Genomic DNA, 55673 nt, shown 5'->3' on the forward strand with positions numbered 1-55673 from the left:
GTACTGCAGGGGGGACCCTGTGGGAGAGTAGGACGCCGCCGAACTCCTTTTACGGAGAAGCCCCGTGCCCTTGTGGCACGGGGCTTCTCTGCGTTCACGAGATGCTTGCGTTACCCCCGTGTGTCTGCTGATGGCGGCTGACGGTAGGGTCAGGGGGCATCATTGGCACGTTCTTCACACAGGAGGCCCCCGGGTGGAGGTCCAGGAGACTCGGGTTCAGACGGACCGGGTACTCACCATCCCCAACATCCTCAGCATGGCGCGCCTTGTCGGGGTTCCGCTCTTCCTGTGGTTGATTCTTCGCCCCGAGTTCGGTGGGCCGAAAAGCGATGGCTGGGCCCTGTTGGTCCTGATGCTGAGCGGTATCAGCGACTACCTCGACGGTAAGCTCGCCCGCCGGTGGAACCAGATCAGCAGCCTCGGCCGGCTTCTGGACCCTGCTGCGGACCGCCTCTACATCCTTTCCACCCTCGTCGGGCTGACCTGGCGGGAGATTCTGCCGCTGTGGCTCACCGCCGCCCTTCTGGCGCGCGAACTCATGCTCCTCGTGATGGTGGGAATTCTCCGACGGCACGGCTATCCGCCGCCCCAGGTGAACTTCCTGGGGAAGGCTGCCACGTTCAACCTGATGTACGCGTTCCCCTTGTTGCTGCTCAGTGACGGAAGTGGTTGGCTTGCATCGCTGGCTGCCATTTTCGGATGGGCGTTCGCTGGTTGGGGTACAACGCTCTATTGGTGGGCAGGGATCCTCTACGTGGTTCAGGTCCGCCGACTCGTCAAGGCGGATGCAGTAGCCGATTGAGCTCGTTGACGCGGTGTCGCGCAGTGTGGCCGACCCGCCGCTGATGACCCGGATGGCGCCCCGACGGGCGAAGTCGGCTTGACCGTCGTCTCTTCAAGGAGGACGTTTCCGACATGAAGGCCGTCGTGATGGCTGGTGGCGAAGGCACTCGTCTTCGCCCCATGACCTCAAGCATGCCCAAGCCGCTTCTGCCCGTCGCCAATCGGCCGATCATGGAGCATGTGCTTCGGCTGCTGAAGCGGCACGGGCTCAATGAGACCGTCGTGACGGTCCAATTTCTCGCCTCGCTGGTCAAGAACTACTTCGGGGACGGCGAAGAGCTCGGGATGGAGCTCAGTTACGCCAACGAGGAGAAGCCGCTCGGCACCGCGGGGAGCGTGAAGAATGCCGAGGAAGCACTGAAGGACGACACCTTCCTCGTTATTTCGGGCGACGCGCTCACCGACTTCGATCTCACCGACCTCATCGCCTTCCACAAGGAAAAAGGCGGTCTGGTGACGGTGTGCCTGACCCGCGTGCCGAATCCTCTGGAATTCGGCATCACCATCGTGGACGAGGCGGGCCAGGTCGAGCGCTTCCTGGAGAAGCCCACCTGGGGTCAGGTTTTCTCGGACACGGTCAACACGGGCATCTATGTGATGGAACCCGAGGTGTTCGACTACGTCGAAGCCGATGTCTCGGTGGACTGGTCCGGTGATGTCTTCCCGCAGCTCATGAAGGAAGGCAAACCGATCTACGGCTATGTTGCCGAGGGCTACTGGGAGGATGTCGGCACCCACGAGAGCTATGTGAAGGCCCAGGCCGACGTCCTTGAGCGGAAAGTCGACGTCGAGATCGACGGCTTCGAGATCTCGCCGGGTGTATGGGTTGCAGAAGGGGCGGAGGTGCATCCCGACGCGGTATTGCGGGGTCCCCTGTACATCGGGGACTACGCGAAAGTCGAAGCCGGGGTGGAGATTCGTGAGCACACGGTCATCGGGTCGAATGTGGTCGTCAAGAGTGGCGCCTTCCTGCATAAAGCCGTGGTGCACGACAACGTCTACATCGGCCAGCACAGCAATCTGCGCGGATGCGTGATCGGTAAGAACACCGACGTCATGCGGGCCGCCCGCATCGAGGACGGGGCGGTCATCGGGGACGAGTGTCTGATCGGTGAGGAATCGATCATTCAGGGAAATGTTCGCGTGTACCCGTTCAAGACCATCGAGGCCGGAGCGTTCGTCAACACCTCGGTGATCTGGGAATCGCGTGGACAGGCCCATCTCTTCGGAGCCCGCGGTGTGTCCGGGATTCTGAACGTCGAGATCACGCCGGAGCTGGCGGTCCGGCTTGCGGGAGCGTATGCCACGACCCTGAAGAAGGGTTCGACGGTCACCACCGCACGTGACCACTCCCGTGGTGCGCGTGCGCTGAAGAGAGCGGTGATCTCTGCACTTCAGGCCAGTGCCATCGACGTACGAGATCTGGAGAACGTACCGATGCCCGTCGCGCGCCAGCAGACGGCGCGGGGCAGCGCCGGCGGCATCATGATCCGTACGTCTCCCGGTGTGCCCGATTCGGTCGACATCATGTTCTTCGACGAGCGGGGCGCCGATCTCTCCCAGGCACGGCAGCGGAAGCTGGACCGGGTGTATGCGCGTCAGGAGTACCGCAGGGCCTTCCCCGGAGAGATCGGGGATCTGCACTTCCCGTCCAGCGTCTTCGACTCGTACACGGGATCGCTGCTGCGCAACGTGGACACCGTCGGGATCGCCGACGCGGGTCTCAAGGTGGTCGTCGACGCCTCCAACGGCAGTGCGGGCCTTGTTCTGCCCAGCCTGCTGGGACGGCTCGGTGTGGACTCGTTGACGATCAACCCAGGGCTCGACGAATCACGGCCCACCGAGTCCGCCGAAACCCGACGGTCGGGGCTGGTGCGGCTCGGCGAGATCGTCTCCTCGGCGCGAGCCGCGTTCGGTGTGCGCTTCGATCCGGTCGGCGAGCGGCTCTCCCTGGTCGACGAGCGAGGCAGGATCGTGGAGGACGACCGGGCGCTCCTGGTGATGCTGGACCTCGTCGCGGCCGAGCGGCGCAGCGGGCGGGTGGCGCTGCCCGTGACCACGACCCGGGTCGCCGAGCAGGTCGCGGCGTACCACGGCACGCAGGTCGCATGGACGACGACGTCGCCCGACGACCTGACGCGCGTGGGACGCGAGGAAGGCACCATCTTCGGTGGAGACGGCCGCGGCGGCTTCATCGTTCCGGAATTCAGCAGTGTCTTCGACGGATGCGCCGCCTTCGTGAGGCTTCTCGGGCTCGTCGCCAGGACCCAGCTCACCCTGAGCCAGATCGATGCCCGTATTCCCCGTGCCCACGTACTGCGCCGTGATCTGGCCACACCCTGGGCGGTGAAGGGCATGGTCATGCGACGGGTCGTCGAGGCTGCCGGGGACCGCAGCGTCGACACGACCGACGGTGTGCGGGTCGTCGAGGCCGACGGGCGATGGGTGATGGTGCTGCCGGACCCGGCCGAGGCTGTCACCCATTTGTGGGCCGAGGGCCCGGACGACGCCTCCGCGCAGGCATTGCTGGACGAATGGGCTGGAGTCGTGGACAGCGCAGGTCAGTGACGGTTTCATCGGTGAGCCCGGTGGCGCTCTGCGGCGTCTCCGGGCTCACCGGTGGGGCCATTCGGCGGTAGCGGTGGCGACGTGCGACGATGTGCGGCATGTCGCAGCAGACCCCCGATCGGAGTACCGCCCCGCCACGAGCGCGCCCCGACGCGTCCATGTCGCTGCTGACCAACGTGATGGACCACAGCCTGGACGACGGATACGCCGAGGCGTCGGCACGTCGCAAGGCCGACGGAAGCGCGGGTTTGCCCCGCACGCTCAAGTCGAAACTCGGTCTCGCGGCTTGTCTGGTTCTCGCTGCTCTCGTCGTCACACTCGGGGCTGCGCAGGCACGTGTCTCCGCGCCGGTCCTCGCCAAGGAACGCGAGGAACTGATCGACCGTATCGACGGAGAGACGGCGGCGGCCGACACCCTTGAGGCGCAGGTCGACAAGCTCCGCGACGATGTGGGCAGACGTCAGCGCAAGGCCCTGGAAAAGCACGGCGGGGACCAGGGAGAGCTGGTGGCGCTGCTCGCCGGGGCGACGCCGGTGGCAGGGCCCGGCGTGAAGCTCGTGGTCGACGATGCCGAGGGCACCGATCAAGGTGGCGGCGGGCCCCGAGAGACCAGCGGATTCACCGACACCGGTCGGGTTCGCGACCGGGACCTGCAGCGGGTCGTCAACGGCCTGTGGCAGTCCGGCGCGGAAGCGATTTCGATCAATGGGCAGCGGCTCACGGCACTGTCGGCGATCCGCGCGGCCGGCGACGCCATACTGGTCGACAACAGACCGCTCGTGCCGCCGTACACGGTGCTGGCGGCGGGGGACGGAAAGCCGCTCAGCAGCGCATTCCAGGCCAGTGCCGACGGCCAGTATCTGCAGGCGCTCAAGGACACCTTCGACATCCGGACGAGCATGTCCGTGCAGCAGAAGGTGAGTCTCCCGGTCGCGCCGAGCCTGATCGTACGAACAGCAGAGCCTTATAAGGCCGCAGACACCGGCAGTGGTGCGGCAGACACAAGGAAGGGCACATCGTGATCGCCGTACTGGGCCTCGTCGTGGGAGTCGTGGTCGGACTGTTGGTCCGGCCCGAGGTGCCGGCGGTGGTCGAGCCGTATCTTCCGATCGCCGTCGTGGCTGCCCTGGACGCAGTCTTCGGTGGTCTGCGGGCCATGCTCGACGGAATCTTTGTCGACAAGGTCTTCGTCGTCTCGTTCCTGTCGAACGTCGTGGTGGCCGCGCTGATCGTCTTCCTGGGCGACAAGCTGGGCGTCGGAGCGCAGCTCTCGACCGGTGTAGTGGTCGTGCTCGGGATCCGGATCTTCTCCAACGCCGCGGCCATCCGACGGCACGTCTTCCGGGCTTGAGGCCGATGAGCAACGATGAACTTCCCAGCGACAAGGAGCGCACCGGCGAGCAGTCGGCCGGTGCCGCAAAGGAGCTCACCGGGCGTCAGCGGCTGATCGCCGGGCTGTGGCCGCCACGGGCGACACGGGCCCAACTCATCGTCGCGCTGCTGCTGTTCGTCCTCGGTCTCGGGCTGGCCATTCAGGTGCGCTCGAACAGCGACAACAGCGCTCTGCGTGGTGCCCGTCAGGAGGACCTGGTCCGCATCCTCGACGAGCTGGACGACCGTACACAGCGTCTGGAGGACGAGAAGCAGCGCCTCGATGCCCAGCGCACGGAGTTGGAGAACAGCTCCGACCAGGCCGAGGAGGCGCGCAAGCAGACGGTCGAGAAGGAGCGGCAACTCGGTATCCTCGCGGGCACCGTCGCAGCACACGGTCCCGGGATCACGCTCACGGTCAATGACCCCGGGGACGGGGTCAAGGCGGACATGCTGCTCGATGCGCTCCAGGAGTTGCGCGCGGCGGGCGCCGAGGCGATCGAGGTCAACGGGGTGAGGGTGGTGGCCAATACCTACTTTTCTGGTGACGGCGGCCATGTCAAGGTGGACGATCGTAAGATCACCGCGCCGTATGTGTTCAAGGTGATCGGCAAGCCCCAGGATCTGGAGCCGGCTCTGAACATCCCCGGGGGTGTGGTGCAGACACTGGAGAAGGAGCAGGCCACCGTGCATGTGGAGCAGGCCGACGACATCGTCGTGGATGTCTTGCGACCGGCGAAGCGGCCTGACTACGCTCGGTCGTCGACCCGATGAGGCGGCGGCACGGAGGGGTCGAAGGACACGGGCGGGAGGTTGCGGGGGGTCGGCGCATCGTAAAGGTGGTGCGTGGTGGAAACTGTCGAGTGGATACGGACGTTGTGAAGATGTCCGGGTCGGCAGGTGTATTCATTCAGGGTTCGTCCTGCCCCACGGGCGGGTCTATTTCGGTCAAGGGGAATCGCCCGTGAAGTTGTTTGGGAAGTTGTTCGGCAAGAGCGCTCGCGATGAGGCTGCCCGCCATCGCGCACCACGCCATGGCCAGGTGGATGAGCAGGGCTCGGAGCGCCCGCTCTACCGCGATCAGGTATCCGGTTCGAGTGGTGACAATTCGGGAGTTTCCGGCGCGTCGTCCGTTGACCCTGCCGGTGCCGGCCGCATAGGTTTCGGGGAACCGTCAACCTCAAGTACGGGTGGAGGGTTCAGCCCGGGGCAGGAGGGTTCGTCCATGCCGGTCTGTACGAGGTGCGGGCATCGCAACGCCGAGGCCAGTCGTTTCTGCTCCAACTGTGGTGCGCCGCTGAAGGGCGGAATTCCCGAGCGTGCCTCGGAGACGACCTCGACCATCTCCATCTCCGGCCTGGAGGCGTACGAGGCGGAGGCCACCGGGCAGACGCCCGTACCTTCCCTCTCGCCCGAGGCACAGGCAGCTGTCGACGCTCTTCCGCTCGGCTCGGCGCTCCTGGTGGTGCGACGTGGTCCGAACTCCGGCAGCCGTTTCCTGCTCGACGGGGAGCTGACCACGGCCGGCCGCCACCCGCAGAGCGACATCTTCCTCGACGACGTGACGGTGTCGCGGCGGCATGTGGAGTTCCACAGGATGCCTGACGGCAGCTTCACGGTCGGGGACGTCGGCAGCCTGAACGGCACCTATGTCAACCGCGAGCGCATCGACTCCGTCGCACTGTCCAACGGCGACGAAGTGCAGATCGGCAAGTACCGGCTGGTCTTCTACGCGAGCCAGCGGGGCATCTGACCCGTCAGGGAAGGTCCATGCTGAGAACACCGACGGGCGGTGCCGGTAACGGCACCGCCACCGCCGACGACCGCCCGATGAGCATCGGCACGGTGCTCCTGCAGCTGCGGGACGAGTTTCCCGAGGTGACGATCTCCAAGATCCGCTTTCTGGAGGCCGAAGGGCTCGTCGAGCCGCAGCGGACCCCCTCCGGCTACCGCAAGTTCCGTGAGGCCGACGTGGAGCGGCTGGCTCAGGTGCTGCGTATGCAGCGGGACCACTATCTGCCGCTGAAGGTCATCCGGGAACATCTGGACGCCCTCACCCGCGGTGAGAAGTCCGCCCTGCCGTCCGGAGGCGGTCCCCGGGATCTGGCCGACGGCGGCTGGGAGGCGGAGCCCGGACGGGCTACCGCAGCCCGGATCGGCAGAGCCGAGCTGCTCGCGGCCGCCGAAGTCACCGAGAGTGACCTTGCCGAGTGGGAGTCGTACGGCCTGGTCGTTCCGACCTCCGAGGGTGGATACGACGCCGAGATGGTCACGGTGGCCAAGCTTGTGGCGGATCTGGGTCGATTCGGTCTGGAACCGCGTCACCTGCGCGCCATGCGAGCGGCCGCGGACCGTGAGGCCGGACTCGTCGAGCAGGTGGTCGCGCCCCTGCGTCGACACCGGAATCCGCAGACCAGGGCACACGCGGAGGCCACCGCGCGGGAGCTCGGAGAGCTGTCCGTACGGCTTCATTCGGCCCTGGTGCAGGCGGCTCTGCGGGTCCGGTTCCACTGATCACGTCGGTGCCCGACTACCCAAACCTGCCGAGCACGTCCTAGGGTTGCTGTGTGAACGAGCTCGACGTTGTGGGTGTCCGGGTGGAAATGCCCTCCAACCAACCGATCGTGCTCCTGCGTGAAGTGGGAGGCGACCGGTACCTCCCCATTTGGATCGGTCCTGGTGAGGCGACCGCGATCGCCTTTGCCCAGCAGGGCATGGCACCGGCCAGGCCGCTGACCCATGATCTCTTCAAGGATGTGCTCGAGGCCGTCGGCCAGGAGCTGACCGAGGTCCGAATCACGGACCTGCGGGAAGGGGTCTTCTACGCGGAGCTGGTCTTCGCCAGCGGGGTCGAGGTGAGCGCGCGGCCGTCCGACGCCATAGCGCTCGCCCTGCGCACCGGAACGCCGATCTACGGCAGTGACGGGGTGCTGGACGACGCGGGTATCGCCATCCCGGACGAGCAGGAGGACGAAGTGGAGAAGTTCCGCGAGTTCCTCGACCAGATCTCACCGGAGGACTTCGGGACCAACAGTCAGTGACCGTTCTGCGGGGCCGCCGTCAGCGCATCCGACAAGCCTTTCCCGCTCGCATGTCACGTGAAACCACCCTCAGGGTGATTATCACTCGGCGTGCCGAGTGTGGCGATCGTTGACGCACCCCGAGTGACTGCCTACCTTCGAGATGGCAGGACAAGGACGGAGGTCGGCGTGAGAAGCAGCGGCGACGGTACGGCAGCGGGTGGGCCGTATCCGCAGCAGGGGAGTACAGCCGGCCGCACCATCAGGCAACCGGTTCAACCGGCGGCGGTGGCGGGGGGCGGCGTGGCATCGGCCAACGACATCGGTTATCGCGGGCCGACGGCTTGCGCGGCTGCGGGGATCACCTATCGGCAGCTCGACTACTGGGCCCGTACGGGGCTGGTCGAGCCGAGCGTGCGCCCCGCATACGGCTCGGGCACGCAGCGGCTCTACAGCTTCCGGGACGTCGTCCTGCTGAAGATCGTGAAGCGTTTCCTGGACACGGGCGTCGCCCTTCAGAACATCCGCACCACGGTTCAACACCTGCGGGCCCGCGGATTCCAGGATCTTGAGCGGATGACGCTGATGAGCGACGGCGCGACGGTATACGAGTGCTCTTCGCCGGACGAGGTCGTCAGTCTGCTCCAGGGCGGCCAGGGGGTCTTCGGTATCGCTGTGGGCGTGGTGTGGCAGGACGTGGATGCGGCGCTGTCACAACTGCACGGTGAGCGGGTGGACACCGGCGAGACACTGATCGGGAACAATCCCACCGATGAACTCGCGCGGCGACGCAATCGCGCCGGCTGACCCCGTACCGGAATCGGGCGCGGCGATTGTCAGTGCCGTAGGGCAGCATCGATTGATGTGAGAGCCGCGCCCACCATCCTGCATCTCGACATGGATGCCTTCTACGCCTCCGCCGAGCAGGCGTCGAAGCCCAGCCTGCGCGGCAAACCTGTCGTGGTGGGTGGGCTGGGGCCCCGCGGGGTCGTCGCCACCGCCTCGTACGAGGCCCGGCGCTTCGGGGTGCACTCGGCGATGCCCATGGCGCAGGCGCGGAGGCTGGCCCCCAACGCGGCCTATCTGGTGCCGCGCTTCCTTCTGTACCGGACGGTCAGCGACCAGGTGATGGAGCTGCTGGGGCGGCTCTCCCCGCTGGTGGAGCCGCTCAGTCTCGACGAGGCCTTCGTGGACCTGGAGGCAGGCGGGGCGGCCGACGACTCGGCTTCCGCGCGGGAGGTCGGAGAGCAGCTGCGTACGGCCATCAAAGCGGTCACCGGGCTCACCGGTTCGGTCGGGCTCGCCGGTTCCAAGATGCTTGCCAAGATCGCTTCGGAGGAGGCGAAGCCGAACGGGCTGCTGCTCATCGAACCGGGCACGGAGCGGGAGCTGCTCGCACCCATGCCGGTACGGATCCTCCCCGGCGTCGGACCCGCGACGGCGGACCATCTGCGCCGCGCCGGGATGACGACGGTGGACGACCTCGTCGAGGCGGGTGAGGCGGAGCTCGTACGCCTGCTGGGGAGGGCGCACGGGGGCTCGCTCCATCGCATGGCGCTCGGGTACGACGACCGGCCCGTGGTCGCGGAGCGGGACGCCAAATCGGTGTCGGTGGAGGACACCTTCGACGCGGACCTGCACGACCGGGTGCGGGTCAGGACGGAGGTGGAGCGGTTGGCCGACCGATGTGTCCAGCGGCTGCGGGGGGCGGGGCGGTCCGGTCGGACGGTGGTGCTGAAGGTGCGCCGGTACGACTTCTCCACGCTCACACGGTCGGAGACGCTGCGTGGGCCCACGGACGACCCCACGGTGGTCCGGGAGGCCGCCGCGCGGCTCCTGGAGGCTGTGGACACCACCGGAGGGGTACGGCTCCTCGGTGTGGGCGTCACGGGGCTCGCCGATTACACCCAGGAGGATCTCTTCGCACAGGCCGCCGGTGAGCGGGCCGCGAGCGGGGAAGCGGCCGAGGAGGATAGGACGGCGGGAGGCCGTGGGGAGGAAACGGTGAGCGGTGCGCCGGAGGAGCCCCCAGGGAGCGCAGAGCAGTCGGCGGCACGGCGCTGGACCGCCGGACACGACGTACGCCATGACACATACGGGCATGGCTGGGTGCAGGGCAGCGGCATCGGCCGGGTGACGGTGCGGTTCGAGGAACCTGAGTCGGCGCCCGGCCGGGTGCGGACGTTCCGGATCGACGATCCGGCCCTGCAGCCGGCCGAGCCGTTGCCATTGGTCCGGAACCCGGTGGACTACTCGTCCTGGCCGGCGAGTCTGCCGAAGTCCCTGTCCGGGCCGGTCTCCTCGAACGGGGAGTCCAGGCCGTAGTGCCGGTAGAGCTGGAGCTCCTGTTCGGGCGAGAGATGGCGGCCGACGCCGAAGTCCGGTGCGTCCTTGATCAGCGCACGGTCGAAGGGGACGCGGAGCGAGTCCTCCACGAATTCGCTGGGTTCCAGCGGGACGAACGCGTCCCGGCTGAAGAGTCCGGTGCGTACGGCCGCCCACTCGGGGACACCGGTCGCGTCGTCGAGGTACACCTCGTCCACGGTTCCGATCTTGGTGCCCTTGCGGTCGAACGCCTTGCGGCCGATCAGGCTGCGCGGATCTATGTCGGTCTGCACGGTCCCTCCCACTGGTCGCGGCTACTCCACAAGCACTACAAAAGTGCAGATCCGGGGGGTTGGCCACTCGAGAATGGCGCCACTGACCCCGCTGGTAGGCTGGTACTGGCCGCTGACCCCGTGCGGGAGAGTCCTCCGGAGCTGATCCGAAGGCGCCGAAGGAGCAAATCCTCCCCGGAATCTCTCAGGCCCCCGTACCGCACGGACGAGGTCACTCTGGAAAGCAGGGCGGGTTCCGCGCGGCCGAGTGCCGATGCGGCTCCTTCCCTCACCGACGGTGAAAGCCGGTGCGCCGCAGGGTGCGCCGGTGAAGCTCTCAGGTCGAGATGACAGAGGGGGAGGCCGTTCGGGCACCCGCGCCGTGGTGCCCCTCGCAGGTCGTGACAGACCAGGAGGCCTCCACCATGACCCCCCGCCGCACTCCGCTCTCCCAGCTGGAGCAGGGCATTCCGTTCGAGCAGCGCCACATCGGTCCCGATGCCGAGGCACAGTCGAAGATGCTCGCCCAGGTCGGCTACGGCTCGCTGGACGAGCTCACCGCGGCAGCCGTGCCCGATGTCATCAAGAGCGCGGAGGCACTCCGGCTGCCGACCGCTCGCACCGAGGCCGAGGTCCTCGCGGAGCTGCGCGCCCTCGCCGACCGCAACCAGGTGCTGGCCCCGATGATCGGGCTCGGCTACTACGGCACCTTCACTCCGCCGGTGATCCTCCGCAACGTCATGGAGAACCCCGCCTGGTACACGGCCTACACGCCGTACCAGCCGGAGATCTCGCAGGGCCGCCTGGAGGCGCTCCTCAACTTCCAGACGATGGTCGCCGAGCTGACCGGGCTGCCCACCTCCGGCGCCTCCCTGCTCGACGAGGGCACCGCGGCCGCCGAGGCCATGGCGCTCTCGCGGCGCGTCGGCAAGGTCAAGAACGGCGTCTTCCTGGTCGACGCCGATGCCCTGCCGCAGACGATCGCCGTCATCGAGACCCGCGCCGAGCCGACCGGCGTCGAGGTCGTCGTCGCCGACCTCGCCGACGGCATCCCGGCGGAGATCGCCGAGCGCGGTGTCTTCGGCGTCCTGGTGCAGTACCCCGGTGCCTCCGGCGCGGTGCGCAACATCCAGCCCGTCATCGAGCAGGCCCACGACCTCGGTGCGATCGTCACGGTCGCCGCCGACCTGCTGGCCCTGACCCTGCTCACCTCCCCGGGTGACCTGGGCGCGGACATCGCGGTCGGCACCACGCAGCGTTTCGGTGTGCCGATGGGCTTCGGCGGACCTCACGCCGGGTTCATGGCCGTACGCGAGCAGTTCGCACGCAGCCTGCCCGGCCGCCTCGTCGGCGTCTCCGTCGACGCGGACGGCACCAAGGCCTACCGGCTGGCCCTGCAGACCCGCGAGCAGCACATCCGTCGTGAGAAGGCCACCAGCAACATCTGTACGGCTCAGGTGCTGCTTGCCGTCATGGCCGGGATGTACGCCGTTTACCACGGCCCGGACGGGCTGCGGACGATCGCTCAGCGCACCCACCGCTACGCGACGATCCTGGCCGAGGGGCTGCGCGCCTCGGGTGTCGAGGTGGTGACGGGCGCCTACTTCGACACCCTCACCGTGCGTGTTCCGGGGAAGGCCGCCGACATCGTGGCCGCGGCTCGCGACCGAGGTGTCAACCTCCGGCTCGTGGATGCCGACCTGGTTTCCCTCGCCTGCGACGAGACGACCACCCGTACGCAGATCGCCGCAGTCTGGGCCGCCTTCGGTGCCGACGGGGACATCGAGGCGCTGGACGCGGCGGCCGCAGACGCACTGCCCAAGTCCCTGCTGCGCACCGACGAGATCCTCAACCACCCGGTCTTCCACCAGCACCGTTCCGAGACGGCGATGCTGCGCTATCTGCGCAAGCTCGCCGACCGGGACTACGCCCTGGACCGGGGCATGATCCCGCTCGGCTCCTGCACCATGAAACTGAACGCGACCACCGAGATGGAGTCGATCACCTGGCCCGAGTTCGGCGCGCTGCATCCCTTCGCGCCGGCCGAGCAGGCACAGGGCTTCCTCACCCTCATCCGTGAGCTGGAGGAGCGCCTCGCCGAGGTCACCGGGTACGACGCGGTCTCGATCCAGCCGAACGCCGGATCGCAGGGCGAGTTCGCAGGCCTCCTGGCGGTGCGCGCGTACCACCGGGCCAATGGCGACGACCAGCGGACCGTCTGCCTCATCCCGTCCTCCGCGCACGGCACCAACGCGGCCAGCGCCGTCATGGCCGGCATGAAGGTCGTGGTGGTGAAGACCGCCGACGACGGCGAGGTCGACATCGAGGACCTCCGCGCCAAGATCGAGAAGCACCGCGACGAGCTCGCGGTGCTCATGATCACGTACCCGTCGACGCACGGTGTGTTCGAGGAGCACGTCGCGGACATCTGCGCCGAGGTGCACGACGCCGGCGGACAGGTGTACGTCGACGGCGCCAACCTCAACGCCCTGGTCGGCCTCGCGAAGCCCGGCCGCTTCGGCGGCGACGTCTCGCACCTGAACCTGCACAAGACCTTCTGCATCCCGCACGGCGGCGGTGGCCCCGGCGTCGGCCCGGTCGGCGTGCGTGCGCACCTCGCGCCGTACCTTCCGAACCACCCGCTGCAGCCCGCGGCGGGTCCCGAGACCGGCGTCGGACCGATCTCGGCCGCTCCGTGGGGTTCGGCCGGCATTCTTCCCATCTCCTGGGCGTACGTGCGTCTGATGGGCGGGGAGGGGCTGAAGCGCGCGACGCAGGTCGCCGTACTCGCCGCCAACTACATCGCCAAGCGTCTCGAACCGCACTACCCGATCCTGTACAACGGCCCGGCCGGGCTGGTCGCACACGAATGCATCGTGGACCTGCGGCCGATCTCCAAGTCCACCGGCGTCAGCGTCGACGACATCGCCAAGCGTCTGATCGACTACGGCTTCCACTCTCCGACCATGTCGTTCCCGGTCGCCGGAACGCTGATGATCGAGCCGACGGAGAGCGAGAACCTCGCGGAGCTCGACCGCTTCTGCGACACGATGATCGCCATACGCGGCGAGGTCGAGAAGGTGGCTTCGGGCGAGTGGGGCGCGGACGACAACCCGCTGAAGAACGCTCCGCACACCGCGGCGATGCTGGGCGGGGAGTGGAAGCACGACTACAGCCGTGAGGTGGCGGTCTTCCCGGCCGGAGTCTCGGCAGCCGACAAGTACTGGCCGCCGGTGCGCCGGATCGACGGTGCTTTCGGTGACCGCAACCTCGTCTGCTCCTGCCCGCCGCTGGACGAGTACGACAACTGAGGCATGAGCGACACGATGTGACGCGGACATGCGTCGGGGCCGGTGCGGAGCATTCTCCGGGCCGGCCCCCGTTCGTACCGGCCGGGGTCAGGCGGCCTTCACGGCCCGGCCCGTTTCCAGGGGCCGGTGCGGGGCGATGATCTGCCCGTCCGGGAGCAGCTCACCGGTGTCCTCGAAGAGCAGGACGCCGTTGCACAGCAGGCTCCAGCCCTGTTCCGGATGGTGAGCCGTAAGGCGGGCGGCCTCCCGGTCGGCTGAGTCGGCGGTCGGGCATGGTGGCTGGTGCTGGCACATGGAAGGGTTCTTTCGCTGCGTTGTAGTGAATGTCCTGCGGCTTGACGAGGTGTTCATGGCCGCCCCCCGTATCGATCGGTCCGGTCCCAGTGTTGCCCTACGGGCGTCAATCCGCAGGGATTTCGCAGCAGCACTTCTCCTTACTCCGATGACGCGTCACCCGGCCGGACGGTTCACCGCAACTGCACTGTCCCTTCGGGTGGTTCGGGGTGGTCGGACCGGGCTAGTCCGGATGGGCGCAGAGTGCGCCCGCAGTACTGTGCCCCGCCACCCGGAGCGGTGGCGGGGCACAGTGCGGTGATGCGCGGGATGCTCCGTCGTCAGGCCGGTGACCCGAGCAGGGGGCCGGGGCCCGGGGTGATGCGCAGCGTCATCACGCGGAGCAGGTCGGCGACCCGGTGCGGGCGATGGGCCGCGATGCCGGGTGGCGCGGGTGCCAGCGGTACCAGCAGATCGGCGGGGGCGAGTGCCCCGCCGGACGCGTCGGCGTCGGGGTCGGCATGCAGCCACAGTGCCAGCATGTACAGCTCCGGAATGGACAGCAGCCGCGGCTGGTAGTGCGGTGTCACCGTCTCGGCCTGGCGCAGGGCGAGTTCGGTCGAGGCGATGTAGGGGCCCTCGAAGAAGTGCGAGAAGGTCCAGCCGTCCGGAGTGAGCATGGTGTCCGCCGCGGCGACTGCCTGTTCCGAGGTGCGGATCAGGAACCGCCACGCGGCGAGCCGGGTGGCGGGTGCCAGCCCGTCCGGTCCGATCCGGTCCAGTACATGGACCGGGAGCGGGAGTTCGGGGCTCAGCAGTCCCTGCGCCGATCGAAGAGCAGGTGTGCGGGCCTCGCGGACTGCGGTGGGTGAACCGAGTGCCGCGAGAACGCTGCGCAGAGCGGGCGCGGGGGCCGGGGGAACATGCAGCGGCATAGTGGGTCGCCTCTCACTTCGGAGACACGGTGGTGCGTGGGCGGGTGCAGACGGCGCTGTCGGCATGCGGGGCCAGAGGAGGCCGGTGACTGGGCCGGTGCGTCAACTCTCTGCCTCGTCCGCGAAGTTTATACGACACGTGTTCACTCAGTGATTCCACTAGCCGTCGCAGGTGTCGCCGACAAGGCGGTATCAAGACTTTATTATGCGGAGATTCTGCTGATTCGGCGTCAGTGGCGCAGCCGCCGCCAGGGATTTTTCCCCGGGCGCGGTCGGCCGAAACGCATCGGAGTTTTCGCAGCCTGTCGGCCGAGCGAAACTGCAAACTGCTTCATGCCGAGGGAATGTGCCCCGGGCGGCCGCGTTCAGATTACTGGGTGTGCGGCGTTCACGGGGGCGTTATGGATCACCCGGCCTGGGCATTATCGATCGTGACGCGAGCGGCCTGGGCCGCGGGCCGCCCACTTGAGGGAGGGACGCTTCGATGGGGGAGAAGGTCGTGTCGGGCGCCTTTGACCTGTCCGATCGGCAGAGGTACCGGAGGAAGCTTCATCAGTGCCTGGAGGGGCTGGAGAGGCTTCTGGCGGAGCGGAGGTTCGACCGACCGCGCAATCTCATGGGCATGGAGATCGAGCTGAATCTGGCCGGCGTCGACGGCATGCCGAAGATGATGAATGGCGAGGTGCTCCCGCGCATCGCGAGCCGTGATTTCCAGACCGAACTCGGGATGTTCAATTTGGAAGTGAACATAGTCCCGCACCGTCTGGACGGACGCGTTTTCGATCAACTGGCCGAAGAGCTCAGGACCGGCCTCGGATATGCCCATCGGAAGGCGAGCGAGGTCGATGCCGGGATCATGATGATCGGAATTCTTCCCACTCTGGGCCATGCGGACCTTGTTGCCGCGAACCTCTCGGATGCGGACCGCTACACACTGCTGAACGATCAAATGGTGGCTGCGCGCGGCGAGGATTTCTCCCTTGATATCCAAGGGGTGGAGCGGATGGTCTCCACCTCTTCGTCGATCACTCCCGAGGCCGCCTGCACCTCGGTCCAGCTGCATCTGCAGGTGACACCGGCGCGATTCGCGGCCGTATGGAACGCGGCCCAGGCCGTTGCCGGGGTTCAGATCGCCCTCGGCGCCAACTCGCCCTTCCTGTTCGGCAAGGAGCTGTGGAGGGAATCGAGGCCGCCGCTCTTCCAGCAGGCCACGGACACCAGACCGCCCGAACTGCAGAACCAGGGGGTGCGGCCCAGGACCTGGTTCGGCGAGCGATGGGTCGGATCGGCGTACGAACTCTTCGAGGAGAACCTGCGCTACTTCCCGCCGCTCCTGCCGATCTGTGAAGAAGAGGAACCGCTGCGCGTACTCGACGAGGGAGGGGTGCCGGGGCTGCAGGAGCTCGTGCTCCACAACGGTACGGTCTACCGCTGGAACCGTCCCGTGTACGGGCTGGCCGATGGCGTACCCCACCTACGGGTGGAGAACCGGGTCCTGCCCGCCGGTCCCACCGTCACCGATGTGATCGCCAATGCCGCGCTCTACTACGGGCTCGTACGGGCGCTCGCCGAGGAGTCCCGGCCGGTGTGGACCAGGCTCCCGTTCTCCGCCGCGGCGGAGAATTTCGACACCGCCTGCCGACACGGCATCGACGCGGAGCTGATCTGGCCCCGGCCGGGTCGATCGGGCGGGCTGACCCGGGTGCCGGCCGTCAAGCTCGTACGGGACGAGCTGCTGCCGCTGGCGGCAGCGGGGCTCGATGCCTGGAACATCGAGCCTGCGGACCGTGACCGCTACCTCGGGGTCATCGAGGAGCGTTGCAGGCGGCGGGTGAACGGAGCGTCCTGGCAGGTGGACACCTATCACCGGGCCCGGGAGGCCGGGCTCGGACGGCGGGCGGCACTGGCCGCGACGACCCGCCGGTACGCGGAACTGATGCACAGTGGTGAACCCGTGCACAGCTGGCCGACGGGTGCCCCCGCGCCGTGACCCCGTCGTGGCGGGCGTCCGTCTTGTTTCCGCGTGGTGGGACTTCGTCGTGGCGGGTACCGATGTCCGCTGCGTCCTACGCCGCGACCCGCGACCCCGTTGTCGCGGGCGCCGACGCCCGGCATCGTCCTCGGGCCGCGACCGTTGCGTGGCCAGCGCAGGCAGGTGCTGTCGTCTCCCGTCACCGGGCGGAGCGCTACTCCTGGGCGGTGTGGTTGCTCTGCCCGGCCGTCATGACGGCCTGCAGGATCACGGCCTGGATGTCGGCAGGGTCGGTGACCTGGTAGCCCCCGCCGCCGGTCACCTTCGCCATCTCGTCGACCTCCTCACGGTCGGCCTCGGGACCGACCGCGATGGCGAGGAGCGGCACCGGACGCTCCGGGTCGGCGATCCGCTTCAGCTCCGCGATCAGGGCGCTGCGCGAGAGGGAGTGGTTGTCCTGGTTGGAGCCGTCCGTGAGGAGCACCACAGCGTTGAACTTGCCCTTCACATAGGTCGCCTGGGCGTCCTTGTACGCGGCCAGAGCAGTGTCGTACAGACCGGTCGCACCGCCCGGCACCGGCTGCAGCGCGGCGAAGGCGGCGGCGAGCTTCTCGCGATGCGTACCGCCGCCCTTGGCCGGGGCGCCGAGCCGACCCGTCGGCACCAGCCTGCGGTAGTCCTTGTCACCGTCGAGCGTGGTGGCGAACTCCCATAGCCCGATCTCGTCGTTCGGCGTGAACTGGTCGAGCGCTTGGATGAGGGACGCCTTGGTGACGTCCATCCGGGACTGGTTGCGCCCCGGCACGATCGTGGCCATCGAACCCGAGGCGTCGACGACCGTCGTCAGCCGCGCGCTCTGCACCGTGATGGTCCACATGCCGAGCGTCTGCTGGAGTTCCTCAGCGGACGGTGCGGCGGCGGCCGCGGTGGCGTAGGGCTGAGGTTTCCTGCCGCCCGCCGGTGTGACCACGGAATCCTCGGCCGTCCCGTCGACGTTCCGGAAGCCGTACTTCCGCAGGGTGGACTGCGCACCGGGCTCGTTGAGCAGTGTCATGAACCGGAGCGCCGCCCGGCCCTCGGACGTACTCATCTTTGTCTCGTCGACCAGCGTGTAGGGGTAGTTGAGCAGCGGGGTGCCGTCTTTGGGATAGAAGAGATCGAGCCGCCCGCCGCCGGTCGACTCCGCATTGTGCGCGAACGCGGCCTGCTCGGAGAGGAGCACCGCCTGGTTGTGTGCCGGATTGCCCTGCTCCGCGCCCGAATCGTTCTGCGCCAGCGTATCCAGCACCTGGGTGTCACCGTCGGACATGCGCTGCGCGAGCAGTTTGGCGGTCGCCGCGACCCGGGTGTCGCTGTCGCCGTCCTGCTTCTCGGAGGACGCGCCGATGCTGGAGAGTGCCAGCAGACCGGTGGCACTGCGCGCCGGATCGGCCGAACCCAGGCGCACCTCGTCCGAGTCCATGGCCGCGGCCGTCAATTCGGCCCAGGTGTACTTCTTCTTCGGCCAGCCGAGCCTCTTGGCCGCCGACGGCACCATGGCCAGGGTGACGGGGGAGGAGGCGATGGAATCGCCCGGTGTGATCGGGATGCCGTCACCGGACCCCTTGGCCCGGTCGAGCCAGAGATCGGAGTCGGGCACCCAGATCTGGTAGTCAGGGGTACCGGTCCCGGAGGAGAGGGCACCGGCGACCTTGTAGGAATCGCGGGCGACCACCTGTACGTACAGGCAGCGGCCGTCGGATCTGACGTCGTCCTTGCGTGCCTTGTCGGCGACCGCACGCATGGCGGGGGCGATGTCCGGTGACGCCACCATGGAGAGGCGTACGGCGGAGTCCTCGCAGGACTTCGAGAACGACAGCAGTCCACCCTGCGCCGCGACCGCCGTGCCCGCCGCCACGGCGAGCACGAGCATGGTCGCGATCGCGACGGTGCGCCGACGTCGCGGCGGGCGACCGTCCCCGCTGCCATCGGTCGCGTGGTCGTCGGGCAAGCTGTGACGTCCCATGTCGGTGGTGCCCCTCCTTGAGGATGAACAAGGAAAAGGGGGACCACACCATTGCCAATGGTGGTCGTCCCCCGGCCTGTCGCGCATGATCTTCGTACCTGCATTCGAGACCCTAGCGGGACGGGGCGCGGTATGGGGCGTGAATGCACAACTCAAGGCAGGTGTACAGATGGAGGCGGGGTACGTGGCTGGTTCTTTCCCTCAAGAGGCTGTGTCGCGACGGATCCTGCGGTCCGAAACGGTGTTGGTACTGGCTCTCTCGTTGGGGGCCAGCGGTGTGTCTGCCCTGATCAGTTTTGTCGGATCACTGACCAAACCAGGGGGTTTGAAGGAACAGGCCGCGATACTCAATGCCTCGCACGCACCGGGGCGCCCATGGCTGGATCTCGCCTGGCAGCTCTTCGGTATCGCGACGGCTCTGGTGCCCGTCGCCCTTGTCGCACATCTGCTGATCAGGGAGGGCTCCGGCCTGCGCGCCATCGGCTTCGACCGGACCAGGCCGTGGCCGGATCTGGGGCGCGGCGTGATGGTGGCGGCTGGAATCGGAAGCGCCGGGCTCGCCTTCTATCTGGTGGCGCGGGCTGCCGGATTCAACCTGACCGTGGTCCCGGAGTCGTTGCCCGACGTGTGGTGGAAATACCCGGTCCTGATCCTGTCCGCGCTGCAGAACTCCGTGGTGGAGGAAGTGATCGTCGTCGGCTATCTGCTGCGCAGACTCGGGCAGTTGGGATGGACACCGATGGCCGCTCTGGTGGCGAGTTCGGTGCTGCGCGGCTCGTACCACCTGTATCAGGGGGTCGGCGGCTTCATCGGCAATATGGTCATGGGCGTGGTCTTCGTGATTCTGTACCGGCGTTGGGGGCGGGTCGGTCCGCTGGTGGCGGCACACGCACTGCTCGACATCGGGGCGTTCGTCGGATACGCCCTGCTGGCTGGGAAGGTGGGTTGGTTGCCCACGCCGTGAGCGCCGTGGCGCGGCCGATGGCCGGTGGACGGCCCGTGGAGATGCGCCTGGTGGTCCGTGGTTGGGTCCGAGGCGTGTCGGAGTCGTGCCTGGACGTGCCGGAGCGGGGTGGTGAAGCCCGGCTGATTCGGTGCTGAGGGCGTACGGAGTGCTCCCGTACGCCCTCGACGGCGTCGTCGGAAGGCTCAGAGTGCCGCGAGCAGATCGCCGTCGATGACCGTGACGGCGTTGCCGGTCAGCAGGGTACGGTCGCCGCGCAGCGACGTGCGGACCAGACCGGAACGGGCGGAGACCTGGAGTCCGGTCAGTTCGGCACGGTCGAAACGCGCCGACCAGAAGGGGGCCAGTGCGGCGTGGGCGCTGCCGGTCACCGGGTCCTCGTCGATCCCGACGCGTGGGAAGAAGCAGCGGGAGACGAAGTCGTAGCCGCGGACGGGGTCCTCCGCGGCGGCCGTGGCGATGACGCCCCGCCGCGAGAGGCGGGCCACTGCGGCGAGGTCCGGGGTCAGCCCTCGCACCGTCGTCTCGTCGGCCAGTTCGACGATCAGGTCGCCGATGTGCGGACCGGTGTCGTGGACGGAGAGCGGCTCCGCGCCCAGAGCGGCGGCCAGGGCGGCCGGGGCGGTCTCGGGTGTCAACGGGGCTGTGGGGAAGTCGAGCGTGATCGTGCCGTCCTCGTGCGCGGTCGCGCTGAGGATTCCGCAGCGCGCCGCGAAGCGCACTGTGCCGCTCGCCGTCCGGGTGGTGTGCAGGATGTGCGCCGTGGCGAGTGTGGCGTGCCCGCACATGTCGACCTCGGTGGTCGGCGTGAACCAGCGCAGCGCCCAGTCCGCCTCGCCGCCCGGCGGCAGCGGGTGGGCGAAGGCGGTCTCGGAGAGGTTCAGTTCCATGGCGATTCGCTGGAGTTGCGCGCCGTCGGGAAAGGCGCCGGATTCCAGCAGCAGGACTCCTGCCGGGTTGCCGGTGAAGGGACGGTCGGTGAACGTATCGACGATTCGGATCCTCATGACGCGACCGTACGTGCGGTGCGGAGCGGCAGACCAAGGCCAATTCCGTGTCGCTGGACCGAAAGGTCCGGCGGGCGGCAGTGTCTCGACCATGTGCTGACGGCCCCGGTGGCGTTCTGAGCGCAGGACGTCGAGAGCCGCGTGTGAAAGGGCGGACCGGAGGGTGTCAGTGGCACACGGTACGGTCCGTGGACCGGACCGAGGAGAGCCGCATGGCGACCAAGTGGACTTTGACGATCGACTGCGCGCACCCGGCGAAGCTGGCCGAGTTCTGGGCGCTGGCGCTGGCCTACACGCCCAAGCCCCCGCCCGCGGGGTTCGAGAGCTGGGAGGAATGGTTCTCTCATCACGAGGTCCCGCCGCACGAGTGGGACCAGGGCGCGTACCTCTCCGATCCGGACGGGGAGGGCCCCACGCTGTCCTTCCTGCAGGTGCCGGAGTCGAAGGTGGTGAAGAACCGCTTGCACCTGGACGTGCAGGTCGGCGGCGGTCGTGACACTCCCTGGGAGGTCAGGTGGCCCCGTGTGGTCCGGGCGGTCGAGCAGCTGACCGCCGCGGGGGCGACCGTGGTCCGTGAGTACGAGCTGCAGGGCAGGCCCGATCACGTGCTGATGGCCGACCCGGAAGGAAACGAGTTCTGTCTGGTCTGACAGCGCTCTTCGATCCGTGGTGGATGCCAGTCGTGCTTCGATTCGTTGCGCAGGGCCGGTGACGCTGAGCCACGGCGCCCGGTCGGAGCTCCGGAGGCCCTTGTCGGGGGTCCGAGCCATGCCTCGTCCCGGCCGTCCGGAGACGCGTCTGTGATCACGGCAGTGGGGGCTTCCGGGCCAGCAGCGTGGCGACCGTCCGTTTCGCTCCATTGCCCGGCTCCTGGGTGAGTCGGGCGGTGACGGCGAGCCCGGCCCGGCTCAACAAGCGCGACGATAGTAGGCCAGGATGCCACACCGAGCTTGTCGTCCGGGACTGCCGGCGCGGTCATCGACCTTACTGCGAAGTCCAGGTTCGGATGGGCCTGCCGGGCGAGCTCGATCAACTTCGGGGACAGGCTGACGCCGAACGCGGACACTTCCGGGCCGGCCAAATGGGCCGTGACCAGGCCGGGGCCGCATCCCGATCGGTTCCGATATATCGTTGACGCATCGCGACAGATCAAAGATGAAAGGAATGCAACGATGCGTTCACGTGGACACGAGCATGAGCACGGGCATGGGCATTGCGGGCCCGGTCATCCGGGTCGGGGTGACTTCGAGGGGCGTCGGGCCGCCTTCGGGCCGTTCGGTCCGCCGTTCGGTGGTGGCCCCTTCGGTGGCGGGCGTGGCCGGGGCGGCGGCCGAGGGAGGGCGCGCCGCGGTGACGTGCGTGCGTCGATCCTGGCGCTGCTGAAGGACCGGCCGATGCATGGGTACGAGATGATCCAGGAGATCGGCGACCGCAGCGGCGGGGCCTGGCGGCCCAGTCCGGGTTCGGTCTACCCGACTCTTCAGCTGCTGGAGGACGAGGGCCTGATCGTCAGCGCGAGCGAGGGCGGCAAGAAGCTGTTCACACTCACCGACGCCGGTCGCGCCGAGGTCGAGTCCGGTCCCGACGCACCCTGGGAGGAAGCTGGGCGTGGGGTCGACTGGGAGAGCGTCAACGAGATCAGGCAGGCCGGCTTCGGCCTGATGGAGGCGTTCGGTCAGGTCTGGAAGACCGGCTCGGCCGATCAGCGCCAGAAGGCGCTCACGGTCATCAACGACGCCCGGAAGAAGCTCTATCTGATCCTTGCCGACGAGCACTGACCCGTGGGTGGGACGCCGAGGGCCTCGCGGCCGAGCCGCGAGGCCCTTTCCGTCGTTCCGGTGGTCTCAGGCGGCGACGAGCCCGCCCAGCTTGCGCAGCGACTCGACCAGGGCGGCGGTCGCGGAGTCCTTGAGCTTGCCCGCCATCAAGGAGACCGCGGCGCCGGTGAATTCCCCGTCGATGCGTACCGTGGTCGCACCCCCGTCGGGTGTCAGCGAGTAGCGCATGGCGAGGTTGACGCCCATCGGTCCCTTGCCCCTGGTGGTCAGCAGGCGTGCGGTCTCCAGCTCCGTCACCGTCCAGGTCACCTCGGCCGGGAAGCCCATGAGCTTCATGTTCTCCTCGTAGGTGGCCGCGATTTCGAGTGCTGCCGGGCCGCCCTTGGGGAAGCTGGTGTGGGTGGCGTTCCACTGGTCGTACGCGGTGAAGTCCGTCAGCTGGGCCCAGACCTTCTCGGCCGGTGCTGCGATGCGAGCCTCTGCACTGACTTCGGCCATGCGACCACCCCTTCTCGGCGGGTTACGGTGTCGCGGAACGTAGTCGCACCGACGTGAACATTCAATACTGATGAACCGTCAGGCTTTCGGATCCCGCTCCTTTCCCTCCGCTCCCGTCCGCCAGATCAGAGCCGCGTCGAAACGGTCGCAGGCGCGCGGGTGCGGGCCGCCGTCATGGCAGTGGAACGCGGCCCAGAAGAGATCGGCGAGCAGGGCGTCTGCCGGTGCGTGGACCAGGTACACGTATTCCTGTCCGTCCAGCGCCGGCAGGGCGACCAACCAGGACACGTCCGCGCACTCCCTTCCGGCTGCCGTATGGATGGTGTGGCGTGTGGGACGTACGGGGGGCGGTCCCCGGTTGCTCCGGGAGCGCGACGCAAGGCGGCGCGCGCCGTCTTTCCGGATCGGGTTCCGGAATGGCGAGATCTCATCCGTAAGGAGGAGAGGGGGCTCTGATGTGCCCAACTTGCGTGGGATGCCTAAATGGGCCCCTCCGGCGATGCCCCGGGGCTGTGGGACTGATGGGGTAAGAGGTGTGCAAAACCGGACGCCGCGGATCCCTCAGCAGCCCGCACCGAACCGTGCTGAGTTCGACGCCAGACTCACTGTGGAGCTGGCCGTGGTGGTGACGGGCGCCCGCAGGCGCGCACTGCGGGACGGCGACCGGCAGATCGATACGGCGCATTTGTTGCACTCCCTCATCGAATCGGACCCCGAGGTGAGGTCGGCCTTCGAAGGCGGACCTCAGCTGGCGAAGGTGCTCGGCTATCTCGTCCAGCGCAGTATCGGATACGGGCTCCGATGGCAGGGTGCGGTGGAGGACTCCGGCGCTGTCCCCGTCGTCAGGGATCCGGATTCCGCCGCGCGGGACGCGGGAGTGGAGGGCTGGTCGCCCTCGGCCGCTTCGGCCATGGCCGGAGCCCACGAGCGGGCGGCGCTGCGCGGCGATGCACGGGCCGGAGGGCTCGACCTGCTCGCGGCGCTGGCCATGGATCACGAGTGCAGGGCCGTCGAGGTGCTGGAGCGGGCCGGCGTCGACGCCGAGCAACTCGCCGCCCGGATCATGGGGGCCTCCGACCAGGGGTGGCGCGGGGCCGGGGGCTGAGCGCCCGGCACAACGGTGTCCGGTCGCGGCCGATCGCGCCCGTACGCCCCCGCCCTGGACCCACCGCGGCGCTGTCGGGAATCGACCGCCCCGTGCTGCTGGCAGCCCCGCGTCGTCGTCGACTTGGTCGGCGTCATCCCGGGGAGGTGCGTCAGTGGTCACCAGGGTGACGCTCCTGACCGCAGCTGTCATGATGTGCCGATGCACGCGTCTCAGGGGAGAAGCGCCGGCCTGGGACTCGCCCTGGCCTCGGCGTTCGCATTCGGTGGTTCAGGAGTGGCGGCCAAACCGCTCATCGAGGCGGGGCTCGATCCGCTTCATGTGGTGTGGCTACGGGTGGCGGGTGCCGCCCTCGTCATGCTGCCTGTCGCCTGGCGTCACAGGGACCTCGTCCGCAGTCGGCCGGTCCTGCTGCTGGGGTTCGGGTTGCTCGCCGTCGCAGGTGTGCAGGCCTGCTACTTCGCCGCGATCTCCCGTGTACCCGTCGGTGTCGCGCTCCTCGTCGAGTATCTGGCGCCCGCGCTCGTCCTCGGCTGGGTCCGCTTCGTCCAGCGCCGTCCGGTCACTCGGGGCGCCGCGGTGGGTGTGGTGCTCGCCGTCGCGGGACTCGCCTGTGTGGTCGAGGTCTGGTCCGGGCTGAGCTTCGACGTGGTCGGGCTGCTGCTCGCGCTCGGTGCCGCCTGCTGTCAGGTCGGCTACTTCGTCCTGTCGGACCAGGGGAGCGCGGACCGGGCGGAAGGCGTCGAACCGCCCCATCCGGTCGGTGTCATCGCGTACGGACTGCTGATCGGTACGGTCGTCCTCACCCTGGTCGCAAGGCCCTGGAAGATGGACTGGACGGTCCTGGGCGGCAGCGCGTTCATGGACGGCACGGACGTGCCTGCCTGGCTGCTGATCGTCTGGATCGTGCTGATGGCGACGGTGGTCGCCTATGTCACCGGGGTGATCTCGGTGCGGCTGCTCTCTCCCGCGGTCGCGGGCGTCGTCGCTTGCCTGGAGGCGGTCATCGCGACCGTGCTCGCCTGGGTGCTGCTCGGCGAGCATCTGTCGGCGCCGCAACTCATCGGCGGTTGCATGGTGCTGATCGGTGCCTTCATCGCCCAGTCGGCGACGCCGAGGACGCCCTCCGGCCCCGTTGCCTCGGGGGCGGGCGAAGCGCGTGGTGAGAGGCCGGACGCGGCCGAAGGGGAGTTGTCCGCGGGCCGCACTGCGACGTAGCCTGCTGATCATGAATTCGACCGTGCTTTCGCCGCCCGCCGCCTAGCGCGGGCGGCCACTCCTGACGAAGACCGGGCTCGGGCAGTTCCCGAGCGGATCGTCGCTGCCCGTGCGGAGCCGAGCGACCACCGTTGCGTCTTCATCCGGAGAAGTCATATGTCGAACCCTGCTTCCGGCCTGTCCGTCGGGCGGAGCCTCATCTATCTGATCGTCGCCGGTGTGGCCTGGGGTACTGCCGGGGCCGCCGCTTCGCTGATCTTCGAGGTCAGCGACCTGGGGCCGCTCGCCCTGTCCTTCTGGCGCTGTGCGGGCGGCCTTGTACTCCTGCTCGCCGCTCTGGCGCTGCGGCCCCGACGCGCAGCAGCCCCGGCCGAACCACGCGGCCGTCGGACGCTGCGCGTCCTCGGTACCGGCGCGGGCCTCACCGTCTTCCAGAGCGCGTACTTCGCGGCCGTCGAGGCGACCGGACTGGCGGTCGGGACCGTTGTCACGCTCGGGGCGGGACCGGTGCTCATCGCGGTCGGCGCGCGGCTGACCATGGGGGAACGGCTGGGGCGCGGCGGGTCGGCCGCTGTGACGGGTGCGCTGGCCGGGCTCGCCGTGCTGGTGCTCGGCGGCGACGGGGCGACGGTACGGCCCGCCGGAGTCGCCCTGGCGCTGCTCTCCGCGGCCGGCTACGCGACGATCACCCTGCTGACCCGATGGCTCGGCCGGGACGGCGGCGCCACCGACTCCCTCGCCACCAGCGCCTGGGCCTTCGGGATCGGTGCCGTCGGACTGCTGCCGATGGCCGCGGCCGAAGGGCTCGTACCCCACACCGCTCAGCCGGCGCAGGTGGTGACGCTCCTGGTGTATGTGGCGGCGGTGCCGACCGCGCTCGCCTATGCGCTCTACTTCGCGGGCGCCGCCGCGGTGCGTGCCGCGACGGTGTCCGTGATCATGCTGCTCGAACCGGTCAGCGCGGCGGTCATCGCCGTCGTGCTGCTCCGTGAGCGGCTGACCGCAGCCACCGTCGTCGGGACACTGCTGCTCCTCGTGGCCGTGGCGGGGCTGGCGTTCGCCGAGGCGCGCGGCGCCGCGCACGCGCGCCGCCGGGCGGCGGCACCGGCCTGACCGCCGGGGTGGACGTGGCCCGCGTCCCCGGCGGCGGGCCCGTCCACCCCGAGGCGGCTCACAGCGCGGTGATGTAGTCCGGCAGCGCGATGGCGGGGTCGAGGTCGTCCGAAGGGAGCGGCGTCGCATAGCCGTGGGCGAGCGGGACGACGCCCGCCCAGTGGGGGAGTCCGAGGTCGCCGGGCTCGTCGTTGGGGCCGCCGGTGCGGATCTTGGCGGAGACCTCCTGGAGGTCCAGCCGGATCACCGCGGTCGCGGCGAGTTCCTTGTCGTCGGCGGGCCGGGAGTCGGCGGACCGGCCCGGCACCACGTGGTCGACGATCGCGTCGAGAGCGGTCCGCCGCTCCTGGGGGTCCGTCACCGCGCGCGCGATGCCGTGGACCACCACGGAGCGGTAGTTGATCGAGTGGTGGAAGGCGGAGCGCGCCAGCACCAGTCCGTCGACATGCGTCACCGTCAGACAGACGGGCAGTCCGGGGTCGGTCCGGCCGGACTCCCGCAGCGGACGGGAGCCGGTCGAGCCGTGTACGTAGAGACGCTCGCCGATCCGTCCGAAGAGCGTCGGCAGGACGACCGGCGCACCGTCACGGACGAAACCGAGATGGCAGACATATGCCTCGTCGAGTATCGAGTGGACCAGTTCCCGGTCGTACGCCGCGCGGTCGCGGGAACGGGTCGGGACGGTGCGCCCGGTCGGCTGGTATGCGGTCGCGGCGTCCGGGCCCGTGGTCTGTGACGATGCGGTGTCCGACATTGCGTACTCCATTGCACTAGTGCATAATCTCGTTTGTGCTAGGAGAGTATCGGATCGTCGGGCGGCGTGCATCGGAGATTGCCGCCAGTGTGGAGCTCGGGGTCGGTTCGGGTGGCCTCGCGCCTGGACAAGTGCTGCCACCCATGCGGGAGTTGGCGGATCATCTGGGGGTGAACCCCAATACGGTGGCGGCCGCCTACCGCACGCTCCGGGAGCGCGGGGTGATCGAGACGGCGGGGCGTCGGGGCAGCAGAGTCCGGCCGCGCCCCGCGAGCACGGCGCGCGGTTCGCTCCGGGTCGAGGCCCCGCCCGGAGTGCGGAATCTGGGTGAGGGGAATCCCGATCCGGCCCTGCTGCCCTCGTTGGGAGAGGCGTTCGCGGCGGTCACGGGCGAGTACGCGCAACAGCCCGGGATGTACGGGCAGGCGCCGGTGGACCCGGAGTTCGCCGCACTCGCGCGTGCCGCGCTGGACGCCGACGGGGTGCCGGCCGGCGCGGTGGTGGCGACCTCCGGATCGCTGGACGCGATCGAGCGGGTACTGGTCGCACATCTCAAACCGGGTGACGCGGTGGCCGTCGAGGACCCAGGGTGGGGCAGCTTGCTGGATCTCGTACCGGCGTTGGGGCTGCGTCCCGTGCCCGTGGCGCTCGACGACGAGGGACCGCTGCCCGATGCCGTCGAGCGCGCGCTGAACGCCGGTGCCCGCGCCCTCGTGGTCACGGACCGGGCGCAGAATCCGACCGGCGCCGCGATCACCGGCGGGCGTGCCTTCGAGCTGCGGGGCGTCCTCGCCGGGCACCGGGGCGTCCTCCTGATAGAGGACGACCACGGGCACGGCATCGTCGATCTGCCGCTGTACCCGCTGGCGGGTGCCACGGACCGGTGGGCGTTCGTGCGGTCCGTGGCCAAGGCGTACGGGCCGGATCTGCGGGTCGCCGTGCTGACCGGCGACCCGGTCACGGTCGACCGGGTCTCGGGCCGGCAGCTGCTCGGCCCCGGCTGGGTCAGCAGGCTGCTGCAACGAGCCGTGGCGTATTTGTGGACGTCGGACGCGGTCGACCCGGCAGAAGTGGCGCAGGCGTACGCGCGGCGGCGAGACGCACTCGTGCGGGCTTTGGGGGAGCGGGGAGTGGAGGCGCACGGCCGCAGTGGCATGAACGTGTGGGTGCCGGTCAGCGACGAGACCTGGGCCGTGGCGCGGCTGCTGCACGCGGGCTGGGCGGTGGCGCCCGGGGCGCGGTTCCGGATGGCCGCGCCCCAGGGGATCCGGCTCACCGTCTCGCCGCTCACCGCGGCCGACATCGGGCCACTGGCCGACGCGGTCGCGGGGGCGGCGGGGCCGGCGAAGCCGCTGAACTACGGCTGAGCCCCGGATCTGGACTTGGTGCTGTGCCCCCTGCTCTGGGTGAGAGCGGCACCGGCCAGGACCACGAGCGCGCCGACCGGAGTGTTCCAGTTCAGCTGCTCACCGAGCACGACGACGCCGGCCGTGGTGGCGATGACCGGGATGAAATAGGTGACCATCTGCGCGGTCGTCGGCCCGACCTCGGCCACCAGCCCGTACTGCACCAGCACCGCGAAGCCCGTGCCGAGCGCCCCCAGGGCGACCACGGCCAGGGTCGGGAGCAGCGGGAAGCCGCCGGGGACCGAGGTGAACACCGGGGTGACCAGAGCGATCTGCACCGTGCCGAGGAAGAGCTGGCCGCCTGTCAGGGAGAGTGTGGACGAATTGCTGTGCGCCAGCGTTCTGCGGACGTATATCCAGCCGATCGGATAGCTGAGGGAGGCGAGCAGGGCCATGGCCGTGCCGCTGAAGTCCAGCCCGGAGAAGCCCTGCCAGGCTCCCAGGACGGTGAGTACGCCGAGAAAGCCGAGCCCGAGTCCGGCTACCCGGCGACGGGTCGGCCGGTCCTCGGAGAGCGCGACGAGCGACAGTGCCATGCCCCAGAGGGGTGAGGTCGCATTGCAGATGCCGGCCAGCGTCGACGGGACGCTCAGCTCGGCGTAGGCGAAGAGCGAGAACGGCAGCGCGTTCAGGAGGAACGCGGCGACGGCCAGATGTCCCCAGGTCCGGGCGCCGCGCGGCAGCCGTTCCCGCCGTACTGCCATCGCGACGGCCAGCACCGCCGTGCCCGACAGCAGGCGGCCCAGCGTGACCTGGAACGGTGCGTATCCCTCGGTGCCGACCTTGATCAGAAGGAAGCTGAAGCCCCAGATGAGCGAGAGGGCCCCGAATCGGATCCGCCAGTCCAGCCTCGGGCGCGCGGTGGACACCGGGTCGGGGGGCGAATGTGGAGTGGTCGCCCCGCCCGGCAGGGTGGGGGCGGGAGGAGTGGTGGTCGATGGGGTGTTTCTCGATGTCGCGGGCGCGCTCATGGAGTCCACGATGACCAAGAGAATCAAGTAGGACAAGTGAGATTTTGTATGGCGATCCGCGTAGCATTGCTTACATGTTGAATCTGGAGCGCCTGCGCACCCTGGACGCCCTCGCGAGGCACGGTTCGGTCAGCGGAGCCGCCGAGGGGCTGCATGTCACCACTTCGGCGGTCTCCCAGCAGATGTCGAAGCTGGAGCGGGAGGTGGGTCAGCAACTCCTCGCCAAGAACGGTCGCGGGGTCCGGCTCACCGACGCCGGCCGGCTGCTCGCCGACCATGCCGCCCGGATCCTGTCCCAGGTCGAGCTCGCCCAGGCCGACATCGAGGCGCAGCGCGGTGAGGTGGTGGGCGAGATCCGGCTCTCCGCCTTTCCGACCGCGGCGCGCGGGCTCTTCCCCGCGGCGCTCGCCGCACTGCACGCCGACCACCCGGAACTGCGCGTGTTCACACGGGAACTGGAACCCGAGGACGGAATCCGTGCAGTCATCAGGGGCGACATCGACCTGGCAGTGGTGCTGGACTGGAGCAACAAGCGGTTGCCCGTCCCCGGCGGCCTGGCCGTGGCCGAGCTCCTGGACGACGCACCGGACATCGCGATGCCGGCCGGCCACCGACTCTCGGACCGCGCGGAGGTGGACCTGGAGGAATTCGCCGAAGACGACTGGGTGTCCTGGCCCGAAGGCGAGTTCTGCTACGACTGGCTGATGTTCACCCTGCGTTCCAAGGGCATCGAACCGCGCATCGCGCATCTGGCGGGCGAGCACCACACCCAACTCGCCCTGATCGCCGCCGGGCTGGGCGTTTGCGTGGCGCCCCGGCTGGGGCGCGGACCGGTGCCCGACGGGGTGCGGCTCGTCCCTGTACGGCAGAAGATGCGACGGCATGTCCACGCTGTGTGGCGTACCGACGCGGATCGGCGCCCGTCCGTCAGGGCGGCGGTGGCGGCGCTCCGGGCGGTCGGTCGGGAGATGGGCACGCCCTTGACATAGGCCGGGAGGGGTCTGCTCAGGCCGCGGACGGTCCTGACAGCTTGCGGAAGTCCCAGGACGTGATGGCCTCCGGAGTGAGTCGGAGCCAGGCGTGTCGGCCGTCGTGCGGCATGGTGTCCATCCCGAAGTACTTCGCCGCGAACAGCCTTTCCGGCGAGTCGAGTTCGGGGCACGAATCGCCGATGCGGGGCGCTTCGCCGACGGTGACGGCCCGGCCGGAGAGTTCTACGCCGCGCAGATCCGTGTACTCCACCCCGTCGTCCACGACCACCGCGACCCTCGGGTCCTCTCGCAGCTGGGACCAGCGCAGGCTGCGAGTGATCGAGTACAGCCAGAGCGAGGAGCCGTCCCAGGCGAACCACAGGGCACCGACGTGCGGGCGGCCGTCGGCGGACACGGTGGCGACGCGGCAGGTGCGCTGCTCGGCGAGATAGCTGTCGCGTTCGGTGTCCGTCATCATGATCCGACGGCCCCGTCGCTGAATGGCGGCCATGGGGCGCCCCTCCCAATAGCTGACTATGTGTCAGAAATCATGGGGCCTCTTCCGTCGCCACGCAATGGCGATTAGCCTCGCGCGCCCGATCCGCCGCCGAAAGGGGCTGCTGTGCCGTCGAAGGAACAACTCGCCGAGCAACTCGATCCGGCCACCACCGTGCTGTTGACGGTCGAATGCCAGCAAGGTGTGGTGGGCGCCGACAGCGCGCTGCCGGAACTTGCGGCCGAGGCCAGGTCCTCCGGGGCGCTCCATCGTGTCGCCCGGCTGGTCGCGGCCGCCCACGAGGCCGGGGTCCAGGTACTGCACGCGGTGGCCGAACGCCGCCCCGACGGGCGCGGCGCCAACCACAACGCCCGCCTCTTCCGGGTTGCCGGACGGTTGCCCGTACAGCAGCACTCGGGTACCACGGCCGTGCGGATCGCCGAGCCCATCGAGGTGGCGGACGAGGACCTCGTCGTGCGCAGGCTCCACGGCCTCTCGCCCATCGCGGGTACGGATGTGGACGCGCTGCTGCGCAACCTCGGTTGCCGGACGCTCGTCGTCACCGGAGTCTCGGCCAATGTCGCCGTCCCCAACGCCGTGTTCGACGCGGTGAACCTCGGATACACGGCGGTGGTGCCGTCCGATGCCATCGCGGGAGTGCCGGCCGACTACACGCCCGCGGTGATCCGCAACACCCTGTCCCTCGTCGCCACCGTCACGACCACCGAGGATGTGCTCGGCTGCTGGCGGAGCCGGGGGAGAACTAGGGCGCGAGCGTGATCGAGCCGTCCTTCACCGTGATCGATTTGGCGGGCAGGGGCCTACTGGCCGGACCTGCCGCCACGTCGCCCGTCGAAAGGTCGAACTTGCTGCCGTGACAAGGGCAGTTGATGGTGCCGTCCGACACGCTCGACACCGCACAGCCCTGGTGGGTGCACTTCGACGAGAAGGCCTTGAACTCGCCGGTCTCAGGCTGTGTCACCACGACATCCCGGTCGGCGAAGATCTTCCCGCCGCCCTCCGGGATGTCGGCGGTCCTCGCCAGTGCGCCGCCGCCGTCCGTTCCGTCATCGGCCGGCTTGACGGTACCCGAACCGCCGGAGTCCTTCTGGCTGCCGCACGCGGTGAGTACGGCAGCCACCGAGGCGGCTCCGGCTGCTGCGACCACGGCCCTACGCCCGGGACGGATCTCCTGGTCCTGTGAAGCGCTCATGCCGGCTTCCCTTCCGTGATGTTCATGACGTCGATCTGCACGATGCCGGAGTTCCCGACTTCGGCACTCATGACTCATTTGTTCATGATTGCGGTCTTCACGCCTTCTGTGCTCGACCGGAGTGCGCGCGTCGACTTCCCCGCATACCCGTCCGAGGGACTTCTTGAGGAAGTCCCTCTCCAGCAGCAGCAGATTGTTCGCCGTCTCCTCCCGGGTGACCGGGTGGGCTGCCTCGGAGCCCGTGGTTCTCCGGAATTGCCTCCGGGTGGCCGAGGAACCGTTCCTCCCAATGGGTGTCGTGGAGCCGTCGGCCGGTCGGTGCGCCACCGGCCACTGCCGCTTGGAACACTCCCGATGACGCGGCACAGCGGCCGTCGCGAGATACCCGTCGAACGACCGGCTGCGTATCGCGACCCGCGTCGGGTCCAGGGCGGGAGGCCGGGCGACGACTGCCCGCGGCGCGTCGATCCGGTCCTCCGGCACGGCCGTCAGTCATACCCCGTAGGCCGACTTCTTCGAGGCCTCTTTCTCCACGCCACGGAGTGCCGCGACCAGACGGAGTGCCGAGACCATGGGGGCGTTCACCGGCCCGGGGCGACGACGGCCCGGCTCGGCGGAGACGATGCGTCGCGGGTGATTGTCAGAGGCGTCTGCGAGGCTGAGACGCATGAGGCCGAGCAACCTGAACGATCTTGAGCAGGCCATTCGCGGTGCCTGGGGCGCGGACACCACGACACCCGAGCACCGACCGAACTGGACAGTGGACAACCCGGCGCGCGACCAGTGCGGTGTCACTGCCCTGGTGGTGCACGATCTGTTGGGCGGGGTGCTGATCCGTGGCGAGGTCCATGTCAACGGTGAGCGAGTGGACTACCACTGGTGGAACCGTCTGGGCATGGGGATAGAAGTCGACCTCACGCGCGAGCAGTTCGGCCCCGACGAGATGGTCGTCGGCGGCGACGTGATCGAACGGCCGGCGCAGATCGTGCGGCTCCGTGAGGAGTACGAGCTGCTCCGCGGCCGGGTCCTGGCAGTGCTGCGTTCCCCTGGGACGCCGTGGCGCGCATCGCCTCGGCTACCGGCGGACGACCGCAATGTCGATGGGCAGCGGCCCGCCCTCCATCGAGGGAAGGCCGAAAGATCCTCGACCGCGGGGAAGTAGTGGCTGATGAGGCCTGGTCGAACACCGAGTTGCTCGCCGATCCGGCGCAGCGTGATGCCCTCCAGGCTTTCGGTCAGTGCAATGGCGGCAGCCGCGTCGACGATCTCCATACGTCGGTCCGACGGCAGCCGGACGCGTCGAGACCCATGGCACGACACCCTCCCCGTACGACAACGTCAGCCCTCAAGACCACCACCAGGTCTTGAGGGCCGACGCCACGTCAGGAACCGTATTGACCAACTGCGTCCGTCGGTGACCGACCCGACTTCTTCAGCCGGCAGGCGGTCAGATGCGGTCGGCTGCGATCAGGAGGTACTGGAAGGAGTCGTCCTTGTAGGAGTTGATGAACGCTTCTTCAATGCCTGTCACCAGCGAGGACGTGGCCCGCAGCTCCCAGTAGGGCAGGGTTGCGGGCGTGAGGTCGATGACGGCCTGCGGTACGAGGCGATTGTCCGCCATGGCGCGCAGGTACTCCCGGCGGGAGTGGATGTTGCACTCGAAGTGGGCGTTGATCTGAGAGACCCACTTCGAGGGCTGACCGTAACGCGGGTTCCAGCAGCCGGTGATGGTCACGTAGCGGCCGCCGACCGCGAGGATGCGGGAGTGCTCGGCAAAGAGGTCGTGCAGGTCGACGTACATGCTCGACTCGTTGTTCCACGAGGCCGCGGCCTGCCCGGTCTCGAAGGGCATACCGAGCATGTTGCACACGCGGGCGTGGACGTGGTCCTCGATGCCGAGTTCGCGGGCGCGCTGGTTGGCGAAGTCGGCCTGCTTGGCCGACAGTGTGACGCCCTCGGCCCTGCACCCGAAGCGCTGGTGGGCCATGACCATCGAGCCGCCGCGGCCGCAGCCGGCGTCCACGACCAGGTCGTCGCGCCCAATCGGGCCGAGGTGGTCGAGGAGGAGCTCGGCCTGCGCGGACTCCAGGCGATGGAGTTCGGTGATCAGCTTCTTCTCGTGTTCGCTGTCGTCGGCGTCGCCGAGGGCGGCGTGGTCGACGTCGCCGATGCCGTAGTGGTGGTGGTAAAGGCCGTCGACATCGCCGAGACGGAGGTTCACGGGCCTGGCCTCACCGTCCCAGTAGCGGGCGATGTCCCCCTGGTACGGCGTCGCCGGGGAGGGGATGAACACGGGGGTGGTGGTGGAGGTGGCGACGGTGGTGAGCTCGTTACGGGTCACAGATAAATCCATTCTTCTTACCAGAAATCGGGCAGGCTGTAGCGATAGGTATTGGTCTGGTGCCAGTAGTGGTTGCCGTCGACCCAGACGGCCACGCCCCGGAGGAAGCGCTGCACGCCCGGGACGGGGCAGGCGGCGGCCAGGGCTGCGGCCTCGGCCTCGAAGTCGTGCATGAGGCCGTTGTGGACCTCGACCGCCTTCAGGTAGGCCTCACGGTCGGAGACGCCCTCACGTTCGGCGATCACCACGGGCAGGTTCAGGTGCCGGCCGGGGGAGGCGAGCTCCTTGGTGTACGAGTAGAGGTCGTTCACGATGGTGGTGGCGTTGCCCGCGAGCGCGATGACCCGCTGCATGGCGGGTTGAGCGTGCAGGTCAGCCGGCAGTTCGTAGCCGCCGACGGTGTCGGTGATGGTGGGGCAGGGGCGAAAGTTGTTGAACTGGCGCATCGCCAGGTACTCCCACACCTCGGGGACGTGGTCCGCCTGGGCCCACGCGGCCTCGGCGAGGTACCCCATGTGCAGACGGGCCATGTCGTGCCGGAACCGGTCGGCCTGGGAGGGGCCGGCCAGCTGGAGGAAGTACTCCATGGCGGAGCGGTAGGCGCGTCGAGGCGCGTCCGAATGGAGCGACTTTGCCCACTGCGGCTGGTACTCCTTCGTCGTGTGCAGGGGGTCGAGGGCGGTGTGAGCCAGCAGGAGGCGTTCACCGAGGCCGACGGGGGAGCCGCCGTGGTCCTCGCAGTAGCAGTCGTCCACCGCGTTCTCGGCGACCATCAGGCGCGTGGCGAGCATCAGATGGTCGACGGTGGGAGCGTCCGGATGGCAGGCGACCATGTACCGTCCCACGGAGAAACCGTCGAACTGGTCCTCCCAGTCCTCGGGGTACAGATCGACCTCGTCCAGCGCCCAGGCCTTGATCCTGCGGCTGACCTCCTCCACTCGTCCGGGGTGGGGCTCCGGTACCGGGTGGTGATAGAGGCCCGGGATCGGGTTGCCCTCCACCGGAGCCGTCGGTGGCTCCGGCGGCGTCGACGGATCTTCGCGACGGGCGAGGTGCAGACTCGCAGTACCCAGGCCACTGGGACCACGAAGGATCCGTTCAAGGTCGGGGTTCGGTGTCCGCACCTCGGCGGCAGGGGCATCGGCAGGAGACGGAGTCGGCAGGGAAGGCAGAACGGGTCGGTCGCCGGTAGCGGCCCCGAGGTCGCAGGCACGGGCGGCGTTGGCGAGAACGTACGTCCCGAAGTGGGAAGCGGACGCGGGCAGACTCGACTGCGCGGGGGAAGGCTCAGGGGCGGGCATCCATGGCTCCTTGGTGGGATGGGCGGCTGCCCCGGATCCAGGCATGCTCGGCCGGCCCGGACGGTCCGGACGGTCGTAGCCGCCGGGCAGGGCGGATCGTCTAGTCGTGCTTGCGGGCGATCTGCACGTTCTCCAACACACCGAGCGCGTCCGGCACGAGGACGGCGGCGGAGTAGTAGGTGGTGACGAGGTAGGAGATGATCGACCGTTCGTCGATGCCCATGAAGCGCACCGACAGGCCCGGTTCGTACTCCTCGGGCAGACCGGTCTGGTGCAGACCGATGACGCCTTGGTTGTCCTCGCCGGTACGCATGACAAGGATCGAGCTGGTGTTCTCCTTGGTGATGGGGATCTTGTTGCAGGGCAGGATCGGCACCCCGCGCCAGGCCGGGACCTGTTGCCCGCCGAGGTCGACGTGGTCCGGGTAGAGCCCGCGGGAGTTGAACTCACGCCCGATCGCGGCGATCGTCCTGGGATGGGCGAGGAAGAGCTTGGAACCGCGGCGGCGGCAGAGCAGCTCGTCGAGGTCGTCCGGGGTGGGCGGGCCGGAGTGGGTCTGGATGCGCTGTTTGAAGTCGGCGTTGTGGAGCAGGCCGAACTCCCGGTTGTTGATCAGCTCGTGCTCCTGGCGCTCGCGCAACGCCTCGATGGTCAGCCGGAGTTGCTCCTCGGTCTGGTTCATCGGCCCGTTGTAGAGGTCGGCGACCCTCGTGTGGACCCGCAGAATGGTCTGCGCGACGGAGAGCTCGTACTCGCGCGGCTTCAGTTCGTAGTCGACGAACGCGCCGGGCAGTTCGGGCTCGCCGGTGTGGTCGGCCGACATGGCGATCTCGGCCTCGCCGTGACGGTTCTGCCGCTGGAGGGGCAGTGAGCTGAACTGCTGGATATGGGCCTGGAGGCTCGGTGCTGTGGACAGCACGGCGGCGAAGTCGCCGCGGGACAGGGTGAGCAGGGTGCCGGCGGTATCGGCGGTGGCCGTGTAGTCCCACCGGGCGTCCGCGTCCAGCAGGGCGTTCTCACCGAACCGGTCGCCGTCGGCGAGTACGGCGACGGCGACCTCGTCGCCGTACTTGCCGACGGAGGTCTGGCTGATGCGGCCGTGGGCGATCAGGTGGATCTGCTCGGCGGGCGTACCGCGCTCGACCAGTGTTTCGCCGGCGCGGAAGTCGCGCTGGACGCATCGGCCGGCGATCGCCGTCAGCACCTCCACGTCCTCGAAGCCGCGCAGCAAGGCCAGTTCGCCGAGCTCGCGGGGGATCACCCGGACGTCGGCACCGTCCTGAACGAACTCCACGCGGCCGTCGCCGACGGTGTAGCTCAGCCGACGGTTCACGCGGTAGGCGCCACCCTTGGCCTCCACCCAGGGGAGCGTCCGCAGCAGCCAGCGTGAGGTGATCTCCTGCATCTGCGGGGCGGACTTGGTCGTGGTGGCGAGATTGCGGGCAGCCGCCGTGCTCAGGCTGGACTGCGGCGTCTCCAGCGGTGCTTCCGGGCTGGTGTCAACAGACATCGGGCGGGCTCTCCTTCGTAAGGGCTGTGGTCGGCGTGCGTGCGCGTCACCGGGAAAGAGGAAAAGTGGGGGCAAACATCTGGGAATCCGTCCAGATCCCGGGAAACAGTAAAGGCCGGTGCACCCAATCGGGCCTGAGAAGCCGTTGACATTAGCTCGATGCGATGATCTTGCCCGCCGCGAGGTTTGTCCGGCTGGTCGGCGGTGCTCCGACATGGTCGGCAGCGCGTGCGATGCGCGCCGCTGCCCTCCATGGCAGTTCACCCGCCCACCGGCCGAGCACGGCACCGGGCCGTCGACCGGGCAGGCACGTCGAGATCGCCGCGGTCGGGATCGAGCGCGTCATGGGCCGCGGCGATCCGCTCAGTTCTTACAAGCGCCGGAATAAGGGGACGGGCGGCTTCTCGCCCCAGTGGCCGACCGCATACTTCGCGAGGGCGCTGTCACGTTGTTGAGTGTGTGAGTGCCTGACGGCGTGTCGGTGTCGGCCCGATTGTTCAGGCCCTTGGGGGAACGGTGCTCGACGCAGGGCGTGAGCTCGCGGTGGGCCGCGCCGTAGGAGCGGAGCTTGTCGGTGACGATCACCAGGGCCCTCGAAATTCATGGGCACATCCAGGTCCACCTGATCTGCGACAGCTATGGCACCCACAAGACGCCGGTCATCAAGGCATGGCTGGCCGGACACCTCCGATTCCACCTGCACTTCACGCCCACCGGTTCGTCCTGGATGAACCAGGTAGAGAGTGGTTCGGCTTCCTCGCCGATCAGAAGATCCGCCGCGGCTCCCACGAAAGCGTGCGTTCCCTGGAAGCCGACATCCGTGCGTGGGTCAAGGAGTGGAACGAAAATCCAACACCGTTCATCTGGACCCAGACCGCTGAGGAAATCTCGCACCTACCCGAGGCGGCTGCGCACGGTGTGGGCCCGTTCCTCGGATGGTCGGGAGAGCGCCCGCGGGCGGCCGCGCCTCGTGACGGTTGCCCTGGAGCGGTGTACGGGACGACGCTGGAGGAGACACAGCCCGCGGCTCGGGGACCTCGACCTCAGGCTGTGCGTACGGAGACTACGGAGAGGCGCCGACTGTGGACGGTCGGGAACCCATGGGGAGGCAGCCTGGCGCGAGTGGCCACTGGGCCGTGCCCCACACCGCGGACATGCAAGTGGAGGCGTGGTCGCCGACAGTCGCGGGCTGTATGGGCGAGGCTGTGCGCGCGGTGGTGGAGGGTTTCGCCGACACGTCCGGGGCCGCAGTCGTCGGAGACCGCGAATTTGCGATTACGGCGGCATCCGATGAGGATCTGCTGGTGTCCGTCCTGGAGCAGGTCGTCTACCGGATGGATGCCGGCGGCGAGATCCCGCTCGATGTTGACGTGGGGGAGATCCGGTCGGTGGGGGACGGCCGGGGCCTGTCGGTCCGCTTCCGAATGGCCGACACCGCCACCGTTGTCCCGGTCGGTGCGGTGCCGAAGGCCGTTTCGCTGCACGACCTGCAACTGCGGTGCGGCCCGGGCGGCTGGACCTGCCGGGTGACCCTCGATGTCTGAGGGGGCGGGGAAGGGACAGGACGATGGCGTTCACGGTGGCCCTGGCAGGCGACACCATGCTCGGGCGCAATGTTGCCAAAGAACTGCGCCGCTCGCCGGTGCCGGAGACGCCGGTCTCCACGGGGGTCAGGAAGGCGCTCGCGGTGGCCGATCGGTTCGTGCTCGATCTGGAGTGCTGTGTCTCCGACCGCGGGCACCGCTGGCCCGACCCGCGAAAGGCCTTCTTCTTCCGCGCGTCCTCCGTCGCCGCGACGGTGCCGGCAGAACTGGGGGTGAACTGTGTGACGCTCGCCAACAACCACGCCCTGGACCATGGGTTCGATGCCATGGCCGACACCCGACCCCTGCTGGTCAGGGCGCACCTGGTTCCCACCCGGGTGAGGGCGGGGACGCTGACCTGGACTCCTGCCACACCCGCCAGGCGCGCGGCGAGGAGCGGGAGTGGATCCGTGACCGGCTCGCCACCGCCTGCGCCGAGTTCGGAACTGCCGTCACCGACCGGAAGGGATGGCTGACGGTCGACTGGAGGTGAGGGACGTGGAGATCGCACTGCTGGAGAGCAGCTCGTACCGCTTCCGGATCGAGCAGCGGGAGCCGATGCGCGTCCCCGGGGTCGTGTTCGCCTCGCGGGCGCTGTTGCCGCAGGCGGCGGGGGACAAGGCGCTGGAGCAGGTGGCGAACGTGGCGACACTGCCCGGCATCGTCCGCGCCTCCTTCGCCATGCCCGACGTCCACTGGGGCTACGGCTTCCCCATCGGCGGGGTCGCCGCCACCGACATCTCCCACGGCGGGGTCATCTCGCCCGGCGGCGTGGGGTTCGACATCTCCTGCGGCGTACGGTTGCTGGCCGCCGGCATCGACCGCGAGGCGCTCGACCACGACCGGACTCGGCGGCTGATGGACATCCTCGACAGGACCATCCCGCGCGGTATGGGGCGCGGCGGACTGTGGAAGTTGTCCGGCCCCGGGGAGATGGACGAGCTGCTGGTCGGCGGCGCTCGGTACGCGGTCGAGCACGGCCACGGTGTGCCGCGTGACCTCACGCGCTGCGAGGACTACGGCGTCCTGGACGGTGCGACCCCGGGACAGGTGAGCGCGCGCGCCGTCGAACGCGGCCTCCACCAGGTGGGAAGCCTCGGCTCGGGCAACCACTTCCTGGAGGTCCAGGCGGTGGACCAGGTCTACGACCAGGCCACCGCAACGGCCTTCGGGCTGCGGGTGGGCCAGGTGTGCGTCATGATCCACTGCGGCTCGCGGGGCCTGGGGCACCAGGTGTGCACCGACCACGTCCGCGTGATGGACCAGGAACTGCACCGGCACCGTATTCAGGTCCCGGACCGGCAGCTGGCCTGCACGCCGGTTGACTCGCCGCGGGGCCGTGCCTACCTCGGGGCGATGGCGGCGGCCGCCAACTACGGCCGGGCCAACCGCCAGTTGCTGTCGGAAGCCACCCGTCATGCCTTCGCGGCCGCTGCGGGAGTCGGTCTGGAGCTGGTCTACGACATCTCGCACAACACCGCCAAACTCGAGACGCACGAAGTGGACGGAGTGGCACGTCCCCTGTGCGTCCACCGCAAGGGCGCGACACGGGCGCTGCCGCCCGGCGACCCGAGCCTGCCCGAGGACCTCGTCCGGGCGGGCCAGCCGGTACTGGTGCCCGGGACGATGGGCACCGCCTCGTACGTGATGGTCGGCCTGCCCGGAAACGACGCCTTCCACTCAGCCTGCCACGGCGCCGGCCGGGTCTGGAGCCGCCACCACGCGCTGCGCATGGTACGTGGGGAGCAGCTTCGCGGCGAGCTGGAGGCCCGGGGCATCGCCGTGCGGCCCTCCTCATGGCGTGGTCTCGCTGAGGAGGCGCCGGAGGCGTACAAGGACGTCGACGCGGTCGCCGCAGTCACCGAGGGTGCCGGGCTCGCCCGGCTGGTTGCCCGTCTGGTGCCGCTGGGAGTAGTCAAGGGATGAGTCGGCGCGAAGCGGTATCGCCCACCGGGGTCGTCGCACAGGGCCAGTAGTGCTTGGTCAGGTGCGTAGCGGGGTGGATATGTCGCAGTGGCACGTGGGGCAGACACGCCGGTCCGGATCGCGAGGAGGGTCCGTAGCTCGCGGACGACTCGGTAGAGGCTCAGGCCGCCGCCGCGTCTTTTGGGGCACGGGCCAGTCGTTGCAGGGTGCAGAAGGCGTGGGCGACGGAGACGAGCGTGACGTGGTGGTGCCGTCCGTTCCAGGTCCGGCCCTCGAAGTGGGCCAGGCCCAGGGCCTGTTTCATCGCGCGGTAGTCGTGCTCGATGCGCCACCGGAGTTTGGCGATCCGGACCAGCGTGGTCAGCGGAGTGTCGGCGGGAAGGTCGGACAGCCAGAACTGGACCGGCTCGCTCTCGTCGGCCGACCACTCTGCCGGCAGCCAGCACACGGGCAGTTCCGGGCCGTCGGTGGCCTGCCGGACCTCGTGTCCGGTGGGCCGGATCCGCAAGGCCACGAAGCGGGAGTACATCCGCTTGCGGCCGGAGCAGTCAGTGCCGGGCCGGGAGCCCTCCCGCCACTGGGCCGGCCGTGCGGCTTTGCGGCCCGCCGCGATGACCGACTCCTTCACCGACCGGGCAGGAGTGGGTACTTCAGCGTCGACGGCCGTCCGGTCCCGGAGTACGGCTCGCACCTCGGCACCGCGAGCGGCCCGAAGGGAGTCAAGCCCTGGCAGTGGGCTGCAGCTCCAAAGGGCGTTTCCACGTGCTGCGACACACCTATGCCTCGATCCTGTTGGAGGCAGGCGAGTCTGTCGTCACCCTGGCCCAGCGGTTGGGGGTACTCATCGCCGATTCCGCTCGGTTACTGCGCGCACCTCATGCCGGAGGCCGGGAAGCGGGGCCGGGCTGTGATCGACGGTTTCCTCGGAAAGCGGGTCGCGGGCCAGAACTCCCCGGATCCTCCCCAGGGCTGATCCGGGTGTTTCCCCAGGCTGTACGGCCCTGACCTCGGTCCGTGGATCTCCAGGGATCTGAGCCGTATAGCCTGGGAAAATGCTCACCGAAGTCACAGCGACCCGCTACGTCACGCCCTTGCGGGAGGGTGGATCGTTGCCAGGAATCGTCGAGGCCGACGACCTCGGCACCTATGTCATGAAATTCACCGGCGCCGGACAGGGGCGCAAGACCCTGGTCGCGGAGGTCATCTGCGGACAGCTCGGCCGCCGGCTCGGTCTCCGCGTCCCCGATCTCGTGCAGATCCAGCTCGACCCGGTCATCGGGCTCGCCGAGCCCGACCAGGAGGTGCAGGAACTCCTGAAGGCCAGCGGTGGGCTCAACCTGGGGATGGACTTCCTGCCGGGATCGATCGGCTTCGACTCGCTCGCTTACCAGGTGGACTCCCGGGAAGCCGGACGGGTCGTCTGGTTCGACGCCCTGATCAACAACGTGGACCGTTCCTGGCGCAATCCGAACATGTTGATCTGGCACGGCGACCTGTGGCTCATCGATCACGGTGCCACCATGATCTGGCATCACAACTGGCCCGGAGCCCAGACCTCAGCCGCCAAGCCGTACAACGCCTCGGACCACGCGCTCGCCCCCTTCGCCCCCGATGTCGCGGCGGCCGCCGCCGAGCTCGCTCCGCTGGTCACGGAGGAACTGCTCACCGAGGTCACGGCCGACGTCCCCGACGAATGGCTGGTGGACGAGCCCGGCTTCGATTCCACGGACGAGCTGCGCCGCGCCTACGTGGAGGCGCTGCTGCCGCGCGCCGCGACCATCCATGAGCGGATCACGATGGAGGCCCCCACCGAACCCAAGCCCTCCCAGGCCCCCGGCTGGCTCACCGAGCACCTCACCCCGTGGCCGCACCCCACCAAGAAGAACGACAAGGGCGGCCAGCGGTGAGTGAGCGCGATGTCTTCGAGTACGCGCTGCTGCGCGTGGTGCCGCGGGTGCAGCGTGGCGAGTTCTTCAACGCGGGCGTGGTCGTCTACTGCCGCGCGCGGGGGTTCGTCGCCGCCCGCACCCATCTCGACGAGGCCAAGCTGAAGGCGCTGGACCCGAACGCCGACGTGGTCGGTGTACGGGCAGCCCTGCATGCGGTGGAGGGAGTCTGCCGCGGTGGTACGGACGCGGGCCAGGCGGCCCGTGACGATGCCGGCCGCCGCTTCCGCTGGCTGATCGCGCCGCGCTCCACCGTCATCCAGCCGAGCCCCGTGCACAGCGGCCTCACGAACGACCCGGAGGCCGAGGTCACGCGGCTGCTCGACCTGCTCGTCCGCTGATCCTCCTGCCCCGCGGCGCCGCACCTGACCACCGAGGCGGCGGCGCCGTCGGGTGTGACATGCACCCCTGTGGCCGTGGGCCGTTGACACCGGGTGCCAGGGCTTCTAGCGTCTCGTCTGCTGAAGGTACTAAGCGGTTGCTCAGCTATCGGGAAGGTTCCGCGCACACGAGGATTCCGTGCCGGGGGTGCCCCGACGTCCGCTGAGCGGCGATCCAAGGGCGAGGAGAACCAAGCATGTCCACCACCGAGCAGCGCGTCGCCATCGTGACCGGAGCGGCGCGGGGCATTGGCGCCGCCACCGCGGTACGCCTGGCGGCCGAGGGCCGTGCCGTCGCCGTACTCGACCTCGACGAGGCGGCCTGCAAGGACACCGTCGAGAAGATCACCGCCGCCGGGGGCACCGCCCTCGCCGTCGGCTGCGATGTGTCGGACAGCGCCCAGGTGGAAGCCGCGGTCGCGCGGGTCGCCGCCGAGCTCGGGGCTCCGACGATCCTCGTCAACAACGCGGGCGTGCTCCGCGACAACCTGCTCTTCAAGATGAGCGAGTCCGACTGGGACACCGTCATGAACGTACACCTCAAGGGCGCGTTCCTGATGGCCAAGGCCGTCCAGAAGCACATGGTGGACGCCGGGTTCGGCCGCATCGTCTCGCTCTCCTCCTCCTCGGCGCTCGGCAACCGCGGTCAGGCCAACTACTCCGCCGTCAAGGCCGGTCTGCAGGGCTTCACGAAGACCCTCGCCAAGGAGCTCGGCAAGTTCGGCATCACCGCCAACGCCGTCGCTCCCGGCTTCATCGTCACCGAGATGACCGCGCAGACCGCGGCCCGCATCGGCATGGGCTTCGAGGAGTTCCAGGCCGCTGCCGCCACGCAGATCCCGGTGCAGCGCGTCGGCCGTCCCGAGGACATCGCCAACGCCATCGCCTTCTTCACGGGCGACGCGGCGGGCTTCGTCTCCGGCCAGGTGATGTACGTCGCCGGCGGACCGCTCAACTGATCCGAAGGGAGACGGACATCATGACTGTGCAGGACAGCGGGAAGGTCGCGCTCATCACGGGCGCGAGCCGGGGCATCGGCTACGGCGTCGCGGAGGCGCTCGTGGCCCGCGGTGACCGGGTGTGCATCACCGGACGCGGCGAGGAGGCCCTCAAGGAAGCCGTGGAGCGGCTCGGCTCCGACCGGGTCATCGGCGTGGCGGGCAAGGCGCACGACGAGGCGCACCAGGCGGCGGCCGTCGAGCGCACCATGGAGGCGTTCGGCCGGGTCGACTTCCTCGTCAACAATGCGGGGACGAATCCGGTCTTCGGTCCGATGGCTGACCTCGATCTCAATGTCGCCCGCAAGGTGTTCGAGACCAATGTGATCTCGGCGCTCGGTTTCGCCCAGCAGACCTGGAAGGCCTGGCAGAGGGAGAACGGCGGGGCGATCGTCAACATCGCCTCGATCGCCGGGATCTCCGCCTCGCCGTTCGTCGGCGCCTACGGCATGAGCAAGGCCGCCATGGTCAATCTGACCCTCCAGTTGGCGCATGAGTTCGCGCCGGTCGTCCGGGTCAACGCGATCGCTCCCGCGGTGGTGAAGACGAAGTTCGCCCGGGCGCTGTACGAGGGCCGTGAGGCGGAGGCTGCCGCCGCCTATCCGCTCGGCCGACTGGGCGCTCCCGAGGACATCGGCGGCGCCGCCGCGTTCCTCACGTCGAGCCAGTCCGAATGGATCACCGGACAGACCCTGGTCGTCGACGGCGGGATCTTCCTGAATGCCGGCGTGAGCTGAGCGCGGCCTGAGCGGTTTTGGCCCTGATTGACTCAAGTGCCCTGTCGGGCCTGCGGATTGACCCGACGGGGCACTGCGGTAAGGTCTGCCGACCCATGGCTGATCGAGGAGCGTTCACGTGTTCTACCGGGCCAGTGTGCAGGCCGCTGCAGTCCTTGCTTCCCTTTCTCTGCTGGCAGGCTGCGGACTTCTCTCCGACGGCAGCTCGAAAGAGGAACAGAAAATCGTCGTCGGTACGACCAGTGAGCCCTCCACCCTCGATCCTGCGGCGGCGTGGGACAACTCCTGGGAGCTGATGCGGAATGTCTTCCAGACCCTGGTGAGCTTTCCCACGGGCAGCACCAGTCCCGAGCCCGATGCCGCGGAATCGTGCACGTTCACCGATACCAGCAGCACGGCCTACCGGTGCAAACTCCGCGAGGGCCTGAAATTCTCCAATGGCGACAAACTCGACGCCGAGGCCGTGAAGTACTCCATCGACCGGATCAGGGACATCAAGGTCAAGGGCGGACCCTTCGGCATGCTCGGCTCGCTCGACCGGGTCGAGACCAGGGGGGACGACGTCGTCGTCTTCCATCTGACCAAGCCGGACGCCACCTTCCCCTTCATCCTCGCCACCCCCGCGATGTCGCTCGTGGCGCCCAGTGACTATTCCAAGCACAAGATCCGCAGCGATGGAAAGGTCACCGGTTCCGGACCCTACCTGCTTGATTCGTACAAGCCGGGGAATCGGGCCGATCTGGTGAAGAACCCGGACTACGAGGGCTTCGCCAACCGTAAGAACGACGCCGTGACCATCCGGTACTTCAAGGAATCGGCGCCCGTGGTCGCGGCACTGAAGAAGAAGGAGATCGACGCGATCTACCGGGGCCTCACCGCCGAGGAGGTGGTCAATCTCGAGGACAACAAGGACCCGGACAGCAATCTGCAGATCGTGGAGACGGTCGGCGCGGACATCCGATTCCTGGTCTTCAACCCCGAGGACCCGGCTGCCGGGAACGTGGCCGTACGGCGGGCCATCGCTCAGCTCGTCGACCGTGACGCGCTGGTGGCCAAGGTCTACCAGGGCACCGCCGAGCCGCTGTACTCCATGGTCCCCAAGGGCATCGCCGGTCACACCACCAGCTTCTTCGACGCCTACGGCGAACCGGACAAGGGCAAGGCGAAGCAGATCCTCGCCAAGGCCGGTATCACCAGGCCCGTCGAGATGACGCTCTGGTTCACGACCGACCGATACGGCTCCTCCACGGCACCCGAGTTCGACGAGCTCAAGCGTCAGCTGGAAGCCTCCGGACTGTTCCGGATCACGCTGCGGAGCAAGCCCTGGAAGGAGTTCCAGGAAGGGTTCACCAAGGGCCAGTACCCCGTCTTCGGCCGCGGCTGGTTCCCGGACTTCCCGGACCCGGACAACTTCATCGCCCCCTTCGTGGGCAAGGACAGCATCACCGGGATGCCGTACGTGAAGAACGAGATCACCCAGCAGCTGCTGCCACAGACCCGCAAGGAGAGCGACCGGGGAGCGGTCAGCAAGCAGTTCGAACGGGCCCAGCAGATCCTGGTCGACGACGTACGGTTGCTGCCGCTGTGGCAGGGCAAGCTGTATGTCGCCTCCGGCGAGGACATCGGCGGCGGGGAGCGCGCGCTGGACCCGCAGACGGTCATGCAGATGTGGGAGCTGTACCGCAAGGCCAGCTGGTAGGCCGGCGGCAGGGCTCGCGGGGTCCGTTGTCAGTGGCCCCCGGTAGGTTCTCGGGTGAAGAACGTATTACTTACCGGAGGTTGTTGACGTGACCGACACCGACCTGCTGCCCGAGTCGTGGCGCGGCGTCCTCGGCGAAGAGCTGCAGAAGCCCTACTTCAAGGAGCTCACCGAGTTCGTCGAGGAGGAGCGGGCCAAGGGGCCGGTCTATCCGCCGCGCGACCAGGTGTTCGCCTCCCTGGAGGCCACGCCCTACGACAAGGTGAAGGTCCTCGTCCTCGGTCAGGACCCGTACCACGGCGAGGGGCAGGGGCACGGCCTGTGCTTCTCGGTACGGCCGGGTGTGAAGACCCCGCCCTCCCTGCGGAACATCTACAAGGAGATGAAGGAGGAGCTCGGCCTGCCCGTCCCGGACAACGGATATCTGATGCCGTGGGCCGAGCAGGGTGTGCTCCTGCTCAACGCCGTGCTGACGGTGCGCGCGGGCGAGGCCAACTCGCACAAGGGAAAGGGCTGGGAGAAGTTCACCGATGCGGTGATCCGCGCGGTCGCCTCGCGGCCCGATCCGGCGGTCTTCGTGCTCTGGGGCAACTACGCCCAGAAGAAGCTCCCGCTGATCGACGAGGAACGGCATGTGGTGGTGAAGGGTGCACACCCGTCGCCGCTCTCCGCCAAGAAGTTCTTCGGCTCCCGTCCGTTCACACAGATCAACGAGGCGGTGGCGGCGCAGGGGCACCAGGCCATCGACTGGCGCATCCCCGATCTGGGCTGACGCCGGGGTCATCACCCCGCCGACGGCGGGCGCCGGGAGGACAGACCCGGGACGCCCGCCCGAGCCTCTGCGGGATTGACCGCGGCTGCGGCTAGCGTCGATCGGGAACGGGTGGACAGGAACAGGGAGGCCGCGGTGACGGAGCAGCGGGAGGCGTCGAAGGACGCCGTCATGACCAGGATCGGCCAGGCGATCATGCTGCTGCACGGCGGTGACCGGGAAGAGGCCCGCAATCGCTTCGGCGGCCTCTGGTCGGAGATCGGCGAGGACGGTGAAGCCCTGCACCGCTGTACCCTCGCGCACTACATGGCCGACACCCAGGACGACCCCGGCGATGAACTGGCCTGGGACCTGCGGGCGTTGACCGCGGCAGACAGCCTGACCGACGAGCGCGCGGCGCAACATGCCGACGCGCTCGCGGTGCGGGCGTTCTACCCCTCGCTCCATCTCAATCTCGCGGCGGACTATGTGAAGCTCCAGCGTCCCGAGGCGGCCCGGATCCATCTGGACAGGGCGCGCGCCGCCTCCGATGTCCTCGCGGACGACGGGGTGGACGACGGATACGGGGGAGGGGTCCGCGCGGCGATCGCGCGGCTGGAGCTGAGGCTGCGGGAGCTGTGAGGGGTGGCCCGTCCGTGGCGGACGGGCCACCCACCCGGCTCTCTCCTGCCGGGCTCAGTGACCGTAGGTGTTCTCACAGATGCGGGACTGCGGGCTGCCCGCGGGCCAGTGCCCGTACCCCCGCCCCAGTGCGCAGACGTCCGTCCCCGAGACGGGGGCCGGCAGGGCCGGGGCGGGCGCGGTCACGGCGGGCGGGGCGTGACGCGTCCGGGGCCGTGCCGCTTCGGCGGGGTTGCGTTGTCGCTGCGCGTGGGGCGCGGCGCGCCGGGAGTCCGGCGATGTGCCGATGGTCGGGGCGGACGCGGAGACGGACGCCCGCGGGCCAGGTACGGCTTCCAGTCTGTCGTGGGCGGGTGGCGGCATGATCTGCGGAGCCAGGTCCTGGCCGGGCCTGCTGTTCCCGGGCCGGGCCGGAACGTCCGCCTGCGGGGCCACGGACACACAGCCGGACAGCGTCGTGACGGCGACGCCGACCAGGAGCTTCACGGTGATTCTGGTTCGTTGCACCTGAGTAACTCTGCTGTGCGGACCCGGTTCGGAGTGAGCCGGGAAGCGTTGATTGGCCCGCACGAGTGACTCCGGTCAGCGCAACGTCCAATCGGAACCCAGCATTCCGCGCAGCAGTTCGGTGAAGCCGGTGCGCAGTTCTTCCTCGGTCGGTACCGAGCGGTGGAACGATCCCGCGGCACACGAGAACATCAGCCCCTCGCACCAGGCCACCAGGGAGAGGGTGTGCCGCTCGGGCTCGGCCGATCCGGCCGCGGTCATCAGCGCCGACAGCGGCTCGCGGAACCGTCGTCCCGTCGCGTCGAAGAACTCTCGCAGCTCCGGGCGCCGGGTCGTCTCAAGAGATCATCCCCATGCCGTCGTCATCGGCAGCGGAATCGGCGGACTCACCGCGGCGGTGGCCCTGCACGGGTGCGGTTGGCGGGTCACTGTTCTGGAACGCGCCGCCTCCCTGGAACCCGTCGGTGCGGGTATCGCCCTCGCCCCCAATTCACAGCGCGCCCTGGACGTCATCGGCCTCGGCGACGAGATCAGGTCACTCGCCGCCCGGCAGGGCGAGGGCGGCATGCGCACCCCGAGCGGCCGCTGGCTCTCCCGCACGAACAGCGCCGCCGCGGCCGCGCGGTTCGGTGGGCCGCTCGTCCTGCTGCACCGGGCCGCCTTCGTCGACCGCCTGGTGGCCCGGCTGCCCGAGTCCGCCGTCCGTACCGATGCCGCCGCGGAACTGCTGGACCCGGGCGTCGCGGACGGGGCGCGAGCCGTGGTCACCACGGCGTCCGGGGACATCGAGGCCGACCTCGTGATCGGCGCCGACGGCATCAACTCCGGCGTGCGCGGGGCTCTCTTCCCGGCCCACCCCGGACCCTCGTACGCCGGATTCACCACCTGGCGCATCGTCGTCCCCGCGCCCGAGCGGCCCTTCGCCCCGCACGAGACCTGGGGGCGTGGCGCCCTCTGGGGCACCCAGCCGCTCAAGGACGGCCGGATCTACGCCTACGGGGCCGCGGTGGCCCCCGCCGGAGCACGTGCCGCCGACGACGAGAAGGCAGAGCTGATGCGGCGGTTCGGCAGCTGGCACGACCCGATCCCCTCGATCATCGCCGCCGCCGAGCCCGGCCAGGTGCTCCGCAACGACGTGCACCAACTGATCGACCCCCTGCCGTCCTTCCACCGCGGGCGGGTCGTCCTCCTCGGCGACTCCGCGCATGCCATGGCACCCAGCCTGGGACAGGGCGGCAACCAAGCCGTCGAGGACGCGATCGTGCTCGCCCACCATGTGATGCCTGAGGGGGACCTCGGCGCGGGTCTGGCGGCGTACACCGCCGACCGGCTTCCCCGTACATCCGCCGTCGTCCGCAAGGCCGCGCAGGCCGCCCGGCTCATGCGCCTGACGAGCGGTCCGGCCGTGGCACTGCGCGACGCGCTGATGTCCGTCACTTCGCGTCTCGGGCCCACGCTGGTCCTGCGGACCTTCGACGGCATCGCGGACTGGCAGCCGCCGCAGCACACGTATGCTGCCCGGACGAAGGAGGCGCACAGGTCACCGCGGTAGACATCGGTCCGAAGGGCTCTACGGGGCACCCTCGTCCGGCGGCACCGCAGGGCCCGCGCCGGACAGTGAGAGGGAGACCCCTGTGAAGGTCGGCTGCATCGGACTCGGCGACATCGCGAAGAAGGCGTATCTGCCGGTTCTGACCACTCGGCCCGGGGTCGAACTGCATCTGCAGACCCGTACCCCCGCCACCCTGACCGAGGTCGCCGAGTCCTACCGGATCCCGTCCGGGCAGTGCCACACCGATCTGGAATCGCTGCTCGACCAGAGGCTGGACGCCGCCTTCGTCCACGCGCCGACGGCCGTGCACCCGGAGATCGTGGCCCGGCTGCTGGACGCGGGCGTCGCCACGTACGTGGACAAGCCGCTGGCCTACGAACTCGCCGATTCCGAAAGGCTGGTGAGCCTTGCCGAGGACCGCGGGGTGAGCCTGGCCGTCGGTTTCAACCGCAGGGTCGCGCCCGGCTACGCGCAGTGTGCCGAACACCCGCGCGAGCTGATCCTCATGCAGAAGAACCGGGTGGGCCTGCCCGAGGACCCCCGCACCATGGTGCTCGACGACTTCATCCACGTCGTCGACACCCTGCGCTTCCTGGTTCCGGGGCCGGTCGAGCACACCGCTGTGCAGGCCAGGATCCGCGACGGGCTGATGCACCATGTCGTGCTGCAGCTGTCCGGCGACGGATTCACCGCCATCGGGATGATGAACCGGCTCAGCGGCTCGACCGAGGAGCGGCTGGAGGTCTCGGGGCAGGACTCCAAGCGAGAGGTCGTCAACCTCGCCGAAGTGATCGACCACAAGGGGCAGCCGAGCGTACGGCGGCGCGGCGACTGGGTGTCCGTGGCCCGGCAGCGCGGCATCGAGCAGAGCGTGCTGTCCTTCCTGGGAGCCGTGCGGGCCGGAAAGGTGCTCAGCGCCGAGGACGCCCTGCGCACCCACGAGCTGTGCGAGCGCATCCTGCGCGACCTGGACGTTGCCTGAGTCCGGAGGAACCACCGCCTGCCTCACCCCCCGGAAGACATGCGAGCCAGGCGAGATCCCACCGACCATCCCTGGGCCACCGGCCCCCGGGATGCGTCGGGCCCCACCCCGATGCAGGCTGGGGTGATGGACCACCGGCCCGTGGAGGTGACCTCGTGAGGCCCCACGACGAGCCAAAGGGCTGGGGAGCGCTTCAGCCGCCGCCCGGCTACTACTCGGCCGACGGGCGGCCGCCCGACGCGATGCAGCGCGCGCTGATCCTCGACTGGGCGGTCAATCAGCGGATCGCGAGCGGCTGGCGTGTGGAGTCCCGTTCCGAGACCCAGGTCGTCATGGTCCGTGGCCGACCGCTGAACCACGTGCTGCACGCCGTCCTCATGGTCTTCACCTGCTTTCTCTGGGGCGGCGTGTGGCTGGTGCTGGCCGTGACGAACAGGGTCGAGCGCGTCGCGCTCACCGTCGACGCCCAGGGCCACATCGTCTCCGTGCACGGCCCGGGATAGTGCGGGAGGCGGTGCCCGGGCCGGGCTGGTCCGAACCGGTCGGCCCGGCGGTCCCTGAGCGTGAGGAATCCACCGGACCCGAGGTCTCCACCGCAGCCGCCGCAGCCCTCGCCCCGACCGGCCCGCCCCGGTCACGCCTGCGCAACCACCGCACCCCCTCGAAGGCGCAGAAAACGGCCAGCACCGCCACCGCCCCCTGCACGGGCCAGTCGCCCAGCCGCACATAGAGCGTCGTACCGGACGCCAGCGGTACGTCGTACACGACGGCGCCGCTCGTGTCCGTACCGAGCGGTTCACCGACCGGGGCCCCCTGCGGGCCGTACACCGCGCTGATGCCGGTGAGCGTGGCATGCACCATCGGGCGGCCGTTCTCGGCGGCGCGCAGCGCTCCGAGCGAGGCGTGCTGTGCGGGAGCCCAGCTGTGCTGGAACGTCGACGTCGACGACTGGTCGATCAGCACCTGAGCGCCGTCCAGGGTCAGCCGCCGGCTCATGTCGGGGAACGCGGACTCGAAGCAGATCAGCGGACCGATGCGCAGTCCTTTCCCGCCGAGCGCGGAGGGCAGCCACATCGTCACCGAGTGGGTGCCCCGCAGCCGGTCCTCGCCCGCGGCCCTGCCCACGGACGTGACCCACCCGAGCACCGACCGGGCCGGGACGTACTCACCGAACGGCACCAGCCGCATCTTGTCGTACCGGTCCCCTGTCAGCCCGTCCGGGCCCACCAGCACGGCGGACTTGAAGATCCCGGTCCGCCTCGATCCGCCGGTGTGCCGGGCGTCCATGTTGACCAGCACATCCGCGCCCAGCCGGCGCGAGAGGGCCGCGATCCGGGCAGTGATGTCCGGGTGCCGGGAGAGGTCCACACCGACACTGCTCTCGCCCCACACCACCAGATCGAGATCGCGTCCCACCAGAGAGCGGGTCAGCCGCTCACTGACCGCCAGTCGGCGCTCGACGCTCCGCGGACCCGCGATCACACCTGGCTGCACGACGGCGATCCTGGCCACGCCCGACTGCTCGGGCCGCGGCGCCCACTGCGCCATCGTCCCCACGGCCAAGGCGCACACCGCGAGGCCTACGAAGGCGACCGTACGGGCGGCGGCGGTCACGAACAGCAGGGCGACCGCGGTGTTCACCGCCACCAGCAGAAGGCTCACCAGCCACACTCCGCCGACGGAGGCCACCCGCAGTGCGGGAGTCACCTCCCACTGGCTGGCACCGAGCAGCCCCCAGGGGCCGCCGAGACCCTGCCAGGAACGGACCAGCTCGATCATCAGCCAACCGCACGGCACCACGACGACCGCAGTCGCTGCGTTCGCGGCGGACACCGGCCCGCGCAGCACCCGGAGGACCAGCAGGCCCCAGGGCGCCCACAGCAGACCGAGCAGCGCCGCCAGGATCACGAGGAAGACATGGAGGCTCGGCAACAGCCATTGGTGCACGGCGAGCAGGTAGCCCATCCCGCCGAGCCAGCCGTCGAGCGCCGCCCTGCGCCCCGTACCGGCGGAGCGGATCAGCAGCAGCCACGGCACCAGTGCGACCGGGGCGAGCCACCACAGGGACGGCGCGGGGAACGCGAGCGCGGGCAGCGCACCGGCGAGCAGTGCGAGACAGCCTCGCCACCGGCCGGACCGCAGTACCCGCTCCCACTGCTCGCCCCGACCGGCCGGAATTCGCATGCCGCGCCTCCTCGTCCCGCCTGATCAGCAGTCTCCCCCCTGGCCCCCCGTTCCGCAGTTCTTCCCCCGGGCCGGGGAGCGGAAGCCTCGACGGGCGGGATCAGCCCGGCAGGAGCGAGTCCGTCGTGCCGCGCCACCTCTCGTGGACGGTGACGGTACGGATCCGCCAGCCGCTCCCCGTACGCGCCAGAGTGAAGGTGTACCGCCCGCCGGAGACGAAGTTCGGCGCGCCCGCCCGCGCCCCGGAGCCGCCCCCGTCCCCTTCCGCGCTCTCCAGCCGCATCGGGTTGACGTAGTCGGCTCGCACCTCGGCGCGGTCGCCCGGACAGCCGTCCAGGTCCGGGAGGGCGACCAGACGGTTGACGATCAGGTGCTGGCGTACGGGGAAGAACCGCATGGTCTCCGCGAGCCACCGGGCGACCTCGGCCGCAGACCCCTCGATACCGCCCGCACTGCGGTAGTCGGCACGGCCGTCCTCGGCGAACAGGGCGCGGTAGTCCGCCCATGCGCCGTCGTCCACCGCCCTCGCATAGCCGGTGATCACTGCATCGACGGACAACCGGTCCATCACGGTCGCGAGATCCACGCGCTGCGTCATCGGGTCAGTGTCTGCCCGCCGGCGTGCGAGGCCAAGGGGCGTGCACGCACAGCGGGCCGGGCGATGCCGTCAGCAGGGCACCACCGCCACCGGGCCGAGCGCGTGCGTGAGCGTGGTCTGCGCGACCGGGGAGAGCCCGAGCCCGAGGGACTCACCGCCCTTGCGCCGCCCGATCACGGTCAGTGCCGCGGTGGCCGAGGCGGTGACCAGGGTGCGTGAGGCGGAGCCGCCGACGGGTTCCCTGACGACCTCGACCTGCGGGTACCTCTCCCGCCACCCCGCGGTGACTTCGGCGAGACTCCGTTCGGCCGCACCAGCCGCCGCGTCCCGGTCGAAGACGGGTCCGCCCGACAGCATCGAGGAGAACATCGTCCAGCCGTGCACGATCCGCAGTCGCGCACCGGGCCGGGAGGCGGCCGTCGAGAAGGCGAACTCCAGCACCGCTTCACTGCTCTCGTCGGCGGCGACGCCCGCGACGATGTCGCGGAAGGCCTCCTTCGACTCCTCCTCGTGCTCGTCGGGCGGTCCGCTGTGGATGACGACGACGGGGCACCTGGCCATCGAGGCGATCGCCAGGCTGTTGGAGCCGAGCAACAGTGACCGGAAACCTCCCAGACCGCGCGAGCCGACGACGACCAGCGAGGCCTCGTTGCTGAGCGAGGTCAGCGCTGCCGCGGCAAAGTCCAGCGGCGCGAGCGTCCTCGGGTGCAGATCGGGAGCGATCCCGGCCACCCTTCGCACGGACCGGGTGAGCAACTCCTCCGCCTCGCGCTGCTGTGTTTCCGGGACGGCGTGGCGGGTCGGCGTGCGGGCATGCACGATCACCAGCGGGAGCCTCCGGCGGACGGCTTCGTGGGCGGACCAGTCGAGCGCCTCACGGCTGTGCGACGAGCCGTCGACGGCTGCGATCACGGGAAGCTCGGTGGCGGTCATGATTCCCTCCAGGTTGCGGCGGTACATGTCCCACACTGGTACGCGCGCACCTGGTGCGGCAGGGACTTTCGGCCCCATCTGCCGGGGACGGTTGTCGTCGGGGCGCCGGTGCGGGCGGTCGTCGCCCACTCACGGGTGGTTCGCTCCCACCGCCCGGGGCGTACCAGCCGCTCCTGGGCCTTCCCTCGGGGCAGGCCCGGCGTGTGCAGCGGGCGCGACGATCCTTCAGTGCTGCGCGCGCGAGACGTGGGGCCTCCTGGTGGCTCCGGATCGCGCATCGACCGAGCGCCAGAAGGCCCCGCCGGCTCGTTCCACGCGCCCCCACCGGTCCGGGGTCACTGCGTCTTCTCCGTCATGTGGGCGGCGTCCAGTGCCGGGGCGATCACGGCGAAGGCCCGGTCGATCAGTTCCATCGGGTCCTCGGTGCCGTTGCTGTCGCTCCACCACCGCAGCACGGCGTCGAAGGCGGCCAGCGCCATTCCGGCGGCCAGTGGCGGGTACAGATCGGTGTCGGCGACCGGCCCCGGACGGTGAGTCAGCTCCGTCGTCAGGTCGGAGCGCCATTGTGCCTGGCGCTCCAGGAAGCGTGCGAGCAGGGCGGGGGTGCGCAGAATCAGCTGAACCACGCGCAGAGCCCTGTCGGAATGGTCGGCGCAGGCGGCGATGGGGACCGAGACGGCGTGCCGCAGCGCCACGGACGGCCGAGGGTCCCGA

At 69.2% G+C, this 55673-nt stretch carries 54 protein-coding genes, 6 pseudogenes and 1 riboswitch (1 of these 61 running past the window's edge); of the genes and pseudogenes, 36 read left to right on the top strand and 24 right to left on the bottom strand.

What is annotated here, in order from left to right:
* The first annotated feature begins 193 nt into the window (after positions 1-193).
* The 10 genes from ACF1B9_RS26910 to ACF1B9_RS26955 all read left to right on the top strand — a co-directional run bounded on the left by ACF1B9_RS26910 (position 194) and on the right by ACF1B9_RS26955 (position 10127).
* Positions 194-802 carry a CDP-alcohol phosphatidyltransferase family protein gene (locus tag ACF1B9_RS26910; protein WP_351083380.1) on the top strand — a complete coding sequence of 203 codons (609 nt, stop codon included), beginning with the start codon at positions 194-196 and terminating at the stop codon, positions 800-802.
* Positions 803-915: 113 nt separating this feature from the next.
* Positions 916-3411 (top strand): sugar phosphate nucleotidyltransferase, encoded by a 2496-nt coding sequence (locus ACF1B9_RS26915; protein ID WP_391745090.1) that lies wholly within the window; start codon positions 916-918, stop codon positions 3409-3411.
* A 98-nt stretch (positions 3412-3509) separates the two neighbouring features.
* Positions 3510-4433, top strand: a complete 924-nt coding sequence (locus ACF1B9_RS26920; RefSeq protein ID WP_391745089.1) for a DUF881 domain-containing protein — start codon at positions 3510-3512, stop codon at positions 4431-4433.
* Positions 4430-4762, top strand: a complete 333-nt coding sequence (locus ACF1B9_RS26925) for a small basic family protein (RefSeq protein WP_003970459.1) — start codon at positions 4430-4432, stop codon at positions 4760-4762. Before ACF1B9_RS26920 ends, ACF1B9_RS26925 begins: the two co-directional genes overlap by 4 nt.
* A gap of 5 nt (positions 4763-4767) precedes the next feature.
* Positions 4768-5556, top strand: coding sequence for a DUF881 domain-containing protein (locus ACF1B9_RS26930; protein ID WP_391745087.1), 789 nt, complete (start codon positions 4768-4770; stop codon positions 5554-5556).
* Positions 5557-5746: 190 nt separating this feature from the next.
* A complete protein-coding gene (locus tag ACF1B9_RS26935; RefSeq protein ID WP_391745086.1) occupies positions 5747-6535 on the top strand; it encodes an FHA domain-containing protein in 789 nt (262 codons plus the stop codon).
* 17 nt (positions 6536-6552) lie between these two features.
* On the top strand, positions 6553-7296 hold the full coding sequence (locus tag ACF1B9_RS26940) for a MerR family transcriptional regulator (protein ID WP_391745085.1): 744 nt from the start codon (positions 6553-6555) through the stop codon (positions 7294-7296).
* 53 nt (positions 7297-7349) lie between these two features.
* Positions 7350-7823: a bifunctional nuclease family protein gene (locus tag ACF1B9_RS26945; protein ID WP_006123076.1), complete on the top strand. Its 474-nt coding sequence runs from the start codon at positions 7350-7352 to the stop codon at positions 7821-7823.
* A 168-nt stretch (positions 7824-7991) separates the two neighbouring features.
* Entirely contained in the window at positions 7992-8609 is a 618-nt protein-coding gene (locus ACF1B9_RS26950) for a MerR family transcriptional regulator (protein ID WP_391745101.1), read from the top strand.
* A 57-nt stretch (positions 8610-8666) separates the two neighbouring features.
* The gene (locus ACF1B9_RS26955; RefSeq protein ID WP_391745084.1) at positions 8667-10127 is read left to right on the top strand and encodes a DNA polymerase IV; all 1461 of its coding nucleotides are present in this window, start codon (positions 8667-8669) and stop codon (positions 10125-10127) included.
* On the opposite strand, the gene ACF1B9_RS26960 is transcribed toward ACF1B9_RS26955, so the two are convergent.
* Positions 10052-10420 carry a PRC-barrel domain-containing protein gene (locus ACF1B9_RS26960; RefSeq protein ID WP_391745083.1) on the bottom strand — a complete coding sequence of 123 codons (369 nt, stop codon included), beginning with the start codon at positions 10418-10420 and terminating at the stop codon, positions 10052-10054. The genes ACF1B9_RS26955 and ACF1B9_RS26960 overlap by 76 nt on opposite strands.
* A gap of 113 nt (positions 10421-10533) precedes the next feature.
* A riboswitch (glycine riboswitch) is annotated at positions 10534-10630 on the top strand.
* Positions 10631-10824: 194 nt separating this feature from the next.
* On the opposite strand from ACF1B9_RS26960, the gene gcvP reads away from it, so the two are divergent.
* Positions 10825-13710: an aminomethyl-transferring glycine dehydrogenase gene (gene gcvP / locus ACF1B9_RS26965; RefSeq protein ID WP_391745082.1), complete on the top strand. Its 2886-nt coding sequence runs from the start codon at positions 10825-10827 to the stop codon at positions 13708-13710.
* A gap of 87 nt (positions 13711-13797) precedes the next feature.
* Here the strand turns inward: gcvP and ACF1B9_RS26970 are convergent, their stop codons facing one another.
* Together ACF1B9_RS26970 and ACF1B9_RS26975 are read right to left on the bottom strand one after the other, a co-directional pair.
* Positions 13798-14004 carry a DUF5999 family protein gene (locus ACF1B9_RS26970; protein ID WP_391745080.1) on the bottom strand — a complete coding sequence of 69 codons (207 nt, stop codon included), beginning with the start codon at positions 14002-14004 and terminating at the stop codon, positions 13798-13800.
* A 320-nt stretch (positions 14005-14324) separates the two neighbouring features.
* Complete coding sequence (locus ACF1B9_RS26975; RefSeq protein WP_391745079.1) at positions 14325-14918, bottom strand: hypothetical protein; 594 nt, start codon at positions 14916-14918, stop codon at positions 14325-14327.
* A gap of 484 nt (positions 14919-15402) precedes the next feature.
* Between ACF1B9_RS26975 and ACF1B9_RS26980 the strand changes: the two genes are divergently transcribed.
* Entirely contained in the window at positions 15403-16908 is a 1506-nt protein-coding gene (locus ACF1B9_RS26980; RefSeq protein WP_391745078.1) for a glutamate-cysteine ligase family protein, read from the top strand.
* Positions 16909-17104: 196 nt separating this feature from the next.
* Here the strand turns inward: ACF1B9_RS26980 and ACF1B9_RS26985 are convergent, their stop codons facing one another.
* Positions 17105-18895 (bottom strand): substrate-binding and VWA domain-containing protein, encoded by a 1791-nt coding sequence (locus ACF1B9_RS26985; RefSeq protein WP_391745077.1) that lies wholly within the window; start codon positions 18893-18895, stop codon positions 17105-17107.
* A gap of 169 nt (positions 18896-19064) precedes the next feature.
* Between ACF1B9_RS26985 and ACF1B9_RS26990 the strand changes: the two genes are divergently transcribed.
* Positions 19065-19859 (top strand): CPBP family intramembrane glutamic endopeptidase, encoded by a 795-nt coding sequence (locus tag ACF1B9_RS26990; protein WP_391745099.1) that lies wholly within the window; start codon positions 19065-19067, stop codon positions 19857-19859.
* A 185-nt stretch (positions 19860-20044) separates the two neighbouring features.
* Here ACF1B9_RS26990 and ACF1B9_RS26995 read toward each other — a convergent pair whose 3' ends face one another.
* Entirely contained in the window at positions 20045-20866 is an 822-nt protein-coding gene (locus tag ACF1B9_RS26995; RefSeq protein WP_391745076.1) for a PhzF family phenazine biosynthesis protein, read from the bottom strand.
* A gap of 212 nt (positions 20867-21078) precedes the next feature.
* On the opposite strand from ACF1B9_RS26995, the gene ACF1B9_RS27000 reads away from it, so the two are divergent.
* Positions 21079-21516: a VOC family protein gene (locus ACF1B9_RS27000; RefSeq protein ID WP_391745075.1), complete on the top strand. Its 438-nt coding sequence runs from the start codon at positions 21079-21081 to the stop codon at positions 21514-21516.
* 522 nt (positions 21517-22038) lie between these two features.
* Complete coding sequence (locus tag ACF1B9_RS27005) at positions 22039-22644, top strand: PadR family transcriptional regulator (protein ID WP_391745074.1); 606 nt, start codon at positions 22039-22041, stop codon at positions 22642-22644.
* Positions 22645-22710: 66 nt separating this feature from the next.
* Here ACF1B9_RS27005 and ACF1B9_RS27010 read toward each other — a convergent pair whose 3' ends face one another.
* Both ACF1B9_RS27010 and ACF1B9_RS27015 read right to left on the bottom strand, forming a co-directional pair.
* Positions 22711-23142 (bottom strand): SRPBCC family protein, encoded by a 432-nt coding sequence (locus ACF1B9_RS27010; protein ID WP_391745073.1) that lies wholly within the window; start codon positions 23140-23142, stop codon positions 22711-22713.
* A 78-nt stretch (positions 23143-23220) separates the two neighbouring features.
* Positions 23221-23430: a hypothetical protein gene (locus ACF1B9_RS27015; RefSeq protein WP_391745071.1), complete on the bottom strand. Its 210-nt coding sequence runs from the start codon at positions 23428-23430 to the stop codon at positions 23221-23223.
* 247 nt (positions 23431-23677) lie between these two features.
* On the opposite strand from ACF1B9_RS27015, the gene ACF1B9_RS27020 reads away from it, so the two are divergent.
* The 3 genes from ACF1B9_RS27020 (at position 23678) to ACF1B9_RS27030 (ending at position 26578) form a co-directional block, all read left to right on the top strand.
* On the top strand, positions 23678-24247 hold the full coding sequence (locus ACF1B9_RS27020) for a Clp protease N-terminal domain-containing protein (RefSeq protein ID WP_391745070.1): 570 nt from the start codon (positions 23678-23680) through the stop codon (positions 24245-24247).
* Positions 24248-24448: 201 nt separating this feature from the next.
* Positions 24449-25465: a DMT family transporter gene (locus tag ACF1B9_RS27025; protein WP_391745068.1), complete on the top strand. Its 1017-nt coding sequence runs from the start codon at positions 24449-24451 to the stop codon at positions 25463-25465.
* A 156-nt stretch (positions 25466-25621) separates the two neighbouring features.
* Positions 25622-26578 carry a DMT family transporter gene (locus tag ACF1B9_RS27030; protein WP_391745067.1) on the top strand — a complete coding sequence of 319 codons (957 nt, stop codon included), beginning with the start codon at positions 25622-25624 and terminating at the stop codon, positions 26576-26578.
* Positions 26579-26636: 58 nt separating this feature from the next.
* On the opposite strand, the gene ACF1B9_RS27035 is transcribed toward ACF1B9_RS27030, so the two are convergent.
* Positions 26637-27332 carry a pyridoxamine 5'-phosphate oxidase family protein gene (locus tag ACF1B9_RS27035; protein WP_391745066.1) on the bottom strand — a complete coding sequence of 232 codons (696 nt, stop codon included), beginning with the start codon at positions 27330-27332 and terminating at the stop codon, positions 26637-26639.
* A 35-nt stretch (positions 27333-27367) separates the two neighbouring features.
* Here ACF1B9_RS27035 and ACF1B9_RS27040 point away from each other — a divergent pair, with 35 nt between their 5' ends.
* Entirely contained in the window at positions 27368-28699 is a 1332-nt protein-coding gene (locus ACF1B9_RS27040; protein ID WP_391745064.1) for an aminotransferase class I/II-fold pyridoxal phosphate-dependent enzyme, read from the top strand.
* On the opposite strand, the gene ACF1B9_RS27045 is transcribed toward ACF1B9_RS27040, so the two are convergent.
* Positions 28690-29709, bottom strand: a complete 1020-nt coding sequence (locus tag ACF1B9_RS27045) for a DMT family transporter (protein WP_391745063.1) — start codon at positions 29707-29709, stop codon at positions 28690-28692. The two genes, ACF1B9_RS27040 and ACF1B9_RS27045, sit on opposite strands and share 10 nt — an antisense overlap.
* 74 nt (positions 29710-29783) lie before the next feature.
* On the opposite strand from ACF1B9_RS27045, the gene ACF1B9_RS27050 reads away from it, so the two are divergent.
* The gene (locus ACF1B9_RS27050) at positions 29784-30698 is read left to right on the top strand and encodes a LysR family transcriptional regulator (RefSeq protein ID WP_391745062.1); all 915 of its coding nucleotides are present in this window, start codon (positions 29784-29786) and stop codon (positions 30696-30698) included.
* A gap of 16 nt (positions 30699-30714) precedes the next feature.
* Here ACF1B9_RS27050 and ACF1B9_RS27055 read toward each other — a convergent pair whose 3' ends face one another.
* Positions 30715-31191: a pyridoxamine 5'-phosphate oxidase family protein gene (locus ACF1B9_RS27055; protein ID WP_391745061.1), complete on the bottom strand. Its 477-nt coding sequence runs from the start codon at positions 31189-31191 to the stop codon at positions 30715-30717.
* A 111-nt stretch (positions 31192-31302) separates the two neighbouring features.
* On the opposite strand from ACF1B9_RS27055, the gene ACF1B9_RS27060 reads away from it, so the two are divergent.
* Positions 31303-31956: a cysteine hydrolase gene (locus tag ACF1B9_RS27060; RefSeq protein WP_391745060.1), complete on the top strand. Its 654-nt coding sequence runs from the start codon at positions 31303-31305 to the stop codon at positions 31954-31956.
* Here ACF1B9_RS27060 and ACF1B9_RS27065 read toward each other — a convergent pair.
* Entirely contained in the window at positions 31940-32389 is a 450-nt protein-coding gene (locus ACF1B9_RS27065; protein ID WP_391745058.1) for a Rieske (2Fe-2S) protein, read from the bottom strand. The genes ACF1B9_RS27060 and ACF1B9_RS27065 overlap by 17 nt on opposite strands.
* A gap of 667 nt (positions 32390-33056) precedes the next feature.
* Between ACF1B9_RS27065 and ACF1B9_RS27070 the strand changes: the two genes are divergently transcribed.
* On the top strand, positions 33057-33551 hold the full coding sequence (locus tag ACF1B9_RS27070; protein WP_391745057.1) for a hypothetical protein: 495 nt from the start codon (positions 33057-33059) through the stop codon (positions 33549-33551).
* 35 nt (positions 33552-33586) lie between these two features.
* On the opposite strand, the pseudogene ACF1B9_RS27075 reads toward ACF1B9_RS27070, so the two are convergent.
* The 5 genes and pseudogenes from ACF1B9_RS27075 to ACF1B9_RS27095 form a co-directional block, all read right to left on the bottom strand.
* Positions 33587-33661, bottom strand: a pseudogene (locus ACF1B9_RS27075) (TetR family transcriptional regulator); the annotation flags it as partial.
* A 175-nt stretch (positions 33662-33836) separates the two neighbouring features.
* A complete protein-coding gene (locus ACF1B9_RS27080) occupies positions 33837-34742 on the bottom strand; it encodes a geranyl diphosphate 2-C-methyltransferase (RefSeq protein ID WP_391745055.1) in 906 nt (301 codons plus the stop codon).
* Positions 34743-34747: 5 nt separating this feature from the next.
* Complete coding sequence (locus ACF1B9_RS27085) at positions 34748-36076, bottom strand: family 2 encapsulin nanocompartment cargo protein terpene cyclase (protein WP_391745053.1); 1329 nt, start codon at positions 36074-36076, stop codon at positions 34748-34750.
* A 55-nt stretch (positions 36077-36131) separates the two neighbouring features.
* A complete protein-coding gene (locus ACF1B9_RS27090) occupies positions 36132-37541 on the bottom strand; it encodes a family 2B encapsulin nanocompartment shell protein (RefSeq protein ID WP_391745052.1) in 1410 nt (469 codons plus the stop codon).
* 483 nt (positions 37542-38024) lie between these two features.
* Positions 38025-38123 (bottom strand): annotated as a pseudogene (locus ACF1B9_RS27095) (IS6 family transposase); the annotation flags it as partial.
* A gap of 31 nt (positions 38124-38154) precedes the next feature.
* Here ACF1B9_RS27095 and ACF1B9_RS27100 point away from each other — a divergent pair.
* The 4 genes and pseudogenes from ACF1B9_RS27100 to ACF1B9_RS27115 all read left to right on the top strand — a co-directional run.
* A pseudogene (locus ACF1B9_RS27100) lies at positions 38155-38292 on the top strand (transposase); the annotation flags it as partial.
* A 349-nt stretch (positions 38293-38641) separates the two neighbouring features.
* Positions 38642-39085, top strand: coding sequence for an archease (locus ACF1B9_RS27105; RefSeq protein ID WP_391745051.1), 444 nt, complete (start codon positions 38642-38644; stop codon positions 39083-39085).
* Between the two features lie 23 nt (positions 39086-39108).
* Positions 39109-39600 (top strand): CapA family protein, encoded by a 492-nt coding sequence (locus ACF1B9_RS27110; RefSeq protein ID WP_391745050.1) that lies wholly within the window; start codon positions 39109-39111, stop codon positions 39598-39600.
* Positions 39601-39622: 22 nt separating this feature from the next.
* Positions 39623-41050, top strand: a complete 1428-nt coding sequence (locus tag ACF1B9_RS27115) for an RtcB family protein (protein ID WP_391745049.1) — start codon at positions 39623-39625, stop codon at positions 41048-41050.
* Between the two features lie 160 nt (positions 41051-41210).
* Here ACF1B9_RS27115 and ACF1B9_RS27120 read toward each other — a convergent pair.
* A pseudogene (locus tag ACF1B9_RS27120) lies at positions 41211-41752 on the bottom strand (transposase); the annotation flags it as partial.
* 350 nt (positions 41753-42102) lie between these two features.
* On the opposite strand from ACF1B9_RS27120, the gene ACF1B9_RS27125 reads away from it, so the two are divergent.
* The 7 genes from ACF1B9_RS27125 to ACF1B9_RS27155 all read left to right on the top strand — a co-directional run bounded on the left by ACF1B9_RS27125 (position 42103) and on the right by ACF1B9_RS27155 (position 48203).
* Positions 42103-42957 carry a HipA family kinase gene (locus ACF1B9_RS27125; RefSeq protein ID WP_391745048.1) on the top strand — a complete coding sequence of 285 codons (855 nt, stop codon included), beginning with the start codon at positions 42103-42105 and terminating at the stop codon, positions 42955-42957.
* The gene (locus tag ACF1B9_RS27130) at positions 42954-43337 is read left to right on the top strand and encodes a DUF3037 domain-containing protein (protein WP_391745047.1); all 384 of its coding nucleotides are present in this window, start codon (positions 42954-42956) and stop codon (positions 43335-43337) included. The genes ACF1B9_RS27125 and ACF1B9_RS27130 overlap by 4 nt, the downstream gene beginning before the upstream one ends.
* 236 nt (positions 43338-43573) lie before the next feature.
* Positions 43574-44335: a 3-oxoacyl-ACP reductase FabG gene (gene fabG / locus ACF1B9_RS27135; protein ID WP_361453063.1), complete on the top strand. Its 762-nt coding sequence runs from the start codon at positions 43574-43576 to the stop codon at positions 44333-44335.
* Positions 44336-44355: 20 nt separating this feature from the next.
* Positions 44356-45111, top strand: a complete 756-nt coding sequence (locus tag ACF1B9_RS27140; RefSeq protein WP_376220006.1) for an SDR family oxidoreductase — start codon at positions 44356-44358, stop codon at positions 45109-45111.
* 118 nt (positions 45112-45229) lie between these two features.
* The gene (locus tag ACF1B9_RS27145; protein ID WP_391745045.1) at positions 45230-46810 is read left to right on the top strand and encodes an ABC transporter substrate-binding protein; all 1581 of its coding nucleotides are present in this window, start codon (positions 45230-45232) and stop codon (positions 46808-46810) included.
* 88 nt (positions 46811-46898) lie between these two features.
* Positions 46899-47582, top strand: coding sequence for a uracil-DNA glycosylase (locus tag ACF1B9_RS27150; RefSeq protein ID WP_391745043.1), 684 nt, complete (start codon positions 46899-46901; stop codon positions 47580-47582).
* Between the two features lie 135 nt (positions 47583-47717).
* Complete coding sequence (locus ACF1B9_RS27155; protein ID WP_391745041.1) at positions 47718-48203, top strand: hypothetical protein; 486 nt, start codon at positions 47718-47720, stop codon at positions 48201-48203.
* A gap of 54 nt (positions 48204-48257) precedes the next feature.
* Here ACF1B9_RS27155 and ACF1B9_RS27160 read toward each other — a convergent pair whose 3' ends face one another.
* Entirely contained in the window at positions 48258-48710 is a 453-nt protein-coding gene (locus ACF1B9_RS27160) for a hypothetical protein (RefSeq protein ID WP_391745040.1), read from the bottom strand.
* A 75-nt stretch (positions 48711-48785) separates the two neighbouring features.
* Positions 48786-49028: a hypothetical protein gene (locus tag ACF1B9_RS27165; RefSeq protein WP_391745097.1), complete on the bottom strand. Its 243-nt coding sequence runs from the start codon at positions 49026-49028 to the stop codon at positions 48786-48788.
* 46 nt (positions 49029-49074) lie between these two features.
* Between ACF1B9_RS27165 and ACF1B9_RS27170 the strand changes: the two genes are divergently transcribed.
* The 3 genes from ACF1B9_RS27170 (at position 49075) to ACF1B9_RS27180 (ending at position 51747) form a co-directional block, all read left to right on the top strand.
* Positions 49075-50262 carry an FAD-dependent monooxygenase gene (locus tag ACF1B9_RS27170; protein WP_391745095.1) on the top strand — a complete coding sequence of 396 codons (1188 nt, stop codon included), beginning with the start codon at positions 49075-49077 and terminating at the stop codon, positions 50260-50262.
* Between the two features lie 82 nt (positions 50263-50344).
* On the top strand, positions 50345-51244 hold the full coding sequence (locus ACF1B9_RS27175; RefSeq protein WP_391745039.1) for a Gfo/Idh/MocA family protein: 900 nt from the start codon (positions 50345-50347) through the stop codon (positions 51242-51244).
* Between the two features lie 155 nt (positions 51245-51399).
* Entirely contained in the window at positions 51400-51747 is a 348-nt protein-coding gene (locus tag ACF1B9_RS27180; protein ID WP_391745038.1) for a hypothetical protein, read from the top strand.
* Here ACF1B9_RS27180 and lnt read toward each other — a convergent pair.
* From lnt to ACF1B9_RS27205, 5 genes and pseudogenes are all read right to left on the bottom strand, one after another.
* Positions 51698-53428: an apolipoprotein N-acyltransferase gene (gene lnt / locus ACF1B9_RS27185; RefSeq protein WP_391745037.1), complete on the bottom strand. Its 1731-nt coding sequence runs from the start codon at positions 53426-53428 to the stop codon at positions 51698-51700. The two genes, ACF1B9_RS27180 and lnt, sit on opposite strands and share 50 nt — an antisense overlap.
* Positions 53429-53528: 100 nt before the next feature.
* The gene (locus ACF1B9_RS27190) at positions 53529-54026 is read right to left on the bottom strand and encodes a nuclear transport factor 2 family protein (RefSeq protein ID WP_391745035.1); all 498 of its coding nucleotides are present in this window, start codon (positions 54024-54026) and stop codon (positions 53529-53531) included.
* A 69-nt stretch (positions 54027-54095) separates the two neighbouring features.
* Positions 54096-54959 carry a universal stress protein gene (locus ACF1B9_RS27195; protein WP_391745033.1) on the bottom strand — a complete coding sequence of 288 codons (864 nt, stop codon included), beginning with the start codon at positions 54957-54959 and terminating at the stop codon, positions 54096-54098.
* 335 nt (positions 54960-55294) lie between these two features.
* Positions 55295-55660: pseudogene (locus ACF1B9_RS27200) on the bottom strand (TetR family transcriptional regulator); the annotation flags it as partial.
* Positions 55636-55673, bottom strand: a pseudogene (locus ACF1B9_RS27205) (DUF4139 domain-containing protein); its annotated part runs 889 nt beyond the window's last position; the annotation flags it as partial. The pseudogenes ACF1B9_RS27205 and ACF1B9_RS27200, both read right to left, overlap by 25 nt.

The sequence above is a fragment of the Streptomyces sp. NPDC014727 genome, assembly GCF_043083485.1.
Classification (GTDB): domain Bacteria; phylum Actinomycetota; class Actinomycetes; order Streptomycetales; family Streptomycetaceae; genus Streptomyces.

Bases quoted from the DNA above. Each gene is read 5' to 3' on its own strand.
- ACF1B9_RS26915 (WP_391745090.1), top strand. From the start codon at position 916: ATGAAGGCCGTCGTGATGGCTGGTGGCGAAGGCACTCGTCTTCGCCCC.
- ACF1B9_RS26920 (WP_391745089.1), top strand. From the start codon at position 3,510: ATGTCGCAGCAGACCCCCGATCGGAGTACCGCCCCGCCACGAGCGCGC.
- ACF1B9_RS26930 (WP_391745087.1), top strand. From the start codon at position 4,768: ATGAGCAACGATGAACTTCCCAGCGACAAGGAGCGCACCGGCGAGCAG.
- ACF1B9_RS26940 (WP_391745085.1), top strand. From the start codon at position 6,553: ATGCTGAGAACACCGACGGGCGGTGCCGGTAACGGCACCGCCACCGCC.
- gcvP (WP_391745082.1), top strand. From the start codon at position 10,825: ATGACCCCCCGCCGCACTCCGCTCTCCCAGCTGGAGCAGGGCATTCCG.
- ACF1B9_RS26970 (WP_391745080.1), bottom strand. From the start codon at position 14,004: ATGTGCCAGCACCAGCCACCATGCCCGACCGCCGACTCAGCCGACCGG.
- ACF1B9_RS26975 (WP_391745079.1), bottom strand. From the start codon at position 14,918: ATGCCGCTGCATGTTCCCCCGGCCCCCGCGCCCGCTCTGCGCAGCGTT.
- ACF1B9_RS26980 (WP_391745078.1), top strand. From the start codon at position 15,403: ATGGGGGAGAAGGTCGTGTCGGGCGCCTTTGACCTGTCCGATCGGCAG.
- ACF1B9_RS26985 (WP_391745077.1), bottom strand. From the start codon at position 18,895: ATGGGACGTCACAGCTTGCCCGACGACCACGCGACCGATGGCAGCGGG.
- ACF1B9_RS26990 (WP_391745099.1), top strand. From the start codon at position 19,065: ATGGAGGCGGGGTACGTGGCTGGTTCTTTCCCTCAAGAGGCTGTGTCG.
- ACF1B9_RS26995 (WP_391745076.1), bottom strand. From the start codon at position 20,866: ATGAGGATCCGAATCGTCGATACGTTCACCGACCGTCCCTTCACCGGC.
- ACF1B9_RS27000 (WP_391745075.1), top strand. From the start codon at position 21,079: ATGGCGACCAAGTGGACTTTGACGATCGACTGCGCGCACCCGGCGAAG.
- ACF1B9_RS27005 (WP_391745074.1), top strand. From the start codon at position 22,039: ATGCGTTCACGTGGACACGAGCATGAGCACGGGCATGGGCATTGCGGG.
- ACF1B9_RS27010 (WP_391745073.1), bottom strand. From the start codon at position 23,142: ATGGCCGAAGTCAGTGCAGAGGCTCGCATCGCAGCACCGGCCGAGAAG.
- ACF1B9_RS27025 (WP_391745068.1), top strand. From the start codon at position 24,449: ATGCACGCGTCTCAGGGGAGAAGCGCCGGCCTGGGACTCGCCCTGGCC.
- ACF1B9_RS27030 (WP_391745067.1), top strand. From the start codon at position 25,622: ATGTCGAACCCTGCTTCCGGCCTGTCCGTCGGGCGGAGCCTCATCTAT.
- ACF1B9_RS27035 (WP_391745066.1), bottom strand. From the start codon at position 27,332: ATGTCGGACACCGCATCGTCACAGACCACGGGCCCGGACGCCGCGACC.
- ACF1B9_RS27045 (WP_391745063.1), bottom strand. From the start codon at position 29,709: ATGAGCGCGCCCGCGACATCGAGAAACACCCCATCGACCACCACTCCT.
- ACF1B9_RS27050 (WP_391745062.1), top strand. From the start codon at position 29,784: ATGTTGAATCTGGAGCGCCTGCGCACCCTGGACGCCCTCGCGAGGCAC.
- ACF1B9_RS27055 (WP_391745061.1), bottom strand. From the start codon at position 31,191: ATGGCCGCCATTCAGCGACGGGGCCGTCGGATCATGATGACGGACACC.
- ACF1B9_RS27065 (WP_391745058.1), bottom strand. From the start codon at position 32,389: ATGAGCGCTTCACAGGACCAGGAGATCCGTCCCGGGCGTAGGGCCGTG.
- ACF1B9_RS27070 (WP_391745057.1), top strand. From the start codon at position 33,057: ATGAGGCCGAGCAACCTGAACGATCTTGAGCAGGCCATTCGCGGTGCC.
- ACF1B9_RS27080 (WP_391745055.1), bottom strand. From the start codon at position 34,742: ATGGATTTATCTGTGACCCGTAACGAGCTCACCACCGTCGCCACCTCC.
- ACF1B9_RS27085 (WP_391745053.1), bottom strand. From the start codon at position 36,076: ATGCCTGGATCCGGGGCAGCCGCCCATCCCACCAAGGAGCCATGGATG.
- ACF1B9_RS27090 (WP_391745052.1), bottom strand. From the start codon at position 37,541: ATGTCTGTTGACACCAGCCCGGAAGCACCGCTGGAGACGCCGCAGTCC.
- ACF1B9_RS27105 (WP_391745051.1), top strand. From the start codon at position 38,642: ATGGGGAGGCAGCCTGGCGCGAGTGGCCACTGGGCCGTGCCCCACACC.
- ACF1B9_RS27110 (WP_391745050.1), top strand. From the start codon at position 39,109: ATGGCGTTCACGGTGGCCCTGGCAGGCGACACCATGCTCGGGCGCAAT.
- ACF1B9_RS27125 (WP_391745048.1), top strand. From the start codon at position 42,103: ATGCTCACCGAAGTCACAGCGACCCGCTACGTCACGCCCTTGCGGGAG.
- fabG (WP_361453063.1), top strand. From the start codon at position 43,574: ATGTCCACCACCGAGCAGCGCGTCGCCATCGTGACCGGAGCGGCGCGG.
- ACF1B9_RS27140 (WP_376220006.1), top strand. From the start codon at position 44,356: ATGACTGTGCAGGACAGCGGGAAGGTCGCGCTCATCACGGGCGCGAGC.
- lnt (WP_391745037.1), bottom strand. From the start codon at position 53,428: ATGCGAATTCCGGCCGGTCGGGGCGAGCAGTGGGAGCGGGTACTGCGG.
- ACF1B9_RS27190 (WP_391745035.1), bottom strand. From the start codon at position 54,026: ATGACGCAGCGCGTGGATCTCGCGACCGTGATGGACCGGTTGTCCGTC.
- ACF1B9_RS27195 (WP_391745033.1), bottom strand. From the start codon at position 54,959: ATGACCGCCACCGAGCTTCCCGTGATCGCAGCCGTCGACGGCTCGTCG.